The sequence below is a fragment of the Methylovorus sp. SPW-M1 genome (assembly GCF_053848825.1).
Window position 1 is genome coordinate 2527715 of record NZ_CM132626.1, and the last position, 57671, is coordinate 2585385.

General features: G+C 55.8%; 50 protein-coding genes and 1 riboswitch (2 of these 51 running past the window's edge). Of the genes, 21 read left to right on the forward strand and 29 right to left on the reverse strand.

Features of this window, described 5'->3' with window-relative positions:
* The 3 genes from ACWWD9_RS11960 to ACWWD9_RS11970 all read right to left on the reverse strand — a co-directional run.
* On the reverse strand, positions 1–677 hold the start of the coding sequence (locus ACWWD9_RS11960) for a circularly permuted type 2 ATP-grasp protein (protein ID WP_013441272.1). The gene continues 754 nt to the left of window position 1, outside the view; only the first 677 of its 1431 coding nucleotides appear in the window; it begins with the start codon at positions 675–677; its stop codon lies off the left edge, out of view.
* Positions 678–828: 151 nt separating this feature from the next.
* Positions 829–2508 carry an ABC1 kinase family protein gene (locus ACWWD9_RS11965; protein ID WP_013441270.1) on the reverse strand — a complete coding sequence of 560 codons (1680 nt, stop codon included), beginning with the start codon at positions 2506–2508 and terminating at the stop codon, positions 829–831.
* Between the two features lie 54 nt (positions 2509–2562).
* A complete protein-coding gene (locus ACWWD9_RS11970) occupies positions 2563–2880 on the reverse strand; it encodes a hypothetical protein (protein ID WP_455867137.1) in 318 nt (105 codons plus the stop codon).
* A gap of 131 nt (positions 2881–3011) precedes the next feature.
* Here ACWWD9_RS11970 and ACWWD9_RS11975 point away from each other — a divergent pair, with 131 nt between their 5' ends.
* Positions 3012–3548, forward strand: a complete 537-nt coding sequence (locus tag ACWWD9_RS11975; protein WP_455867138.1) for a C40 family peptidase — start codon at positions 3012–3014, stop codon at positions 3546–3548.
* 53 nt (positions 3549–3601) lie between these two features.
* Here ACWWD9_RS11975 and ACWWD9_RS11980 read toward each other — a convergent pair whose 3' ends face one another.
* On the reverse strand, positions 3602–4390 hold the full coding sequence (locus ACWWD9_RS11980) for an EAL domain-containing protein (protein WP_013441267.1): 789 nt from the start codon (positions 4388–4390) through the stop codon (positions 3602–3604).
* Between the two features lie 130 nt (positions 4391–4520).
* Positions 4521–4796 (reverse strand): SelT/SelW/SelH family protein, encoded by a 276-nt coding sequence (locus ACWWD9_RS11985; RefSeq protein ID WP_015829357.1) that lies wholly within the window; start codon positions 4794–4796, stop codon positions 4521–4523.
* A gap of 196 nt (positions 4797–4992) precedes the next feature.
* Between ACWWD9_RS11985 and ACWWD9_RS11990 the strand changes: the two genes are divergently transcribed.
* The 4 genes from ACWWD9_RS11990 (at position 4993) to ACWWD9_RS12005 (ending at position 9759) form a co-directional block, all read left to right on the forward strand.
* Positions 4993–6408: a S41 family peptidase gene (locus ACWWD9_RS11990; protein ID WP_013441264.1), complete on the forward strand. Its 1416-nt coding sequence runs from the start codon at positions 4993–4995 to the stop codon at positions 6406–6408.
* Positions 6409–6424: 16 nt separating this feature from the next.
* Positions 6425–7081 (forward strand): 2-polyprenyl-3-methyl-6-methoxy-1,4-benzoquinone monooxygenase, encoded by a 657-nt coding sequence (gene coq7, locus ACWWD9_RS11995; RefSeq protein WP_013441263.1) that lies wholly within the window; start codon positions 6425–6427, stop codon positions 7079–7081.
* An 18-nt stretch (positions 7082–7099) separates the two neighbouring features.
* The gene (locus tag ACWWD9_RS12000) at positions 7100–7414 is read left to right on the forward strand and encodes a DUF2322 family protein (protein WP_455867139.1); all 315 of its coding nucleotides are present in this window, start codon (positions 7100–7102) and stop codon (positions 7412–7414) included.
* A gap of 230 nt (positions 7415–7644) precedes the next feature.
* Positions 7645–9759, forward strand: a complete 2115-nt coding sequence (locus ACWWD9_RS12005; protein WP_455867140.1) for a TonB-dependent siderophore receptor — start codon at positions 7645–7647, stop codon at positions 9757–9759.
* A gap of 81 nt (positions 9760–9840) precedes the next feature.
* On the opposite strand, the gene ACWWD9_RS12010 is transcribed toward ACWWD9_RS12005, so the two are convergent.
* The 16 genes from ACWWD9_RS12010 to ACWWD9_RS12085 form a co-directional block, all read right to left on the reverse strand.
* Positions 9841–10230 (reverse strand): VOC family protein, encoded by a 390-nt coding sequence (locus tag ACWWD9_RS12010; protein ID WP_455868158.1) that lies wholly within the window; start codon positions 10228–10230, stop codon positions 9841–9843.
* 17 nt (positions 10231–10247) lie between these two features.
* Positions 10248–10670 (reverse strand): OsmC family protein, encoded by a 423-nt coding sequence (locus ACWWD9_RS12015; protein ID WP_455867141.1) that lies wholly within the window; start codon positions 10668–10670, stop codon positions 10248–10250.
* 63 nt (positions 10671–10733) lie between these two features.
* Positions 10734–11201 carry an FKBP-type peptidyl-prolyl cis-trans isomerase gene (locus ACWWD9_RS12020; protein WP_015829351.1) on the reverse strand — a complete coding sequence of 156 codons (468 nt, stop codon included), beginning with the start codon at positions 11199–11201 and terminating at the stop codon, positions 10734–10736.
* Positions 11202–11401: 200 nt separating this feature from the next.
* Complete coding sequence (gene dacB / locus ACWWD9_RS12025) at positions 11402–12847, reverse strand: D-alanyl-D-alanine carboxypeptidase/D-alanyl-D-alanine endopeptidase (protein ID WP_455867142.1); 1446 nt, start codon at positions 12845–12847, stop codon at positions 11402–11404.
* 2 nt (positions 12848–12849) lie between these two features.
* Positions 12850–14181 (reverse strand): adenosylmethionine--8-amino-7-oxononanoate transaminase, encoded by a 1332-nt coding sequence (gene bioA / locus ACWWD9_RS12030; RefSeq protein WP_455867143.1) that lies wholly within the window; start codon positions 14179–14181, stop codon positions 12850–12852.
* 21 nt (positions 14182–14202) lie between these two features.
* Positions 14203–14790: a hypothetical protein gene (locus ACWWD9_RS12035; RefSeq protein ID WP_455867144.1), complete on the reverse strand. Its 588-nt coding sequence runs from the start codon at positions 14788–14790 to the stop codon at positions 14203–14205.
* A 101-nt stretch (positions 14791–14891) separates the two neighbouring features.
* Complete coding sequence (locus tag ACWWD9_RS12040) at positions 14892–16379, reverse strand: efflux transporter outer membrane subunit (RefSeq protein WP_455867145.1); 1488 nt, start codon at positions 16377–16379, stop codon at positions 14892–14894.
* Positions 16376–18382, reverse strand: a complete 2007-nt coding sequence (locus ACWWD9_RS12045; protein WP_455867146.1) for a MacB family efflux pump subunit — start codon at positions 18380–18382, stop codon at positions 16376–16378. Before ACWWD9_RS12045 ends, ACWWD9_RS12040 begins: the two co-directional genes overlap by 4 nt.
* A complete protein-coding gene (locus ACWWD9_RS12050; RefSeq protein ID WP_455867147.1) occupies positions 18379–19542 on the reverse strand; it encodes an efflux RND transporter periplasmic adaptor subunit in 1164 nt (387 codons plus the stop codon). The genes ACWWD9_RS12045 and ACWWD9_RS12050 overlap by 4 nt, the downstream gene beginning before the upstream one ends.
* An 82-nt stretch (positions 19543–19624) precedes the next feature.
* Positions 19625–20269 carry a hypothetical protein gene (locus tag ACWWD9_RS12055; RefSeq protein ID WP_455868159.1) on the reverse strand — a complete coding sequence of 215 codons (645 nt, stop codon included), beginning with the start codon at positions 20267–20269 and terminating at the stop codon, positions 19625–19627.
* A gap of 74 nt (positions 20270–20343) precedes the next feature.
* Complete coding sequence (locus tag ACWWD9_RS12060; protein WP_455867148.1) at positions 20344–20706, reverse strand: DUF3325 domain-containing protein; 363 nt, start codon at positions 20704–20706, stop codon at positions 20344–20346.
* The gene (locus tag ACWWD9_RS12065) at positions 20703–22349 is read right to left on the reverse strand and encodes a PepSY-associated TM helix domain-containing protein (RefSeq protein ID WP_455867149.1); all 1647 of its coding nucleotides are present in this window, start codon (positions 22347–22349) and stop codon (positions 20703–20705) included. Before ACWWD9_RS12065 ends, ACWWD9_RS12060 begins: the two co-directional genes overlap by 4 nt.
* Positions 22346–22717 (reverse strand): DUF3649 domain-containing protein, encoded by a 372-nt coding sequence (locus tag ACWWD9_RS12070; protein WP_455867150.1) that lies wholly within the window; start codon positions 22715–22717, stop codon positions 22346–22348. Before ACWWD9_RS12070 ends, ACWWD9_RS12065 begins: the two co-directional genes overlap by 4 nt.
* Before the next feature lie 85 nt (positions 22718–22802).
* Entirely contained in the window at positions 22803–25286 is a 2484-nt protein-coding gene (locus ACWWD9_RS12075; RefSeq protein WP_455867151.1) for a TonB-dependent siderophore receptor, read from the reverse strand.
* 96 nt (positions 25287–25382) lie between these two features.
* Entirely contained in the window at positions 25383–26429 is a 1047-nt protein-coding gene (locus tag ACWWD9_RS12080) for a FecR family protein (protein ID WP_455867152.1), read from the reverse strand.
* Between the two features lie 13 nt (positions 26430–26442).
* Positions 26443–26967, reverse strand: a complete 525-nt coding sequence (locus tag ACWWD9_RS12085; RefSeq protein WP_015829337.1) for a sigma-70 family RNA polymerase sigma factor — start codon at positions 26965–26967, stop codon at positions 26443–26445.
* Positions 26968–27177: 210 nt separating this feature from the next.
* On the opposite strand from ACWWD9_RS12085, the gene ACWWD9_RS12090 reads away from it, so the two are divergent.
* From ACWWD9_RS12090 to ACWWD9_RS12115, 6 genes are all read left to right on the forward strand, one after another.
* The gene (locus tag ACWWD9_RS12090) at positions 27178–28437 is read left to right on the forward strand and encodes a PepSY-associated TM helix domain-containing protein (RefSeq protein WP_455867153.1); all 1260 of its coding nucleotides are present in this window, start codon (positions 27178–27180) and stop codon (positions 28435–28437) included.
* Between the two features lie 12 nt (positions 28438–28449).
* Positions 28450–28977, forward strand: a complete 528-nt coding sequence (locus ACWWD9_RS12095; protein WP_013441242.1) for a sigma-70 family RNA polymerase sigma factor — start codon at positions 28450–28452, stop codon at positions 28975–28977.
* Between the two features lie 2 nt (positions 28978–28979).
* Entirely contained in the window at positions 28980–29972 is a 993-nt protein-coding gene (locus tag ACWWD9_RS12100; protein ID WP_455867154.1) for a FecR family protein, read from the forward strand.
* A 115-nt stretch (positions 29973–30087) separates the two neighbouring features.
* Complete coding sequence (locus tag ACWWD9_RS12105; protein ID WP_455867155.1) at positions 30088–32499, forward strand: TonB-dependent siderophore receptor; 2412 nt, start codon at positions 30088–30090, stop codon at positions 32497–32499.
* Between the two features lie 397 nt (positions 32500–32896).
* The gene (locus tag ACWWD9_RS12110; protein ID WP_455867156.1) at positions 32897–35101 is read left to right on the forward strand and encodes an HDOD domain-containing protein; all 2205 of its coding nucleotides are present in this window, start codon (positions 32897–32899) and stop codon (positions 35099–35101) included.
* Between the two features lie 9 nt (positions 35102–35110).
* Positions 35111–37327 (forward strand): EAL domain-containing response regulator, encoded by a 2217-nt coding sequence (locus tag ACWWD9_RS12115; protein WP_013441237.1) that lies wholly within the window; start codon positions 35111–35113, stop codon positions 37325–37327.
* A 5-nt stretch (positions 37328–37332) separates the two neighbouring features.
* Here the strand turns inward: ACWWD9_RS12115 and ACWWD9_RS12120 are convergent, their stop codons facing one another.
* The 3 genes from ACWWD9_RS12120 to ccoG all read right to left on the reverse strand — a co-directional run bounded on the left by ACWWD9_RS12120 (position 37333) and on the right by ccoG (position 40662).
* Positions 37333–37761 (reverse strand): hypothetical protein, encoded by a 429-nt coding sequence (locus ACWWD9_RS12120; protein ID WP_455867157.1) that lies wholly within the window; start codon positions 37759–37761, stop codon positions 37333–37335.
* Positions 37758–38978, reverse strand: coding sequence for a DUF6402 family protein (locus ACWWD9_RS12125; RefSeq protein ID WP_455867158.1), 1221 nt, complete (start codon positions 38976–38978; stop codon positions 37758–37760). The genes ACWWD9_RS12120 and ACWWD9_RS12125 overlap by 4 nt, the downstream gene beginning before the upstream one ends.
* A 244-nt stretch (positions 38979–39222) precedes the next feature.
* Positions 39223–40662: a cytochrome c oxidase accessory protein CcoG gene (ccoG, locus tag ACWWD9_RS12130; protein ID WP_455867159.1), complete on the reverse strand. Its 1440-nt coding sequence runs from the start codon at positions 40660–40662 to the stop codon at positions 39223–39225.
* Positions 40663–40789: 127 nt separating this feature from the next.
* Between ccoG and ACWWD9_RS12135 the strand changes: the two genes are divergently transcribed.
* Complete coding sequence (locus ACWWD9_RS12135; protein ID WP_455867160.1) at positions 40790–42205, forward strand: aminotransferase-like domain-containing protein; 1416 nt, start codon at positions 40790–40792, stop codon at positions 42203–42205.
* Here the strand turns inward: ACWWD9_RS12135 and ACWWD9_RS12140 are convergent, their stop codons facing one another.
* On the reverse strand, positions 42206–42532 hold the full coding sequence (locus ACWWD9_RS12140) for a hypothetical protein (RefSeq protein ID WP_148211135.1): 327 nt from the start codon (positions 42530–42532) through the stop codon (positions 42206–42208).
* A 220-nt stretch (positions 42533–42752) separates the two neighbouring features.
* Here ACWWD9_RS12140 and ACWWD9_RS12145 point away from each other — a divergent pair, with 220 nt between their 5' ends.
* Positions 42753–43877 (forward strand): DNA topoisomerase IB, encoded by a 1125-nt coding sequence (locus ACWWD9_RS12145; protein WP_455867161.1) that lies wholly within the window; start codon positions 42753–42755, stop codon positions 43875–43877.
* Positions 43878–43935: 58 nt separating this feature from the next.
* Here ACWWD9_RS12145 and ACWWD9_RS12150 read toward each other — a convergent pair whose 3' ends face one another.
* The 3 genes from ACWWD9_RS12150 to ACWWD9_RS12160 form a co-directional block, all read right to left on the reverse strand.
* A complete protein-coding gene (locus ACWWD9_RS12150) occupies positions 43936–46170 on the reverse strand; it encodes an ATP-dependent DNA helicase (RefSeq protein ID WP_455867162.1) in 2235 nt (744 codons plus the stop codon).
* A gap of 206 nt (positions 46171–46376) precedes the next feature.
* Positions 46377–46868: an aminoacyl-tRNA deacylase gene (locus ACWWD9_RS12155; protein WP_455867163.1), complete on the reverse strand. Its 492-nt coding sequence runs from the start codon at positions 46866–46868 to the stop codon at positions 46377–46379.
* A gap of 224 nt (positions 46869–47092) precedes the next feature.
* Positions 47093–47803 carry a hypothetical protein gene (locus ACWWD9_RS12160; protein WP_455867164.1) on the reverse strand — a complete coding sequence of 237 codons (711 nt, stop codon included), beginning with the start codon at positions 47801–47803 and terminating at the stop codon, positions 47093–47095.
* Positions 47804–48149: 346 nt separating this feature from the next.
* Positions 48150–48234: riboswitch (cyclic di-GMP riboswitch) on the forward strand.
* A 262-nt stretch (positions 48235–48496) separates the two neighbouring features.
* Between ACWWD9_RS12160 and ACWWD9_RS12165 the strand changes: the two genes are divergently transcribed.
* The 5 genes from ACWWD9_RS12165 to ACWWD9_RS12185 all read left to right on the forward strand — a co-directional run bounded on the left by ACWWD9_RS12165 (position 48497) and on the right by ACWWD9_RS12185 (position 53788).
* Positions 48497–49918, forward strand: a complete 1422-nt coding sequence (locus ACWWD9_RS12165) for a putative bifunctional diguanylate cyclase/phosphodiesterase (protein ID WP_455867165.1) — start codon at positions 48497–48499, stop codon at positions 49916–49918.
* Positions 49919–50457: 539 nt separating this feature from the next.
* Complete coding sequence (locus ACWWD9_RS12170) at positions 50458–51882, forward strand: DUF6056 family protein (RefSeq protein WP_455867166.1); 1425 nt, start codon at positions 50458–50460, stop codon at positions 51880–51882.
* 404 nt (positions 51883–52286) lie between these two features.
* Positions 52287–52772 carry a hypothetical protein gene (locus ACWWD9_RS12175; protein ID WP_455867167.1) on the forward strand — a complete coding sequence of 162 codons (486 nt, stop codon included), beginning with the start codon at positions 52287–52289 and terminating at the stop codon, positions 52770–52772.
* Between the two features lie 532 nt (positions 52773–53304).
* A complete protein-coding gene (locus ACWWD9_RS12180) occupies positions 53305–53433 on the forward strand; it encodes a hypothetical protein (RefSeq protein ID WP_455868165.1) in 129 nt (42 codons plus the stop codon).
* Positions 53411–53788 carry an HD-GYP domain-containing protein gene (locus tag ACWWD9_RS12185; RefSeq protein WP_455867168.1) on the forward strand — a complete coding sequence of 126 codons (378 nt, stop codon included), beginning with the start codon at positions 53411–53413 and terminating at the stop codon, positions 53786–53788. The genes ACWWD9_RS12180 and ACWWD9_RS12185 overlap by 23 nt, the downstream gene beginning before the upstream one ends.
* A 348-nt stretch (positions 53789–54136) precedes the next feature.
* Here the strand turns inward: ACWWD9_RS12185 and ACWWD9_RS12190 are convergent, their stop codons facing one another.
* Entirely contained in the window at positions 54137–55042 is a 906-nt protein-coding gene (locus ACWWD9_RS12190) for an SDR family oxidoreductase (RefSeq protein ID WP_455867169.1), read from the reverse strand.
* Between the two features lie 369 nt (positions 55043–55411).
* On the opposite strand from ACWWD9_RS12190, the gene ACWWD9_RS12195 reads away from it, so the two are divergent.
* The 3 genes from ACWWD9_RS12195 to ACWWD9_RS12205 all read left to right on the forward strand — a co-directional run.
* Positions 55412–55720, forward strand: a complete 309-nt coding sequence (locus ACWWD9_RS12195) for an integration host factor subunit beta (RefSeq protein ID WP_455867170.1) — start codon at positions 55412–55414, stop codon at positions 55718–55720.
* A 115-nt stretch (positions 55721–55835) separates the two neighbouring features.
* Complete coding sequence (locus ACWWD9_RS12200; RefSeq protein WP_455867171.1) at positions 55836–56663, forward strand: EamA family transporter; 828 nt, start codon at positions 55836–55838, stop codon at positions 56661–56663.
* 119 nt (positions 56664–56782) lie between these two features.
* Positions 56783–57671: the 5' portion of an oxidoreductase gene (locus ACWWD9_RS12205; protein WP_455867172.1), read on the forward strand. It continues 2 nt past the right edge of the window; the window shows 889 of its 891 coding nt (coding positions 1–889); the start codon lies at positions 56783–56785; the stop codon is cut by the window's right edge — 1 of its three bases falls inside, at position 57671.

Sequence of the window (57671 nt, forward strand, 5' to 3'; positions counted from 1 at the left end):
GCACCTGGCGTCAGCAGAACCACGGTTGGCTCTTGCACGCCGGGCTGGGCCACCGCGCGCAGATTATTCAGCAGGACTTGCGGGTAATGCTCGACCGGCGCGATGGAATAACGGCGGAATAGCTCAGGAAAGAGCCGCATCATCATCTTGCGGTCTTCCAGCATGTAGGAAACCCCGGATGGGGTGCGCAGATTATCTTCCAGCACGTAGAACTGGCTTTCGCTGGTGCGGACGATATCAACACCGGCGATATGGGCATAAATGCCATTTGGCACATCGACCCCGTGCATTTCCGGACGGTATTGGGTATTGGCGAGGATACTGGCGGGGACAATGCCCGCCTTGATGATGTCCTTGTTGTGGTAGATGTCGTTCAGGAACATGTTCAGCGCCCGTACCCGCTGAATCGCCCCATCCGACAATACTTTCCACTCTTTGGCGGCCAGCAGTCGCGGGATCACATCAAACGGGATCAGGCGCTCGGCACCCGCTGTTTCACCGTAGACATTAAACGTAATACCTACGCGGCGAAACAGCAGCTCGGCTTCCTGCCGTTTGCTTTCCAGCTGTTGGTGGGGAACATCACGCAACCAGTCAGCATAAGCGGCGTAAATCTCGCGTACCGCCCCCGCTGGAAGTTGCATCTCATCGAATGCAGTTTGAAGGGTAGTATCCATGGTTTAGCTTACGCAAACCGCGTGCCAGCGCATAATGTCGTTAGAAATCATGATCTTCAAGAGCAACTCCTGACAATATGTGCGTTTTTGCACCAAGTTGGGGCACGCCTTCAAACGGCGCGCCCTGCTGTAGAGCTAATGCATGTTTGACTCAATCCCGCCCTGAGCGCCAGATGGAAATCACCAGCATGACGCCGATGACAAAGGCCAGGAAAAAGCCGATAAACCCGAAGGCCGGCAGGCCAAATAGCGTAGGGCCGCCGCGCACCGTCATGACGATAGACGAGCCCACAATAAGCGCTGCAGTAATCATTGCCATGGTGAGCCGATTGGTACTGTGATCAAGCTGATGACCAAAGTGATCCAGACGCTTGAGATCCAGATTGATCTTGAGCTTGCCACGGCCGGCTTCTTTCAATACCTGCGAAACATCGCCTGGCAGCTCGGTAATCGCGCTGGCAATACTGCTGATACCACGTCGCCCACGCTTGAGCAGGGTGCTTGGCATATAACGATCAATGATGATTTTCTTCACGAAGGGCGTGAGGTGGCTGACTATCTGAAAGTCCGGATCCAGCTGCCTGCCCAGGCCTTCGAGGGTCACCAATGCCTTGAATAGCATGGTGAGGTCAGGCGGCACCGACAGGTGATTTTCACGCATGATGGTCGTCAGGTCATTCAGCAAGGCACTGAATTTGAGGTGCTTGAGCGGCGCATTGTCATAGTTGCAGATGAACTCATCCACATCCGCACTCAACTTGGCTTCATCCACCTCAGCGTCGCCCGCCCAGATAATGAGGATATCGCGCAGGGTATCAATATCCCGTGACACCAGCGCCGCCAGCAAATCGGCGATTTCGCCGCGCCGCTCAAACGAAATACGGCCGACCATGCCGCAATCGATAATGGCAACGCGGTTGTTTTCCAGATAAAAAATATTGCCCGGATGCGGATCGGCGTGAAAGAAACCATCAATCAGCACCATCTTCAGCACCGCATTGGCACCACGCTCGGCCAGCAGCTTGAGGTCCAGCCCAGCCTCACGCGCCTCTTGCAGCGCGTTGCCAGCAATACCGTCAATATGTTCCATGACCAGCACGCTCTCGCTGGTGAATTCCCAGAATATCTTGGCAAACTTGACGTTTTTATCCTTGGCAAAATTCTGCGCAAAGCGTTCGGTATTGCGCCCTTCCAACGCCAGATCCAGCTCGCGCTTGAGGGATTTGGAAAACTGGCTGATGATTTCTTCCGGCTGAAAGCGGCGTGCCTGCTCAAACTCGGCCTCGACCAGCTTGCCCAGATGCATCAGCAAGCGCAGGTCGGCATCAATACTGTGCTGTACATTGGGGCGGCGGATTTTAAGCACGACTGGGGTGCCATCCTGCAACTTGGCCAGGTGCACCTGGGCAATGGAAGCGCCAGCAATCGGCTCTACCTGAAAATCACGAAACACATCGAAGGGCGAACGGCCCAAGGCTTTTTCCAGCTCGGGCAGCAGCTCTTCAAAAGCCACTGGCGGCACTTGATCCTGCAGCTTGGCAAATTCGGCAATCCAGTTCGGCGGAAAGATATCGGGACGGGTTGCCAGCACCTGACCCAATTTTACGAAGGTTGGGCCCAATTCCTGGATGGCGAGACGCGCGCGCACCTCCGATGGCAAGCTCATGACCTCGCGTGAAGCCTCTGAATTCAGGGCATTGCCTGCCCGGCGTATAAAGCTGCCACGCCCAAGACGCTTGGCGACATCCCCCCAGCCATAGCGCATCAAAATACCGGCGATGGCCCGAATACGGCGGAAGTCACGAATAACGAAGAGGGTGGCACGAATCATGGGCGTTAATTTATTCCTGTTAGGTGGGTGACATTAGCGCTACGTAACTTGAGGCTACTTGATGCGGGAGACCTTGCGTTCCAGCCTGTCCGCCAGCTTGATCAGTCGGCGGGCAGCGCCATGCGCCAGTCTGGCTTTTACTCGTTCCGCCGCCCGGCCCGCCATCTTGCCGCCTTCCCGCGCGCTGCTGCGAATTTCATTTACAACGCCTCTGGCAATCAAACGCAAACGTTGCCTGGTGCTCACCCCCATGTGATGTGCGTAGTCGGCCAAGGTGCCCTGCAAGCCCTCTTGCGGTAGCTGCACATCATGCGCCAGCTGAGGGGAGGAATAGCGAATATTGCGGAATTTCATCAGGGAGTGATTGCGCATACCAGGCTCCGGCGTTGGTGATGTCTTGAGCCTGATTCTACACTATGGTTCCTTGGCAACCGAAGACCGAAAATAATTTCACATTGCGTCAAGGGTTTACAACACGCGTCTTTTGCTTTTAGAATCGGGGCATGCGTTTTGCCACCCTCTTCATTTTTCTCGGCTTGTTGTTCACCAGTTTTTGCCAAGCGGCAGAGACGCGCGCGGACAATGGCACCACCAAATCAGGCTTTGCTGCCGACACGGCTGACTGGTCTGACACGGCGCAAGAAGTGCTGCTCAACGCGCTCAGCCTCACTGGCATTCAGTACAAATATGGCGGCAACTCTCCGGACACCGGATTTGATTGCAGCGGTTTTGTTCGTTATGTATTCAAGCAGGCAGCCAGCCTGACCCTGCCACATAATGCACGCGCCATCAGCCAGTTGGGCCAGTCGGTATCCAAAGATGAGCTGCAACCCGGGGATCTGGTATTTTTCAATACGCTGAAATCTGCCTTTTCTCATGTGGGCATTTATCTGGGTGACAACCGCTTTATCCATGCCCCCAGCACGGGCGGCGGCATTCAGGTGGTGGATATGAAAGATGCCTACTGGGCCAAACGCTTCAATGGCGCCCGACGTATTGAGCCGAGTGAAACCGAATCCAGCCAGCCTTCCCTCAAGTAATACCTCCCCGCCGCAACCTCTGTTTCAACTGCCTTTCCTTACCACCCTATCGTTTATAGCTTGGCCGTAATCTCTTGCTTGGCAAACAGTCCGCCTTGCACATAATCCACGCCAAAACGTTTCGCCCATTCGAATTCTTCGCAGCTATCAATGCCACTCATGATGACATGCACGCCTATGCGCCGAGCAGCGCTCACCAGCCAATCGACCATGGCCTGAGCGGCGTTTTCATTCATGCTGCGCAACTGCTGACCATTAAACTTGATCACCGTGGCATCCATAAAAGCACTCAGTGAAAACATGCCCCAGCGCACGCCCACATCCTCCAGCGCCACCGAAGTGCCACTCTGCTGCAATAGCTCGATCATACGTTGCGAGCGCTGGGCATCGGCCAGATTATGATTTTCGACAATGTTGACCAGCAGCTCGCGCTCGGTCCAGGCATGGGTCTTGAACAGCTGCAAAAACGGATTATCCAGATGGTCACCACCTTCAAAAAAGCTGTCGATGTCCAGATCCAGCATCAGCCATCCCTGGCTGGGCGCCTGCGCGATCTGCAAGCGCTTCATCTCCAGTTCGGTATAAAACAGCAACAAAGGGTTGCGGTGAAGGCTGGCAAACATGCGCCCTGCATCCAGCGCTTGCTGCTCCGCATTCCAGAATCTGGCAGAGGCCTGATAGCCCATCACTTCGCAAGCCTGCACGTCGACAATAGGCTGATACTCCACCCCAAAGCGCCGGGACATCACCACATCCAGCATGTCATGGGCAGGCAGCTCCTCAGGGTCTAGTGCCTGGCTGGCAAACAGCGCTTTTAACTCAAGCCGGTTAATCGCATTCATTAACATTCACCTCAATCAGAATCACATACAGCCAATTCTATTTGAGAATGATTATTATTTAAAGTAAAAATTTGCAAAATTGAGTTTAAAAATTTATGCCTTAAAATTTATGCATTTCTGCAAACGCATCCTAGCGATCACTGTGTCCAAGAGAGCGCTCAGGATCAATGCGGTCACGGATCAGCTGCTTTAATTCTTTGGACTCGGGGAAACGCTCCATCTGTTTTCGCGAAAAAATGACCTCGCCATTCAGACGTACCTCAAAAATGCCCCCCGTACCCGGAACCAGCGATACACGTTCGATGTCCGATTCGAAGGTCGTCAATAACTCTTGTGCCATCCAGGCCGCTCTCAGCAACCAGCGGCATTGGGTACAGTATTCGAGTTCGATATGATGTGATTTCATGACAACCTCAAGTTAGCAAGATGTTAGGTATGCAAGATTTTGACAAATAGCGTAAAAAACCGCCTAAAAACACTCGGCGGCTTTGCAAGCTCCCATTAAATAGCGGAAAATATGCAAGCTTTGCGTTAAGCTCAATTTTAATCTGATTAATCATTAAGTACTTCCCATTACTTTTCCCATGAAGGAATCGTGTCACATGCGCGCAAAATTCGAAAAATTCGGCCTCATCACTGCGGGTGCTGTTCTGGGCATCATGCTCAGCCTCAACTACTCCGCCGTCGCCGATAAGGAAACCAAACCACAGCTGCCTATCGACGATTTGCGCACCTTCGCTGAGATTTTCGGCAAGATCAAAAGTGACTACGTAGAACCGGTGGAAGACAAAAAACTCCTGACCGAGGCTATCAACGGCATGCTGTCCGGGCTGGACCCTCACTCGGCCTATCTTGATGCTGATGGCTTCAAGGACCTGCAAGCCGGTACGCAAGGCGAATTCGGCGGCCTGGGAATAGAAGTCGGCATGGAAGATGGTTTCGTCAAGGTAGTTTCCCCGATTGAAGACACCCCTGCCTACAAGGCCGGCCTCAAGAGCGGCGACCTGATCGTAAAGCTGGATGAAACCCCGGTTAAAGGCATGACGCTGAATGACGCCGTCAAGCGCATGCGCGGCAAGCCAGACACCCCCATCACGCTGACCATCCTGCGCAAGGGCGAAGCCAAACCCATCATCGTGACCCTGAACCGGGCCGTGATCAAAACACAAAGCGTGAAATTCAAGCTGACCGAACCTGGCTACGCCTATGTCCGCATCACCCAGTTCCAGGAACACACTGGTGAAGACCTGGCCAAGGCCCTCAAGACCATGCGCGATGAAAACAAGGAACCGTTCAAGGGCCTGATTCTGGACTTGCGCAACAATCCAGGCGGCTTGTTGAACGCGGCTGTTGGTGTTTCGGCTGCCTTCCTGCCCAAGGGTGACCTCGTGGTCTACACCGAAGGCCGCACGGAAGATGCCAAGATGCGTCTGACCGCACAACCTGAAAACTACGTGCGCGGCGGTGGTGATTACCTGCGCAACCTGCCTGCGGACATCAAGACCGTGCCCATGGCAGTATTGGTAAACGGCGGCTCCGCTTCGGCTTCTGAAATTGTGTCCGGCGCTCTGCAAGATCACAAGCGCGCCGTCATCATGGGCACCCAGAGTTTCGGCAAAGGCTCCGTTCAAACCATTCTGCCCATGAATAACGGCACCGCCATCAAGCTGACAACCGCACGTTACTTCACGCCGAATGGCCGCTCCATCCAGGCCAAGGGCATCGTGCCGGACATCGCTGTGGAAGAAGGAACGATCAACACCGTCGAGCAAGGCATGAATCTGCGCGAGGCTGATCTGTCACACCACCTGTCCAACCCTAAGGATGGCGATACCCCGGTGACGATTGAAACGCCAAAAACCCCGGCCAACAGCCAGGATGATGCCAAGCCAGCCGACAAGGATGGCAAGGATAAAGCCGCTGACAAGGCTCCCATGGAGCCAGGCTCCAAGAACGACTACCAGTTCACTCAGGCCCTGAACCTGCTCAAAGGTCTGCAGATCCTGCAACACAAGTAAGACCGAACCCGCCGCCATGCAATATGGCGGCGGTTTTCATTGGAAAGTCATCATGCTGGACAAACTGATCATCGAGTTAGACAAAGGTCTGCGCACGGTATTTGCCGAAGCCCACAGCCAACGCCCCTTCCCCGACCAAACGATTCCCGAAGCACCTCTCAGTGCGACTGAAAAACGCCATGCGGCATCCCTCATGCGCATCAACCATGTGGGCGAAGTCTGCGCGCAAGCGCTGTACAACGGCCAGGCCCTGACCGCGCGCAATCCACAAACGGTGGCAGCCTTGCAGGAAGCCTCGCGGGAAGAGACCGAGCATTTGGCCTGGTGCGAAAAGCGCATCCGCGAACTGGGTGGCCGCAAAAGCCTGCTCAACCCGCTCTGGTACGGTGGCTCGTTTGCACTTGGTGCATTGGCTGGCGCCCTGGGCGATAAATGGAACTTGGGCTTTCTGGCGGAAACGGAACGTCAGGTGGGTCGGCATTTGCAATCCCATCTGCAAACGCTGCCTGAGCAGGATGCCAAAAGCCGTGCAGTTGTCACCCAGATGCAGGAAGACGAAGCCAAGCATGCCGAAACCGCGGTGGCACAAGGTGGAGCTGAGCTTCCACCTCCGATCAAGTCCGCCATGCAAGCCGCGTCCAAAGTCATGACTTCCACCACCTATTATCTTTAAGCCTGATAAAACACCGACATGAAACCTTTTAGCGAAATTCTCAGCACCCTTGCCAGTGCAGATCATATTCAATCCATCGCCCTTTACACTCCTGACCAGCAACCCGCAGGCTTGATTGAAAACAAACCCGGCAGCCAGGGCTCGCTCAAGGTATATCAACACCTGATCAAAAAGCATGGCGCCATCACACCCGCCGCCGCCCAGGAGGGCTTGGAGCTGTATGCCGAGCACACTGCGGATGCAAAAGCCTTTCCAGGCAAACACCCCAATATCGACCGGTTGCTGGATGTCGTTTCGAGCCAGCACACCTTGACGGCCGAAGTGACAGAATAAATTTCCCTCCGTGAATGTTGCACCCCTGCAACATTCACTGCTCTTTAAGCGGGGGATACCTCCCCTGACACCCTGTAAAGTTCCTTTGCAGATGTAAAAATCCAACACTTTTACACTCCATGCATTTTCAATGCGGATGAAAACGATTATCATTTGATGAATTAATCATCCGCACCAGCCAGCAATAAGTAGCCCGCCCGTGCCTCACAACAAGCCTCATGAGGACACCCATGCAACAAAAAGCTCTTACGCTGGCGCTATCCGCCATCTGGGCAGCCAATAGTTTCGCTGCCGAACAAACCGCTGAAAACACAAGCACCCTGCCTGAAGTCAAAGTCAGTGCCCAAGCCGAAGACTCGGCTCCAAAGCCTTCTGAAAAAACAAAATCCTATACGGTGAAATCGACGGAAACCGCTACCCGTCTGAATACCAGCCTGAAGGAAACACCACAGTCGATCTCGGTGATTACGCGCGAGCAAATTGATGATTTCAAACTGACCTCCGTGAATGATTTGCTGGATATGGCGACCGGCATCAAAGTCGAACGAACCGAGACAGACCGGACCTATTACACCGCGCGCGGCTCCGACATCACCAACTTCCAGATTGATGGCATAGGCGTGCCATTTCAAACGGGCTTGCTGATCGGTGATATGGACACATCAATTTATGACCGCATCGAAGTGTTGCGCGGGGCCAACGGACTTTTGACAGCAACCGGCAACCCCTCAGCCACTATCAACTTTATCCGCAAGCGGCCAACGGAGGAGTTTCAAGCCAAGATAAACCTGACTGCGGGCTCATGGGACATGCGCCGGGTGGATGCCGATATTTCCGGTCCACTGAATGAAGCTGGCAATGTGCGTGGCAGAATCGTGCTGGCTAATCAAAACCGTAACTCTTATCTCGATCGATACAGCCAGGAAAGAAATGTCGCCTATGGCATTATCGAAGCCGATATTACGGACAAGACCACAGTAGCAGTAGGGCACACCTATCAGCAAAACGATACGAATGCTCCCACCTGGGGCGCACTACCCCTGCGCTATGCTGATGGAGGTCCCCGCACCTATAGCCGGTCCACCTCCCCTTCCCCGGACTGGACCTACTGGGACAACCAGACCAACATCACTTTCGCCGAGCTCACGCATTCATTCAATAATGGATGGAAGATCAAGACTCAGGTCAGCAGCAAGCATGAAGCCGGACAAGCCAAGCTGTTTTACCTTGATGGATATGAAAACCGCGCAACAGGCACCGGCCTTCTGTATTACGCAGGGCGTTATCACGATACCTTCAAGGAATATGTCGCTGACATTTATGCTTCCGGTCCATTTACTCTGGCGGGGCGCGAGCATGAGCTCGTAGTCGGCTCCAGCTGGTCACGCGCTTCTGTGCGATCCAGCGGCACAGTGACATCCGGCAATTTGAATAGCTTCGATGAGTCAGCCACCTTCGCAGAACCAGACTTGACCGCCTCTAACAACTACGGCTCCAGAACCCAGAGACGAATCAATAACTACGTCGCCGCAAAATTCAATGTCACGGATCAGCTGAAAGTAACCACTGGCGCCAGCATGCTGAGCTATAAGTACGATGGTGTTTACTATTCGACAGATTATTCGGCTGATGCGCACAACAAAGTCACACCATATGTAGGTGCAGTCTTCAACTTGACGGATCAACATTCCCTCTATGCCAGCTACACCGGCATTTACAACCCTCAAACTGCCGTTGATAAAAACAGGTCGGTCCTGGCTCCACTGAAAGGGAAGAACTACGAAGCGGGCATCAAGAGCGAGTTACTCAACAATGTAAACTTCTCTTTCGCTCTGTTTAAATCCGTGCAGGAAAATCTTGCCCAGACGACCGGCCAGTACAACTCGGACGGAACAGCCATCAATGAGGCCATCAATGCCACCACCAAGGGGTACGAGTTTGACTTGTCCGGCGAAGTTAATGATCGCCTGAAGGTCAGCAGCGGTTACACCCGCCTCATGAGCGTAAAAGGCGACAATAACGAAAACGTTAAACCTTATACCCCGCGCAACATGGTCAAGCTCAGCGCTACTTATCGTGTCCCTAATATCGAGAAGCTAAAGGTAGGTGCGTCGGTTAACTGGCAGGATGATGTGCATTACGTATACTCGGATGGAGCCAGCGTGAAGCAGGACAGCTACGCCCTCATCAATCTGATGGCCAATTACGAGCTGAACAAACACTGGAGCGCTGCAGTGAATGTCTACAACCTGACGAACGAGAAATATCTCAGCAGCCTGATGTGGGGGCAAAGCTATTATGGCGCGCCTATGAATGCGAGCGCGACGCTTACCTGGCAATACTAGGGCTAGCGAAAGCGATTAACCGAAGCATAAGCAAACAAAAAAAGCCCCGCATGCGGGGCTTTTTTTATAACTGTCTTACGATCACAGGGTAATGCGACCCGAAATCGGCGGATGATAAATAAACTGCACCAGATTGCCGCAAGGGTCAAAGCAGTAAAGACTGCGTGCACCATCACGATGGGTTTTCGGCGCCTGTGCGATGCGTACGTCATTCGCCGTCAGGTGCGCATGCCAGGCATCCACATCCTCCGGAGTCCGCAGGATGAAGCCCAGATGATCCAGCCGTTGCGGGCCATCCAGCGTTTTGTCTGCCGCCAGGCGGTGCAGGGCGACATTGTCATTGCCAGAGGTCAGGTAGATATTGTCCGGATCGGGCTGCCACTCTTCGACCATGCCGACCACATCGCGGTAAAAATGCAGGCAGGCCTCAAGATCATGCACAAACAATGCGACATGATGCATGCCCAGCATACCGCCTGGGCGTGTACTCACAGCAGAGCCTCCACCACTTCAAAGTCGTGGGTAATCTCTGCCGCCTTGCCGAGCATGATGGATGCCGAGCAGTATTTTTCGGCAGATAGTTTCACCGCACGCTCAACCTGTGCCGGATTCAGGCCTTTGCCTGTCACCACAAAATGCACATGAATCTTGGTAAAGACTTTGGGCACTTCGTCGGCACGTTCGGCGCTGATGTCAGCGACGCAATCCGTCACCGGTTGCCGGGCTTTTTTGAGGATGGTGACGACGTCAAACGAGGTGCAGGCGCCCATGCCGATCAACAGCATTTCCATTGGCCGCATGCCCAGGTTACGGCCACCGGCATCCGGTGCGCCATCCAGAATCACGGCATGTCCGGTCTCGGACTCCCCCATGAAGCAGACATTTTCCACCCACTTGATTCTTGCTTTCATACTTGCTCCCGCCCGCTTACGGGCTTGTGTTGAACCGGCCAACCCATGGCCGGTTCAGACAGATTACTTGACGTTCAGCAGTTCCACATCGAAGACCAGCGTGGCATACGGAGGAATCACACCGCCCGCACCGCGCTCGCCGTAGGCCATGTGCGATGGAATGATCAGGGTACGCTTGCCGCCCACCTTCATACCAACCACACCTTCATCCCAGCCGCGGATCACTTGTGCGCCGCCGAGGTAGAAAATGAAAGGATCGCGACGATCCACCGAGCTATCAAACTTGGCGCCATGGCCTTCTGGCTTGCTGGGGTCATACAGCCAGCCGGTGTAATGCACGGTAACGTTGAGGCCGGGTTCGGCTTCACGGCCGGTGCCGACTACCTGGTCGATCTTGACCAGTTCGGTAATGGTTTTGCTCATGGCGGGTTTTTCCTGTGTTGAAGATGTTCCGTTATTGTCAGCACTGCATCCGCTGGTCGCAAACATCGCCAGCAACAATGCGCTGGCAAAAAGACTTACATGTTTCATTGCGTACTCCAAAATTTAGAGGCTAATGTTACAAAACCCGGTGATAGGCGAGTTTCTGGCTGAAGTGCTGCAGAAGCAGGCGACATTGCGGCTGCATACACGCCTGTTTCCGAGGGGATTATGATACCCGAATTCAGCATCGGTTCCGTAGCCGGGCGCCCGCTAGGGGAAAAGGTAGCGTAAAGCAGGGTAAAACAGCCTTACTCGTCATGCCGGTAAATCCAGTTAATCAGGGCATCCTGCGCCGCTCTTGTAGCCGCGGCGCGTGGGTGATTCGCCATGAACACCAGCAGCCAGCGCTGGCCGTGCTGGTCCAGCACATAACCCGCCAGCGTGCTCACACCATTCAGCGACCCGGTTTTGAGATGCGCCCGCCCTTGCACCGGCTGGCCCTGCATGCGCTTGAGCAGCGTGCCATCCACGCCCAGCACGGGCAACGATGACATCAGTTCCGGCATCCATGGACCAGCATAGGCATCGGCCAGAATATTCCCCAGATGGCGCGGACTGATGCGCTCCACGCGCGACAGCCCGGCGCCGTTTTCTATCATCAGCTCAGGGAAGCGGTAGCCTTTTTTAGCCAGCCATTGCCGCACGGCATTCGCCCCGGCCTCTTCCGTGGCGGGCAGGGAGCCCTGCTGGGCGGCAACGGTCAACAGCAGTTGCCGCGCCATCAGGTTGTTGCTGTATTTGTTCAGGCGCCGCAGCACATCCGCCAGTGGCAGCGGCGATAGCTGGTCCGTCAGTTTGACCGCTTGTGGCGGCAAGGCCTGCAAACGCACCTCGCCATGCAAGGAGCCACCGAGCGATTGCCACAGGCTCTGGAACAGCTGATAGGTATATTGCGGGCCATCCAGCACGCTGAGCTCAAGATACTTTTCACCGCAATCTGCCGAAAAGGTACCGCTCAATGCGATGCTCACACCACGCACAGGAGCATTTGCCGCCTGCGGCTCCACTTTGGGTTGTACCTTGTATTGCAGGCGGCTGCGCCAGTCACCGCAACTATCGCGCGTGACCTGCAGGCGGTTTTGCACTACCACGCCCGGCAATGCCGGCTCGGCGCTGACTTCTACTCTGGCGGGACTATCGGCGGATACTGCCAGCCGCAGGCTGCTGGCTTGCAGATTGATAACCAGCGCCGAGGCGGTGACGTTGTAAGCACGGTAGCCATCGCCATCAAACGCCGCGGCATCTTGCGCCTGCGGCGCAAAATAGCTGTTATCGATTATCAGATCGCCGGTAATGTCGCGCACTCCCAGCTGCCGCAAACGGCCCAGCAAACGCCAGAAATCTTCCGCCATCAACGCCGGATCGCCCTCGCCACGCAGAATCAGATTGCCCTGCAGCACGCCATCCACCAGCGGACCATCCCGATAAATCTCGGTACGCCAGCGGTAGGCCGGGCCCAGCATATCGAGCGCGGCATGGGTCGTGAGCAGCTTCATGGTGGATGCCGGGTTAAGCGCGGCATCAGCCCGGTGCGCAATCACCGGCAGGGGAAGGTCCAGCCGCTGGGCATACACCGCCACATCATCATCTGCCAGCCCGGCCTGTTGCAAGGCCTGGCTCACGGGCAGAGGCAATACGGCGTGTGCAGGCACGGCCAGCCCCAGCAAGCAACAAAGCAGCAGGCGGCGCAACACGGCTAACCCAGCTTGCGCAGTATCTGCGCGGTGTGGTCGACGAGGGTGGACATCTCATCCGGCGTAATGCAATACGGCGGCATGAAATACACCGTATTGCCGATCGGCCGCAGGATAAGCCCGTGCTGCAAGGCTTCAAGGTAAAACTGGCGGGAGAAATCGGGGTGGGCCGACGCAACATCAAAGGCCCAGATCATACCGCGTTGGCGCAGATGATGGATGGGCAGATCCTGCAAGGCCTGCAATTGCACATTCATCGCCGCGGCTTTGTCGCGGTTGCGCGCAATGACGTCTTCCTCGGCAAAAATACCCAGCGTGGCCAGGGCCGCACTGCAGGCCAGCGCATTGCCGGTATAGCTGTGCGAATGCAAAAAGCCACGCGCGGTGCTGTCATCATAAAACGCCTGGTATATGGCATCGGTCGTCAGGCATACCGACAAAGGCAGATAGCCACCGGTGATGCCTTTGGATAGACACATGAAATCAGGCCGTATGCCCGCCTGCTCGCAGGCAAACAGCGTCCCGGTGCGGCCAAAGCCCACGGCAATTTCATCGGCAATCAGATGCACCTCGTACTGATCACACAAGGCGCGCAAGCGTTGCAGGTAAGCCTCGTGGTACATGCCCATGCCCGCCGCACACTGCACCAGCGGCTCGACGATCACGGCAGCGGTGGTGGCATGGTGCTGTTGCAGATGGGTTTCCAGCGCCTGGGCGCAGCGCAGGGCATAGGCTTCGGCGCTCTCGCCTGCTTCTGCCAGCCGCCAGTCCGGGCTGGGAATCTGGATGCTCTGCCGCAGGAGGGAGGCGTAGGTATCCTTGAAAATAGCGACATCGGTCACCGATAGTGCGCCCAGGGTTTCGCCGTGATAACTGTTTTGCAGGCTGATAAAGCCGGTTTTAGCGCTGGGCTTGCCTTGGGCAAGGCCGAGGTTGCGCCAGTAATGAAAGCTCATCTTGAGCGCGATTTCGGTCGCCGAGGCGCCATCCGAGGCATAAAAACAATGCCCCAGACCAGTGAGCGCTGCCAGCCGCTCGGATAATTGCACCACGGGCTCGTGGGTAAAGCCTGCCAGGATCACATGCTCCAGCTGATCCATTTGCTGGCTGATGGCCGCCTTGATGCGGGGATGATTATGGCCGAACAGATTGACCCACCACGAACTGACGGCATCAAGATAGGCTTTGCCATCCATGTCATACAGCCATACGCCCTCCCCGCGCTGTATGGGCACCAGCGGGAGGTGTTCGTGATGTTTCATCTGGGTGCAGGGATGCCACACGGCATGCAGGCTGCGCGCCAGCAGCTGTTGATTACGGCTCGCTTCAGTCATTGAAAATGCAGGTGGCCTTCATTAATGCAGAACAGCAGGCACCACATGCTGATCGATCAGCAGCGGGCCATCGGCAAAGCCCAGATCCCATTGTGCTTCGCGGGTGGCGAGTTGCAGCATGCTGCCCAATGCCATGCCAAGTTCGGGGCTCAGGGAAAAATGCAGGGTCTGACCATCGGCGGCGGCCAGCTCCAGTGTCGGTTTATCCGGTTGCTCGGTAATCATGCGGCATACGCTGACCAGCAAGGGTTCGTCGCCCAGCTGCTGGCTGCGCTCTTCATAGGCGCCGGTCATGTCCAGGCTTTCGCTGACTTGCTGCGCCAGCGTCAGCTCGCGCATTTCTTCGGCAAAGGCCTGCATGACCTGCGCCGCGGCGGTGGGGTAAATCGGGGTAGCGGCCAGCTCAGTAGCCGTGGCCGCTGGCGCTGCATCGCGATGCAGCAGTTTCCACAAGGAGCGCACGATACGCCGGGTCAGCCATACCGGCACCTCCACATCGTCCGCCAAACCTATCTTCAGCAGCAGTCGGTCTTCCTCGGCGTTGTAGCCCAGATTGAGCTGCTGGATCGCCGCATCCGTCAATGCGTCCACCATCATCATCTCCATCATCTGCCACACAGGCAGGGTAATTGTTTCAGATGGAATTGTGACACAGGCAGCCCGTCATCCCAAGGCTTTGCCGTGAATACTGCCCTTATTCAATAGCTGAATCACGAGGCGGACGCAGGTGTGAGCTGCCAGCCGCCGCCCAGGGCCTTGAACAAGGCAACGCGCCCTTGCAAGTTGGCCAGCGTGAGCTGCACGGCTTGATCCTGCGCGCTATACCAGGTGCGCTGGGCATCCAGCATGGTCAGCAGGGTATCGGCACCAGCCCGGTAGCGGGTTTCTGCCAGGCGAAACGCGCGCTCGGCCTGGGCCAGCTCTTCGCTTTGCCAGCGCCGCTGCTGCTCAATCGCCTGCACGGCATTGAGCGCGGTTTCCACATCGCCAAACGCCGCCACAATCGCTGCACGGTAGTTTTGCAACAGCTCGGTGCGCTGCGCCAGCGCCAGATCACGGCCAGCCGCCAGCCGACCGGCGTTGAATACCGGCGCAGTCAGCGCAGCCGCCACGCTGTAGATCGGATGGGCCAGCATGTCACTCCATTGCTCGCCGCCCAGCCCCAGGCTGCCGGTGAGCTGCACACGCGGCAACATGGCGGCGCGGGCGGCAATGGTATTGGCATCGGCCGCCGCCAGTGCGGCCTCGGCGCGGGCAATATCCGGCCGCCGTACCAGCAGTTGCGCAGGCAGGCCCGGCGTAATCTGCGGCGTTTGTACGCCCTGCAGGCCTTGGCCACTGATCACCAGCTCCGCCGGTGGCAGCCCGATCAGCACCGCCAGCGCGGTTTTGCCATCCGCCAGCTGCTGGCGCAGGGTTTCCAGCGTGCGTTGCTGGCTGGCGAGCAAGCCACGCTGCTGGGCCACCTCCAGCGCCGTTGCCGCCCCGGCGCGATAACGCGCTTCCACCACTTCCAGCACCCGGCTGGCATTCGCCACATTCAGTTCGGCAATCGACAGGCGCTCGGCCAGGCCCAGCACTTGCAGGTAAAGACGTGCCACGCCACTGGTCAGTGTCAGCTGCACGGTGTCGAGATCATGATGGCTGGATTGCAGCTGATAGCGCGCACGGTCGCGCAGTGCCCGGTTGCGGCCCCAGAAATCCACTTCATAACTCGCGGCCAGCGCCACGGTGTGGCTGGAACCATCCGCGTTACGATGACTATCCAGATAATCCTGCCGACTGGCGTTGACGCCAAGGTTAAGCTCAGGCAACAAAGGCGCACCGGCAATCCGCGCCTGCGCCACGGCCTGCTCCACGCGTGCGGCAGCCGCTTGCACATCAAAGCTGTCGCGCTGGGCACGGGTCAGCAGCTGGTCCAGCTCATCACTGCCAAAACTTTGCCACCATTGCTGCGAGACGGCATCGGCAGCCACACTCCCCGTCGCGTATTGCCAGCGATCAGGCACCGATGTGCCAGGCAAGGGTTGCAGCGGCGTGCTAGAACATGCACTCAAACTGGCGGCCACAATGCCCATCATGCCGCCAAGCAAGCGCCAGCGCTTTGAGATCGCCAACAGATTTGATACGCCAGCCAGGCGAGCTGCCCCCGCACCAACCGCATTCATAGGTACATCCAGATCAGAAAATTGCATCATTCGCTCGCCAATGCCACTACCGGGTCCAGCTGCGCCGCCTTTTTGGCAGGCGTGTAGCCAAAAATCAGGCCCGCCAGCATGGCAGAGCCAAAGGCCCCCAGAATGGCACTTATTGAAAATATGATAGGCACGCCAGCCACCACCAGCACCGCCCCGATCAACAGGCCCAGCAGCACGCCCACCGCACCGCCCACCAGCGAGACCAGCATGGCCTCGGTGAGAAACTGTCGCATGATGTCGCGCTGACGGGCGCCGGTAGCCATGCGGATGCCGATTTCACGCGTGCGCTCACGCACCGTCATCAGCATGATGTTCATGATGCCTATGCCGCCCACCAGCAACGAAACCACCGCAATCAGCCCCAGCAGCAAGGACATGGTATCGCTGGCTTTGGCCTGGCCCTTGATGAACGAGGCGGCATTGAACAGGCGATAATCCTTGATATGGTGCCGCGCCATCATGAGCTGATCCACCGCCTGCTCGGTTTCATGCATCAGCGCCGGATCATCCAGCGTAATGGCGACCCAGTTGGGGTAAGGGCTGCCGAAAATCTGGCTGCTGGCGGTGGAATATGGAATCACCACGCGATTGTCTTCGTCCTGCTGCCCGCGGCCCGCGCCTTTTTCTGCCAACAGGCCGATCACCTGAAACGGAATATTGTTCAGCAGCACATATTTGCCGAGCGGGTCCACCTCATCCGGGAACAAGGCTTTTTTTACACTGGTGCCCAGCAGCACGACTTTTGCCATGCTGTTTTCATCGGTGGTGTTAAAAAAGCTGCCACGCGCCACGTTCCAGTTGATGGTCAGTGGAAACTCCACCGTGACGCCGCCAATTTCGGTACGGAAATCCCGGTTGTCATAGCGCGCAGTATAAAAGCCTTCGAGATACGGCATGGCGGCCAGCACATTGGGAATCTCGCGCACAGCAGCGACGTCATCCAGCGAGATGCGCCCGCCGTTTTGCAGCGCGCTTTCGCCTTGCGGCTCCAGGTAAAGATTCTTGGAGCCGAACATGGAAATCTGCGACAGGATGTTGCGCTTGGCGCCATTGCCCACCGCCAGCATGACGATCACCGCCGCCACGCCAATCACAATGCCGAGCAAGGTGAGCGCCGTGCGAAAGCGGTTGATGGTCATCACGCGCCAGGCGGCGCGGCAGGCCTCGCGCAGATCGCTCCAGAATACCGGGGAGGCGGTGCTGCCTTGCTGCATGGCGGCGACCAGTTGCTGGGGTGAGCCCAGCAAGGAAGCTGCAGCGGGGGTGGCATTCACAATGGAAGGCGATACGGAGTTCTCGTCACGGCCAGAAGCTTGGGAATCCGCCACCACCTGCCCATCGCGCACTTCGATGATGCGTCTGGCCTGCGCGGCGACTTCACGATCATGCGTAATCAGCAGAATGGTATGTCCGGCATCGGCCAGTGCATTGAGCAAAGCCATGACTTCTTCGCCGCTGCGGCTATCCAGCGCACCGGTGGGCTCATCCGCCAGAATGATGCGGCCGCCATTCATCAGCGCGCGCGCAATCGACACCCGCTGTTGCTGACCGCCAGAAAGCTGGCTGGGCCTGTGGTCCAGGCGGTCGCCCAAGCCCAGCCGTTGCAACAGGCTGATGGCACGCGCTGCGCGCTCGGCATCGGGCAAGCCGGCATAAATGGCAGGCATTTCCACATTTTCGCGGGCGGATTCGGTGGGGATCAGGTGATAGCCCTGAAACACAAAGCCAAAGGCTTCGCGGCGCAACCAGGCCAGGGCATCCGCTCCCAGCCCGGCAACATCGAGCCCGGCGAACAGGTATTCGCCGCAGGTCGGCCGATCCAGGCAGCCCAGCAGATTCATTAGCGTCGATTTTCCCGAGCCTGAAGCGCCGACGATGGCCACGAATTCGCCCGCATGAATACTGAGCGAGATGCCACGCAACACCTCAACTTCCGGCGTATCGCCACCGCCATAGCACTTGCGGATGGCGCGCAGCTCAATCAGCGGAATGGCCTCACTCACCACTGAAACCTCTCGGCCCAGTGGCTGATATTGCGTTCACTTGTCACCACCTGATCGCCAGGCTGCAAACCTTGGAGGACTTCACCATGAATGCGGTCCTGCAGGCCGATGCGCACCTCACGCACTTCAATCTTGCCCGCCTTGTTCAGCACACGCGCTTCATACATGCCGGGCGTCTTGATATGCAGGGCCTGCATGGGCGCCATTACCACGTCCAGCGCCTGCGACACCACAAAAAATACCTGCGCCGTCATTTGCGGCATCAGGTCACCATCAGCATTCGTCACATCAAACAGTACGGTGTAGGTCACCACTTTACCCACGGATGAGGCGGCGGGTTTGGTTTCACTGCTCTGCCCTTGCCCGGCGGCAGTGGGTGGCGCGGGCAGCACTTGCCGCACCTTGCCCTGCCAACGGCGCTGCTCGGTACCCAGGCGGGTGAAATACACCGGCATGCCGGGTTTGACGCGCGTGACATCCACTTCGGAGACTTCTGCCCAGACCGTCATGCTGCTGAGGTCGGCAATGCGCAGGATCATGGGGGTCTGGTAAGTGGCATTCAGGGTTTGCCCTTCACGCGCCTCCAGCGATACCACGGTACCGGCCATAGGCGCATAAATGCGGGTGTAGCCCAGCTGGGCTTCATGGCCCTTTAGCGTAGACTGGGCGCCATCAATCTGCGCACGCAGATTGTCTACCCGGGCTTCAGCAGCACGCCAGCTGGCAAGGGCGGTCTGTACATCTTCTTCTCGCGTGGCATCGTCTTTTGCCAGCTGCTGCTGGCGGCGATGCTGCTGCCCGGCCAGCTCGCTTTGGGCCTGGCTTTCCATCAGTTGCGCCTTGAGGGCGGCCAGCGTGGCACGATCGCTATCAACCACCGCCTGCTGAATGCTGGGGTCTATCTCGATCAGCAACTCGCCTTTTTCCACATGGCTGCCGGGGGCTACGTGTATGCGGCGTATCTGCCCCGACACCTGGGCGCCAACATCAACATAACTGCGCGGCTGCAAGGTGCCAAGTGCGCTGACATTGATCTCGATGTCCCCCTTGCTCACGGCCTGCGTATCGCGCTCTACGGTGTCGCGCATGGTCCAGACCAGGGCGCCGGTCAGCACTATCCCCAAGACCAGCAGTCCCCATCCATATGTTTGCTTCTTCATCTTATCCACCTTTTCGCCGATTTTTTCGGCTCTTACTTTCTATGACGGATGAGCAAGCGAAATGGGTACTGCGTTTACGCGTTTATTTTGCGACGACAAAACTCACGGTCGCCACATGGCGCACGTCATCGTACTTTTTGCCGTCCAGTTCCACCGTGCCATTGACCTTGGCCGTCACTTCCAGCACATAGCGGCCGGGGAACGGCGTGGTGATGGTCACGCTGCCATCGGCGGCGGCCTTGAAGCTGCGCGTCCAGCCTTCGGAGGTGTAGACGTTGACCTGATCGGCAGGCACCTGCCGGCTTTTCCAATACAGGCGGAAGGTATTGCCGCCCGCCTGGTCCGGCACCAGTTCCAGATCATTCACTGGCTTGGTGTCCTCACGCCCGGCCTTGGCCTGGTAAAACAGCAGGCCGCCATTGGATGACTGGCGCTTGGCAGTAAAGCGCAGATCACCACCCTCGCGCAGATTGGCAATGCTGTAATGGCTGTCGCGCATGGTGGTCGCCAGCGATTTGCCATCCGCCATAAAGGCGCGGGCATCGCCCAGCAATTCGGCGCTGGCGGCAGGACGATCCAGCTGCAGCTCGCCCAGATAGGCATGGGCCGTGGCGCCATCGCGCTCCAGCCAGACATAATCGGCATGCGCCGACAGGCTGAACAGCAGGGTCGACAACAGCAAAGCGCCCAGGCGGGCAATAGCAAAACGCGAGTGTGTTGAGTGCATCAAGATGAATTACCTTCCGTGTGAAATTTCCAAAACAAGCCTGAAACAAGCTGCCAGACTTGGTACGTGCATATCTATGCCCAGCAAGCCACTAGCATGCCGAGCACGATCAGCGGCAGGCTGACCATGGCGAGCCTGCGCGCCAGCCCCGGAGCATAGGTCAGCAGCAAGGCCAGCATCATGGCCGCTGCCGTGAGATTACCCAGCCACAGCACACTGCCGGGGCCGGCGCCTTCGAGGCTGATCGCCAGATACAAGGCGGCAATCAGCCAGCCCCATGCCGCTACTGGAGTAACGCGCTTCAGCGCCGCCAGCACAGAAGAACCGTGTGCGCGGGTGAGCTGCTTGTGGTGACGCTCCATGCCATAGGCCAGGCTTGCCAGCCCCAGATACGCCAGTGCAAACACTGCCAGATAAAGCCATGAGCCTTTCATCATGCCACCTCCGTTTCAGCCAGCTCGGGTCTGTGTTCAGGCCGTGCAGAGCGCCGAGGATTGCTTGACTGGCTGCGCACCTTGCCGGTACGCCAGGCGGCAAAACAGATGGCCGCGCCCAGCAGCATGGCGGTGATATCCAAGCCGGCTACGGCCGCTGGGCCTTGCCGCAAGGTGGTCAACAAGGCCGATTGCGGCGTCAGCATGGCATTCAGCACCGGTAGCGCCAGCCACATCAGGCCGCCCAGCCAGAGCATCAGCTGCCACATATGCCGCCGCGGTCGCCACTGCGCCAGCAGCAGCACGGCGGCCCAGGCGATAAACACACAGTGAATCTCCCACTCGTCGCGGGCCGCGAGCCCCACCGGCAATATGCGGTTCGCCCAGAAAAACGTGGCAAAGGCGATGGGAAGACCCGCGATCACGCCCAGGTTCAGCCCCTCAACCAGCCGTAAGCCCCAGGTTGGCGGCAGGCCACTGGCCAAGCGCCTGGCTTGCGCCTGGCGCTTTTTTACGGTCCACAGCACTGCACCCGTGGCAATCATCAGGCAGCCACCCAAACCGCTGATAAAAAACAGGGCACGCAGCAAGGGCTGGGCAAAATTCGCCTCGTGCAGGCTGCGCATGGCGGTGGCAGTCTGCACCACGGCGCGCTGCTCGGCATCCACCTCATGCAGCAGCTTGCCGCTGACACCATCAAAGGTGAGCGACATGCCGCTCTCGATCAGGCCGCCATCCCCGGCTTTATCCATGCTGACGCTGGCGGCAGCATCGTTGGGATTGTTGATATGCATGTGGTCGACTTTTGCATGGCTGCCATCGCCCTCGCTGCCGCGCCAGATATGCTGTGCCTGTGCGACAAGATTACCGATGGACGTCAGTTTTGCTGCTCGGCCACTGGGCTCAGGCGCCGGCTCCTCGCGGAACAGCTCGCCGAAAAATGCCTGGTTATTGCCCTGGTAGGCGACCACAATCGGCGTGGGCATGTAGAGGTACATCAGCAGCATGAGGCCGGTGTAGGTAATCATCAGGTGATAAGGCAGGGCCAGCACGCCGGTGATGTTGTGGGCATCCAGCCACGAGCGCTGCCCCTTGCCAGGCCTGAAGGTGAAAAAATCCTTGAAAATGCGGCGATGGATAATCACACCCGTGATCAGCGCCACCAGCATGAACATGGCGCAAAAACCGACGATCCAGCGCGCCAGCGTCACCGGCAGGTAATGCAGATCAAAATGCAGCCGGTAGAAGAAATTGCCGCCCTTGGTTTCGCGCACCTCCAGCGGCAGGCCGGTATCGGGATTCAGCATCACATCGTGAAAGCGTTCACGCGTGGGCTCTACCCCCGGCGGCAGTTTGTCTTCCCAGAAAATCTGCAGGCCCTGGCTGCGCTCACTGGGAAAGCCGATAAACCATTGCTTGGCATCGGGCGCGCGCTGTTGCAGGGCGATCACCGCCCGCTCGGCCATGTGGGCCTGGCTATCCTGACTGGGGGCAATGGCATGCAGCTCGGGCTGCATCCACAAGGTAATCTCGTTGCGATAATAGCTGGCCGTGCCTGCGGCAAAGATCAGCAGCAACACCCAGCACACCAGCAAGCCAGCCCAGGTATGCACCCACGCCATAGAAGCTCTAAACGCGTCTTTCATCTCACACTCCACCACACACCCAGCCCCGCTGCCATCAGCAGCGAAGGCAGCAACATGCCAACCCATGCGCGCCAGGCACTGCGCGTGGCAAACACCCAAAGGACAGCGCAGGCATAGATCAGGAAGGACAACAGCATGGACAGCAACACTGACTCCGCGCGCGACATCGGCAATACCAGTGCCAGCACGGCGATGCTCAGCAGCGTCAGCACATAGGCGCCGATAATCGCCGCCATCACCCGGGAAAACACCGCCCAGCGCATGCTGGTTGCGGATGTGCCGGAGCCTGATTTACGCGGCGCGTGCGCGGACTTGCGCGGCGCCAGCCCGGCGTCACTCATCTCATTGCCTTCGTCATACACCTGCATGCATGCATCCTTTACAAAAAAAACAGGCCGGCACCTGAAAAATACTCATGTACCGGTCACGGGTTAAACCACAAATCGACGCGTGTCAGAACTGATACTTGAGTGTCAGCATGGCATTGCGCGGTGTACCGAAATAGCTCGAGCTGGTCGTGCTGTAATAGGACTTGTCGAACACGTTGTTGATATTGAGCGCAGCCGACAGATGGCTATCCACCTGATAGCGCGCCATCAGGTCGACCACGGCATAGGCATCCTGCGTGAAGCGCTGGTCGCCATTCGGGCCCAGCCCATCGGTGTAGGTCTTGCTCTGCCAGTTGGTGCCGCCGCCCACCGTCAGCTTGTTCAGCACACCGCTCATGCGATAGGTGGTAAACAGCTTGATGGTGTTCTGCGGAACATAGGTATTCAGCAGCTCGCCGTCTTTATCCTTGGCGCGGCTATGCGAAAGACCGGCCACCACTTGCCAACCCGGGCGAAGTTCGCCACTGACTTCGGCTTCAAAGCCGCGGCTCTTGGTCCCGGATACAGCGCGATACACTGAGTTGCCGTCAATCGTGACACCGGGAATCAGCTGCGCCAGATTGTCCTGCTGAATCTCAAACACAGCGGCGCTGAAGTTGAGCTTGCGATTAAAGAATTCACTTTTGACGCCAGCTTCCTTGCTGTTGCCGGTCAGAGGATCCAGAAAAGTACCGTCAGAACCCCGATTGGTTTGCGGCTTGAAAATATCGGTATAGCTCGCATACACCGACCAGGTGCGGTTAAGGTCATACACCACACCGGCATACGGCGTTACCACGCCACTTTCACTGCGGGCATCGGTGGGGTTTTCCGTGCCACTGGTGGTCCACGAGAAATTACGCGTGCTCCAGTTGCTGACACGGCTGCCGATCATGATGGAAAGATCATCCACGGGCTTGAGGCGCATCGTGGTGTAGGCACCGGATTCGTGGCTGTCAAACGCACCGGAACCAGTTACCGGGATACCGTCGTAGCCAGGCGTATCGCCATTCCAGGTAAAGATATTGTCGATATCGCTACGCGCCCAGCCAGTGCTTGTGGTGCGCTGATAACTGGTTTTGGAGGCGGTGACACCTACCACCAGCTCATGCTCGCGTCCGAACAGGCTAAATGGCCCAGTGGCATAAACATCGATAGTGTTCTGCTTGGGCTTGGCCAGCCAGCTGCCCTTGTACATGCCCATGCCGGTGCCGTCGGTATTTGGTGTCTTCCAGATGGCATAGCCCAGCAGGGCGTCGTAATCGCTGCGGCGCTGGTTGACCACCACCTTGGCCAGCCAGTCGTTGTCAAAACGCTTTTCCAGCGAGGCAAAATACGAGCGCTGCTCATGATTGAAATCGGCCCACGAAGCAGAGGAATTGGCTGAACGCGACCAGTTGGTGCGGCTACCATCGCTGAAGAACAAGGGCAGACCGGCACGGCTGGCACTAGTGGACGTGTATTTCTGATATTCCAGGCCGGCGCTAAACAGCAGGCTGGGAGTGAGGTCAACCTCCAGAATGCCGTAGAACATTTCCTTGTCGGAGCTCATGCGGTCGATAAAGGAATTGCTGCTCTGGCGCACGCCCACCATGCGGCCACGTACGCTGCCATCTTCGTTCAGCGATCCGGAAACATCCGCTTCGCCACGGAAGTTATCCCAGGAGCCCGCCATGCCTGTGACCGAAGCCTGAAACTCTTTGGTCGGGCGCTTGCGCACCAGATTGATGGCGGCGGAAGGCGTGCCCACGCCACTCATCAGGCCAGTCGCGCCCCGCACCACTTCTACCCGGTCATAAAATGCCAGGTCGGAAACCTGATACTGCCAGCTTTCGCTGGTCGACAGCGGGATGCCGTCTATCATGTAATTTTCCACCGCGAAGCCGCGCGAGTAATACTGCACGCCATCGGTGACGTCCGAGCCATTCTGGTTGACGCTGATGCCCGTGGTCTGGCGCAATACATCTGACAAGCCCAGCAAGGCGCGGTCATCCATTTGCTGGCGCGTGATCACGCTCACCGACTGCGGTGTTTCGCGCAGGGACAAACCGAGCCGGGTGGCGGTGCTGGTCTCGCCCGTAGTGTACGAGCCGGTGTTTTCGGTGACGGCCATTCTTTCCTCGTTTGCGACCACGGCAACTTCCGGCAGGGTCTGATCACGCACTGCCGCCGAGTCTGGCGCAGCGGCTTTGGGCGCGGCTTCCAGCACGTAGCCGGCGGCATTGCGCTTTACCTGCAGGCCACTGCCATCCAGCAAACGGGCAAAGCCTGCGTCCACGTCATATTGCCCTTGCAGGCCTGGCGAATTCAGGTTTTTCACCAGCCCGGCATCATACGAAATCAGCACGCCAGCCTGCTGCGCGTAGCGGTTCAATACCTGGGCGAGACTGCCCGCTGGAATCTGGTAACTCTTCTGCGCAACTTCTGCTGCCTGGGTGCTTGCCGAGATGGCAAGCATGGAACCCAGGGCCAGATGTACCGCCAGACAGGCGGGCTTTAATCTTGTCCACGCTGCCGCTTTTGCAGGCATGCGCGCCTGCCCTTTCCCACTTTTCTGATACTGCTTCATGTGCTCCCCTTTTTGATGGTGTCTACACAAGCTATGACGTAGTCACCCGCAAAAGCGGAACTGCATGTGCTGCATTTCTTGCCGTTTTTTTGTCAGTTATTTGGATGAACCCTGCGCAGGGGCCTGGCTGACCTTGGCTGCCGACTGAGGCTTTTCCACCTTCTCCACCCAGCTCAGCCAGGGCGTCAAATGGCGGATGCGCAGCGGGAAGCTGCTCGCCAGCAATTGCAGCGCCCGGTCCGTATCGTCCAGTGGCAGCAGGGCCGATACATGCATGGCTTCCATATCGGCCGTGCGATACATGACAATGCCGCGACGGTAGCGCCACAGCCTGTCGAGCACCTGGTCCATAGGCTGGTCCTGCACCATCAGCTGATGGGCACTCCACGCAGCGGCGACACTTTCCGCATCAATCGCCACGGGAGTGCTGATGTGTTCAGCCGACAGCACCACCTGCTCGCCCGCACTCACTATGCGCGTCTGGTCTTGCGCCTCGGTTTTGGCCTCGACCCGGGAGTGCAGCATGGTCAGCGTGGTCCCGCTATCGGTCAGCGTCACCACAAAGCGCGTGCCGAGGGCGCGCATGGTGCCATGTGGGGTTTGCACGATAAATGGACGCTCTGGATCAGGCGCAATATCCACCAGAATCTCGCCCTTGAGCAGCGCAAGCTTGCGCTCATGCGCACTGAAGTTGATATCCACCGCCGTAGCGCTGGCCAAAGCCAGGTGCGATTGATCTGGCAGCACTTCGTTTTTCCACTCGGCGGTTTCGGTACTCAGATCGGCAAACATGGCCGACCATGGATTGAGTAGCTGCCAGCTGCCCAGCATGGCGCCCAGCAGCAACATCGCGGCGACTGCGTTACGCCAGCCGCGGCCGGATGCCGGTTTGTGCAACGCCTGCTGGAGAACCGCGCGTTGCGAAGTATCGCTCGCCACGGCACTTAGCTTGCCGACGAAGCCGCGCATGGTAACCACGGCATTGAGATGGGCAGGATCTGCCTGCACCCAGGCATTAAACGCCGCCTCGTCCGCCGCGCTGGCCTCCGGGCTGGCCAGCAGCACCAGCCACTCGGCTGCCTGACGCACCACGGCAGACCTCGTTTCAGCTGGCTTTGCGCCCTGATCTGCGATGTTGCTCATGCGAGTGTTTCGCTCATGCTTGCACCTGCTCCAGCGCATCATGGCAATGCACCAGCGCTTGCACCAGGTACTTGCGCACCATGCGGGTGGACACCGACAGGCGACGGGCGATTTCGTCATGCCCCAGTTCTTCCAGCTGCGCCATCAGAAATGCCTCGCGCGGCTTCTGCGGCAGGGTTTCCAGCACCGAGACGAGATAGGCCAGTGCGCGCACCGCTTCCAGTATTTTTGCCGGGTCTGGCGCATGGGCTTGTTCCAGCTGTGCCGCCAGTTCTTCCAGATACAGGGCTTCGATTTTCTTGTGCCTCGCATCATCAATCAGCAAGCGGGTTGCCGTGCGCGTCAGGAAAGCCCGCGGCTCCTGCAACAGCAGCAGATCACGCGAGGCCATCAGCCGCAAAAACGTATCCTGTGCAATATCCGCCGCCCCATGCGCACAGCCCAGCTTTTTGCGCAGCCAGCCCTGTAGCCAGCTGTGATGCTGGGTATAAAGCATTTCCGCCACATCGCGACGACGGGGACAAAGAATCAGGGACATGACCGACACATACAGTTGAGAATAATTATCATTATATGAAACAAGCCGACATCCCACAACCGCTCAATCGTAAAGTCGGGATAAGGTCCCTGCGTGCAAGCACATGATCCCGCTCTGCTTTCATGCAATATCATAGCTCAGCACAAAATGAGAATGATTTGTATTTGATATGTATAATATCCCCTGAATATTGTTACTGCCGGATGCTTCATGCGTAAACCACTTGCCCTGCTACATCGCTGGTTTGGCCTTGCCACCGCGATTTTTCTGTTTATTGCCGGTCTTACCGGCGCGGTTATTTCCTGGGATCATGAACTGGATGCGGCGCTGAATCCGCATCTTTTCGAGTTAGAAGCTCCGGCGCATGGCATTCCGCAGCCATCCTTGCAATTGGCTGCCGAGATCGAGGCCGCCAACCCGTCCATCCAGGTGACCTACCTGCCGCTGGCAACAGAAGCCGGACATGCCTTGCAGCTATTCGTGCAGCCGCGGCTCAACCCGGCCACCGGCAAGCCCTACACGCCAGACTTCAACCAGATGGCGGTGAACCCCTACACCGGCGAGGTACAGGGCAAGCGCATGTGGGGCGAGATTTCACTGGCGCCGGAAAACCTGCTGCCATTCTTGTACAAGCTGCATTACAGCCTGCATATCCCCGATGGCTTCAATCTTGAGCTGGGCGTGTTGTTCATGGGGATTATTGCCATCGTCTGGACCATAGACAGCCTGATTGCCTTGTGGATTTCCTTCCCCAACCTCGCCAGCTGGCGCAAGTCGTTTGCGTTTCGCTGGCAAAAGGGCGGCTATGCGCTCAACTTTGATTTGCACCGCTCCGGCGGCGTCTGGGTCTGGGGCTTGCTGCTGATCATGGCGGTCACCTCCATCTCGATGAACCTGGGTACGGAAGTCATGCGCCCGCTGGTAAACCGCATATCGCCGCTGACTGCCAGCCCGTTTGATACCATCACCCCCAGCCCGCTGGATAAACCGCTGACGCCGGTCATCTCGCGTCAGGCTGTGCTGGATCGTGCCACCAGCGAGGCACGAAAGCGCGGCTGGGAAGCCCCTCCCGGCGCCATTTTCTGGTCGCCGCAATTTGGCGTATATGGCGTGGGATTCTTTGAAGCGGACAATGACCATGGCGATGGCGGGCTCGGCAACCCCTGGCTCTATTTCGATGGCAAGACTGGCGAATATGCGGGCGCCATCGTACCGGGCACGGGCAGTGCCGGCGATATCTTCATGCAGGCGCAGTTCCCGCTGCATTCAGGCCGCATTCTCGGCTTGCCGGGGCGCATCCTGATCTCGCTGATGGGGGTGGTCGTCACCATGCTTTCCGTCACCGGCATCATTATCTGGGCACGCAAGCGCAAGTCGCGCCTGCACCAAAGTCAGCGCGCCGCGTCCACTGACGTAAGCAAGCGCCAACTGGCGCAGCGCGACGGCTCCAAGCCCAGCCCTGCGAATTAATCCGCCACGACCATGCTGAGCCCCCAGATTCATCTGCGCAATCAATGGCTAAGCCTGCTCTATCGCCACCATCAGGGCTGGCTCATGGGCTGGCTGCGCAAGAAGCTGGGCTGCCCGCACCATGCAGCGGATATTTCGCACGACACCTTCAGCCGCCTGCTGGCGCTGGACAACATCCCCGACATCCGCGAGCCCAGGGCTTACCTGCTGGTGACGGCCAACCGGCTGATGATCAATGAATTCCGCAAGCGGCAGGTGGAGCAGGAAACCCTGCAAGCCGTGGCGCTGCTCAATGCCGATGACAGCAGCCATAGTCCGGAAACCATCTGCTCGGCGCGGCAATTGCTGGCGCAGGTATTGCTGATGCTGAGCGAAGAGCTGGATGAAAAAGCGCGGCGCGCCCTGCTGCTTGCCCGTGTCGATGGGCTGGGATACCGCGAGATCGCCGCCACCATGCAAGTCTCGGAAAGCAGCGTAAAGCAATATCTGTCGCGGGCGCTGGTGCATTGCCATGCCCGGCTCTACCCCGGCGCGCCCTGATCATGCCCGACGACATGCCAACGCCAGCCTCCTCCGCCGGGATGACGCAGCCCAGCATGGCCGAGATACGCCAGCAGGCAGCAGAATGGCTGATTCAGCTATCCGAGGCCGAAAGCGACACCCAGCGTGCCGCATTGCAGACGGCCTGCCAGGCATGGCAACAGCAGCATCCTGGCCACGCCGAGATATTTCGTCAGATGCAAACCCTGTGGCAAAGCCTGGCGGACCATGCCGATACTGCGAAACCAAAACGCAGCAAGGGCAGGCGCAAAGCGCTGATCGGCACCGCCCTGAGTGCCTTGCTGCTGCTGGGCGGCCTGCAACTGCCCACCACCCGCTACTGGCTGGCAGATGAACGTACATCGACTGGCGAAATTCGCCAGATCAACCTCAGTGATGGCAGCCGCATCACCCTGAATACACATAGCGCCGTGGATATCCGCTTTGATGCCCACACCCGCACCATACGCCTGACCGAGGGCGAAGTGCTGGCCGAAGTGGCGCACGATCCGCAGCAGCGCCCCTTTATTGTGGAAAATCGCGATGGCACGGCCACTGCCCTGGGTACGCGTTATCTGGTGCGGCAGGATGCCGACAGCAGCACCGTCACCGTGCTGGAATCCACGGTAGCCGTGAAGCCGCGCCACTCAGCTACCATCAGCAAGGTATATGCAGGCGAACAACTGCGCTTTGACGCCCAGCAGGCATACACCCTGATGCCCGCGCCTGCCCTGGCGGATAGCTGGCACATGCAACGGCTGGTGTTTGAAGATGCGCCGCTCAGTGCCGTGATTGCGCGACTGGCGGAATACCGCCCCGGCCTGCTCAAGCTGAGGACAGATACCCAAGGCTTCCGCTTTACCGGAGTATTGCCCACCGATGATGGCGACAAGGCGCTCAGCATCCTGCAACAGGCCTTGCCCATCCGCATTCAGCGCTACTCGAACTACATCGTGCTGGTCGGTGCCGGCAGCGAGCCTGCGACGGATCGGTAGCGTTTTACCAAGATTTATATTGGGGACAAATACCCCTGACTGCCCGATTTTTCCTCAGCGCGGTCATTGGAGTTGAGAGCTTCTCAATTCCAATGACCAAACTCAGGGAGTCCATATGACAACATCTCCAGCGTGGGGCCGTGCCTCACTTTTACATCTCGCCATTGTGGCGTGCCTGTGCCAGATGACACAGGCCCACGCCGCCGACACCGGCACTGCCAGCCATCTGCAGATCGCCGCCCAGCCACTGGGGCAAGCCCTCACCGAGCTCGCCGCCAAAACCGGCATGCTGATCGGGGTGGATGCCGATCTGGTGCGCAACAAGCAGGCCAAACCTATCAATGGGCAATACCAGCCAGAAGACGCCTTGACCGCGCTACTCGCCGGCAGCGGATTGCAGGCGGTGAAAGGCAGCAATGGCAGCTACACCCTCAAGCCCAATCCCGCCAATGTGGAAAAACCGCAAAGCCATGCCGAGCCCACTACCCTGCCTGAAGTCAGCGTGTCAGCCGCCAACGAATCCAATGGCGCCTTGCAGGAGGAAGGCAAGGCCGCAGATGGCTATCGGGTCAAAACCATCTCATCCGTCGGCGCACTGGGCAGCATGCGCCTGCAGGATACGCCCTATGCGATCAGCGTGATCCCGCAAGAGCTGATCCAGAATATCCAGGCGCAATCGCCAGATGATGTCTACAAGATCAATCCATCAACCCGCACCACCACGCCGCAGATCACCGGCTTCAGTCCCAATGTGAATATTCGCGGCTTTGGCGGTTACAACACGGCCGAAGACGGCATGCGCCGCGCCTACAACCACGCTGCCACCATGGAAGACAAGGAGCGGGTGGAAGTGCTGAATGGCCTTTCCGGCTTTTTATATGGCGCAGCCAGCCCTGGCGGCATGATCAATTTCGTATACAAACGCCCGACCATAGAGCGGCTGAACAGCGTGACGGTAGGGAACTACGGTGGCAGCCAGGCCTATGTGCATGGCGATTTTGGCGGCCGCATTGACGACGAAGGTCGCGCCGGCTATCGGCTAAACGTGGTCAAGCAGGATGGCGGCACGGCAGTGGATCATCAGAGCATACAGCGCGAACTGATCAGCGGTGCCATTGACTGGCAGATCACCGACAAACTGCTGCTGGAGCTGAATGCAGCTTACAACCACTACCGAATCGACGGCACCTCGGCCTACTGGTATGTGGATGCTGGAAGTGGAGTCCAGCGCCCATCCGCCCCCGACACCAGCAAATACTGGGGCCAGAAATGGAGCGGCGATGAGTTTCACAACACCAAGCTGATGGGCAAGCTCACCTATCAGCTGAATGACAATGTCACCCTGCGTGGTGCCTATATGCGAGATTACATCAACCGCGAAGGCAATCCGGGGACCTACAACTACCCGCTATCGGCAACGACTTACCGACAGCTCGCCCTGGCCAGTGACGATACCGAGGATGTATATAATGCCGGACAGGCATTTGCCGATATCCGCTTTGATACCGGCAGCATTTCGCACAAGGTCACCACCGGTTATTACATGAATTCCGACCTTTACCGTGGATCGAATTACAGCAGCGGCTCCAACAACTATCTGGGACCATTCTCCATCAGCAGCCCGACCTATGTTGCGCAGCCCGCCTTTGCAGCGAACACCGAGTCGCTCTATACCCAAGGCCGGGATATCAATGAAAATCTGATGCTGGGCGATCTGGTGACCTTCAACGAGCAATGGTCCATGCTGGCCGGGGTAAACCGCAGCCGCATCCTGTCGCTCACCTACGACGAAGCAAATAGCAAGACCTCCTCCTACGACAAGAGCCGTACCTCACCTGCGGTTTCCCTGATATACAAACCCATGCCGTGGCTGACGTCTTATCTCAGCTACATCGAAGGGCTGGAAGCTGGTGGTCGCGCGCCAACGAGCGTGTCTAATGCCAATGCCGTCATGCCGACTATGGTAAGCCGCCAGCAGGAGTTCGGCCTGAAAGCCAGTGTGGGCAAGATATTGCTGACATCCGCTATTTTTGAAATCGAAAAGGCATACCAGTACATTGATGTGGCAGACGGTATCAGCACCTATCGCCAGAATGGTCGCCAGAATCACAAGGGCATAGAACTCGGTGCTACCGGCAAAGCCACAGACCGGCTGACGCTGATTACCGGCCTGACGCTAATGGATGCCACGGTGAAGAAATCGGAAAATGCAGGGAATGTGCCGGTGAATGTCGCGCAGCAGTTTGCCAAGGTCTATAGCGAGTATCAGATTCCTGGCGTTGAGGGGCTGACGCTCACCGGCGGGGTTTACTACACCGGCAAGCAATATGCGGATGATGCCAACAAGGACCGCCTGCCATCCTATGTCACGGCCGATATTGGCGCGCGTTACCAAACCACGGTGTCCAATCGCCCGCTGACCTTGCGCTTGAATGTGAATAACCTGTTCGACAAGGATTACTGGCTGAACGCCTATTACCTTGGCACCCCGCGCAGTCTGGCCTTCTCGGCACAGATGCAGTTCTAAGTCCCGTCCCATCAAACTGCCCGGCACAATACCGGGCAGTTTGCTCTCAAGCCCTGCAGCGTCGAAATCTGGTCAGTTGGCATGGTATTTCGGCAGCGTACTCCCCAGCGCCCGGCCGCCGATTCATAACACAATGAATAAAAATCAATTGTGCTATAAGACACGGTATTGTCTCTTTATTCGCACAATGATACATTGTGGTTTAATAACTTGGCATAAGTGCCTTAATTTGTTAGAAAATTATAAAAAAATATCGGTTTTTAGCAAAAAATTTAATGCACTCTGATGGAGTTTTTCTAAGGGGGGGTCTATATTCCATGCGCCTTACGAGCACGATTCTTGCGTCCCGCCCTTTTGTAGCCTGTTTATAAAACGCGGACATTGAATCCATAAACCCATGCAGCAATCGCCTCAATATACGCCGGACCATCACGCGCAGATCGTGCTGAATCACGTCACGATCAGTGCGTTGCCGTCCATTCCGCAGGTGCTGACGCGCATTCTGGAAATGCTGCAGGATGAAGATACCGACATGCGCAAGCTGGCGGACCTGATGGAAATGGATGTGGTGATCAGTGCCCGCATCCTGCAGGTAGCCAACTCGGCGGCTTTCCAGCGCGGCACCCAGGTATTGTCGGTATATAGCGGCATCTCCAATTTGGGCTGGGACCTGGTCAAGACGCTGACCCTGAGCATTATCTTCCAGCGCATGCTGAGCGATTACTTCAAGAGCAATCAGCAGGATCTCGCCAGTTACTGGTATCACTCGCTGCGCACCGCCGTGCTGTGCAAGGCACTGGCCGCCCGCACCAGCGCGGTTTCTACCGACGAAGCCTATATTTCCGGGCTGCTGCATGATATTGGCCGCCTGGGGCTGCTGAGTGGATTCAATGCCCAGTACCAGGCGTTTTTTGCCATCGACGAATCCCTGCCCAACTACATCGAGAGTGAAGCCGCGCGCTTTGGCATCGACCATTGCGAGCTGGGCGCCTGGGTCATCAAGAACTGGCAGGTAAAATCCTTCCTGGAAGATGCGATTGCCTATCACCATCTTCCTGCGGCACAGCTGGAACATTCGCCAGCGCTGATCAAGATTGTCTATCTGGCCAATCTGCTGGCACAGCAGAATATCCGTGACAAACCCGCCCTGGCCGAACTGGCCGAGCGCTGGTTCAACCTGAGCGAAACCGCGCTGGATGAAATTGTCAGCATCAGCCATCAGCAGATTGATGTGCTGGCAATCTCGCTCAACCTGGAAGCCGAAAAACCGGCGCTCGGCATGGACAGCGCCCCGGAAGCCGAAGATATCGAAGCCCTGCTGGGTGCGCTGGGCAACCGCGCACAAGCGCCGCTTGCGCCGTCGTCCAATATTGATGACCGCCTGATGCAAGGCGTGGCAAGCAATGCGCTGATCAACCACATGGAGAGCACGCTCAGCCAGCAGCCGGATGAAGAAGCCCTGCTGCTGCAACTGCAAAAGCTGGCGCGGCTGATTTGCCACAGCAAGCAGCTGATGCTGTTTGTGCCCAATGAAACCCAGACCACCCTCATCGGCAAGCCGCTGCAGGCCGACCAGAAATGGGTAGCCGATTTCATTCTGCCGACCCAGCAGGATGTCAGCCTGATTGCCGACACCTGGCTTGCGCAGGCAGCCCGCCATAGTTTTGAGGCCTTCCGTGGCAGTAAGGCCACCCTGCCAGACAAGCAGATGATGCGCATGAGCAATGCCGCCGGCATGCTGTGCGTGCCCATGATGCTGAAAGGCAAGCCCATGGGCGTGATGGTGCTGGCGCTGGATCAGCCCGAGTTTCTGCTGCTGGACACGCAGATGTCCATCCCCACCGCCCTTGCCCGTATTGCCGCCAGCCGCCTGGCCGCCAGCGGACAACCGGCCGATGACATGCTGGCAGGCGAAGCGCAAAAAGAACGCTTGCGACGGTTTGTACATGAGACCAGCAACCCGCTCACCACGGTTAAAAACTACCTCGCGATTTTAGAGCAGCGCATGCTGAAAAACGGCATGCAAAGCGATGACATCAGCATCGTCAATGAAGAGATCGACCGCATCGGCGTCATGATCGGCGAGCTGTATTCCAATGGCCAGAGCTACAGCGCCGCCAGTGTGGATATCAACCAGATGGTGCTGGACCTGATTACCCTGCATCGCCAGACTTACCTGGAACCCGCCGGTGTGGATGTAGTGGAAGCGCTGCTGCCGAACCTGCCCGAGGTCACCACCATTCCGTATCAGTTGCGGCAAGTGCTGGTCAATCTGATCCGCAATGCCGCCGAAGCCATGCCGAATGGCGGCACGCTGACCATTGCCACCCATGTGGAAAACCGCGCTGGCGAAGAACCCATGCTGCTGATTCAGGTCAGCGATACCGGCCACGGCATCCCGGATGAGGTGATGGCACGCCTGTTCAGCCCGCAAACCAGCACCAAGGGCGGGAACCACGGCGGCATCGGGCTCACCATCAGCAACGACATTATCAAATCCCTGCATGGCAGCATGGCCTGCCGAACATCCCCCCAGGGCACCAGCTTTGACGTGCGCCTGCCTCTGCAATCCGAAGCCAGCGATCTGGCATTAATGGAATAAAAGGGCACCATGTCGAGCATCTACCCCATCAACGCCTCACCCAAGCCGGTTGCCGAAACAGCGCCGCTGGCGCGGCTGCTTATTGTCGATGACAATGTGCGGCTGGCGGAAAGCCTGAAATACCTGGTCGAAATTCATGGCTATGTCGCCCACGTGTGCAACTCTGGATTTGCCGCGCTTGATCTCGTTGCCGAGCAACGTTTTGACCTGATGCTGCTGGACCTTTCCATGCCGGGCATGACCGGGCATGAGGTGCTGATGCAACTGCCCAAGGGCAAGCAACGCATTCCCGTGGTCGTCATCAGCGGCACCAAAACCCTGAATGCCGCGATTGACGCCATGCGCCACGGCGCATATGACTTTTTGCGCAAACCCTACCAGCCGGAAGAGCTGCTGCGCACCATCGAAAACGCGCTGGAACACTCCCGGCTCGAGCTGCAGAACAAATCCATCCACGCCCGGCTGGAAGAATCAGAAACGCTGTACCAGTATCTGATCGACAGCTCGCCCGACATCATCTACACGCTGGATGACAACGGCAACTTCACCTTCATCAACAATCGCGTGGAAACCCTGCTGGGCTATTCGCGCGAGACCATGCTGGGCAAGCATTACACGCTGCTGATCCACGAAGAGGATTACGAGCGCGCGCACCACGCCTTCAACGAGCGCCGCACCGGCAACCGCGCTGCCAAGAACGTGGAGCTGCGCCTGCGCTGCCAGGAGCGGCGCAGCGAACGACGCCAACCCGAGCAGAACTACATCACGGTGGTCATCAATGCCATGGGCATTTATGGTACGCACCCGGAACATGGCACACCATTCAACGGCACCTATGGCGTGGCGCGCGACATTACCGAGCGCAAAAAAGCCGAGCAGGCCATCACCCACCAGGCCTACCACGATACGTTGACCGACCTGCCCAACCGCATGCTGTTCAAGGACCGTCTGACGGTCGCCATCCATCACGCCAAGCGCAACAAGCACAAGCTGGCGATCATGTTCCTGGATCTGGACCGCTTCAAATGGGTGAACGATACGCTGGGCCACCTGTATGGTGATGAGCTCCTGAAGCAAGTGGCGGCACGCCTGCGCAACTGCATGCGCGAGCAGGATACGCTGGCGCGCATGGGCGGCGATGAATTCACCATGCTGTTGCACGAGCTGAATCAGCCCGACGATGCGACTGTCATCGCTCAGAAGATTTTTGATGAGCTAAAGCGCCCCTTCATGCTGGATGATCGCGAAATCTTCATTTCATCCAGTATCGGCATCGCCATTTACCCGGACCATGGTGACTCCATCGAAAACCTGATCAAGCGCGCCGACATTGCCATGTACCACGTCAAATGGCGCGGCAAGAATGGCTTCCAGTATTACGATCCAAGCATGAACAGCATGTTCCACAAAAAGCTGTCGCTGGAAAACGAGCTGCGGCGCGCCATCGAAAAACGTCAGATCGTGCTGTATTACCAGCCCAAGATTCATCTGGATGGTCATTGCGTCATCGGCCTCGAAGCCCTGGCGCGCTGGCATCACCCCGAGCTGGGCCTGGTCTCGCCGCTGGAATTTATCCCGCTGGCAGAAGAAACCGGCCTTATCCACGCCCTTGGTGAAATGCTGCTGGAAGAAGCCTGCGTGCAGATGCGGCAATGGCAGGATGCCGGGCTCAACAATTTCAGCCTGGCGATCAACATCTCACCGCAACTGGTGGAAGAAGATGCCTTTGTCAGCCGCATTTTGACGCCGATACGCCACCACCAGCTGAGCGAAGACCTGTTTGAAATCGAGATTACCGAAAACCTGCTGATGCGCGATGTGGAAAGCTCCATCAGCAAGCTGAAAGAGCTGGGCAGCCACGGCATCAAGATCGCCCTGGACGACTTTGGCACCTGCTACTCCTCGCTGGCATACCTGCGTCGCTTCCCCATCCACAGCGTCAAGATCGACAAATCCTTTGTCAGCGACATCAGCAGCACCAGCGAAAATGCCTCCATCATCTCGGCGATTGCCGGCATCGCCAACGGCTTCAAGCTCGACCTCATCGCCGAAGGCGTGGAAACCATCCCGCAAATGCACACCCTGCAATCCCTGGGCTGCACCAAGATGCAAGGCTTCCTGTTCAGCAAACCCCTGCCCGCCAAGGAAATGACGCAGGTACTGCACAATCCCTCCCTGTTATTTCAGGATGTCCCTGCCCCGCCACAGATGTTGCCGTTGTTGTAGGAAAGTCACGGCCACAGCCTCGGCAATCTGGCACGTATCCAGTCCAACCGGGTGGGTGGCATGGTCATTTTGGTCGCATAGCCCTCCCCATCACCATCCGCATACATCAGGTAGTCCTTGCCATACCTCAGCTCCCTCAGCCCCCAGTAAAACTCGAAGTAGCGCTCGGCCAGTAGTTCGCCCTGCATGGAGTAAACTCTGAGAAGGATTTCGTCGTCCTGGACATTACTGGGATCAATTCTCCCACGTAACCCGCAGAGCTTGATGTTGTATTGACGACCCTGAAAAGTCTTAACGCCACCATTCATTTCCTCCGTGTAAAGATCGCACTTCTGATAATAAAAGGGATCAGCACGCATAAAGCTTAGCCAAAAAAAATAGGAAATAGCCGTCAGAATAAGCAGCATTCGAAGTAAACGTTTGATGATCATCATCGCTTGTACTCCCAGCAAATTTCACCCAGATCAACCACAATGGGCTTGGGCAGCTTGATGCGCTGGAAATCCGAGTAGATCACAAAGTCACCTCCTCGATTTTTTAGCTCACGCCATTGACGGAAATCGCGGTTGCGCACCGGGTAAAACACCTCCCCTTTGCGCAATTGGCTTTTGATGTCCACTGGCTTGTCGAGGTGGTCCGGAATGGAGGGCAAGTAGTAGCGGGCATCGTTGCCGAGTTCAAGCTGCGCCGATGGAGATAGCTTCTTGGAAATCATTTCTGCTATCGCTGCATCCAGGGCGATAATGACACCCCGGCGATTCCAGTGTCCCAAGTATTGAGAACCACCATTCTCATCGTCATTAAAGGAATAGTAGTCTCTTAAATAAACATAAACATGGGTGATGGTAACGGTGGTATGCAGGCAATGTCGCCATGGGGCAGGATCATAACGGTTGTAACGGGCCACCCTGATTTCAGCACTGGCAATGGCGGCATACAGGCTGAAATTGCCAATGGCGGCGGCGAGGTCGTTCATGCCCACGCCCTGATAAGCGGTTTTGAGATTGGCCACCACATCAAGCATGGGGACATCGGCAAATTGAAACTGGAAGCGCTTGTGCAAAAGCTGCTTGTCATGGCCACAGTTTGCCAGCGTATCCAGAGTGCCGGTGTACTGGTAATCGTAGCGCGCCATAAATTGCCGCAGCTTGCCAGCCAATATCTCTCGGGCTGCATTGTTGTAAATATTTTCATGCGCCGTGGACTTCAGCTCACTGTCCAGCAGCCAGTCGTAATGCTTGCGCACATCGCCAAAGCCCAGCACCCAGCTTAGTTTGAGGCTGTCGGTATCCACAAACGCTTCATCAAACATGGTGTCGGATTTATCGGGGATAACGTGGGCACGGCCATTGAACCAGCGCCGGGCGCAATAGGCGGCGTATTTGAAGCCCATGCCCTCCATGCCTTTTGGCAGATCGAGCATGTCGAACGGTGGCGGGCAGTCTTCTTCATCGTCGTCGTCGTCGTCCACTTGCGATGAACGGGACTTTTGCGCGGTGGCGGGTGGCGTGTTGCCTGTGCCAGGGGGCGCGGATGTGCGGCTGGGTGCGGGCTCTGGTGGCTCATCCTCCAGCGGCGGTGGCGATTTATCCATGGCAATGCTGGCCTGGGCCTTGACCGGGCGGCAGCCATCGGCATGTTGTTTTAACACCCAGGCTCGGCTTAAGCCCGATGTTTCAGTGGCAAGAAAGGGGTACCGCCCTTTTTTAAGTTGCTGCTGGTACTGTGACACCCTATCTGCAAGCTGCTCAAACAATGACATGGTTTACCCCTGGGTAGATTAAACAAATGGTTTAAATACCCAGGGATGCTATGCAAGGAAAAAACTCGGCTCAAGAAAAGCCGTCACCGGATTATTGGATAGTGATAGCCGCCCGTGCAGAAATGCGAGTCACTCAGTGAGCTTGGCCCGACGAATACGCCAGACTGAATTCCTGCGCTTGTTCAGGCTCGGCGCGGTCATGCGCTTCCATGGGTGTAATCACGGCGGTGAAGCCTTGCAGGGTCTGCGCTACCTGCGGTGACACCACAATGCTGAACGTGCTGGCGTAGGTCTTGCCGGATGGCACATGCATCACATGCCGCGCAGGGGAAGCATCGGGCGGCAAGCCTTGCAGGGTGAGTACATAGGTCTGCGCCTGGGCTTCTTTATTGGTGAGGCGCACGATGTAGCGGCTTTTGAGATCGCCATTAGACATGCGGGTCACCAGCGGCTGGTCCTGCTGGATATTGGCGACAAAGGGCTCCAGGTGCTGGATCTTGTAGGCAAAGAAGACAATCGCCAATGCCATCAGCCCCAGATAGCCATATTGCTTGAGGCGGCTGGCAAAGCTGATGGTGGCAGATTTGGCCGCAGGCTCGACGGCCGCGGCCTGGCGAAAATCAATCAGGCCGGTCGGCAGCTGTATGGATTTCATGATGGTATTGCAGGCATCAATACACAAGCCACAGGCAATGCAGTCAATCTGAAAGCCTTTGCGGATATCCACACCGGTGGGGCAGACATTGACGCAATAGCCGCAATCAATACAGTCGCCCACGCCTTGCTGCTGGCGAGAGCCCGGCTCCTTGAGCGCTTTGGCAGGCGGCTGGCGGCCTTGGGTGCGTTCACCCCGGGCAGCATCGTAAACCACGGTTTTGGTCAGTGGATCCTGCATGGCGCTCTGGAATTTGCCATAGGGGCAAGCCACGCGGCAGATGTTCTCGCGGGCAAAGCCGGCGGCGACATAGGTAGTGGCGGTGATGGTGGCGATGGCGGTATAGGCCGCCATGGGCGCATGGCCCTCCCAGATGGCGGATATCAGCTGGCGGGCATCAGCAAAATACAGGGTAAAGGTCACGGCGGTTGCCAGCGCCAGGACAAGCCAGAGCGCGTGGGTAAGCCCCAGCTTGGCAATTTTCTCCAGGCCCCATGGCTGCTTCATCAAGCGGATGCGGGCTTGTGCTTCGCCCTGCACCCAGCCTTCTATCATGCGGAAGGCATCGGTCCACAGGGTCTGGAAACAGAAAAACCCGCAGAACACACGGCCATACAGCGCCGCCGACACAAACAGCATGGTGGCCGCCATGACCATGATCGCCATCAGCACCATCAGGTCCTGCGGAAAGATCACGATATCAAACAAAAAGAAGCGGGAATTGGCGAGGTCAAACAGCAAGGGCTGACCGCTGCGCGCCGCGCCATGCCAGGTGAGCCAGGGCAGGCCAAAATAAACCGTGTAGGCCAGGAGCAGAATCCCGGTCTTGAGATTGCGATATTTGCCCTTGACCGCATACGGCACGATGGGAATGACTTTTCTGGCGGGCTTGGCAGCACCGGCAATAACCGCTTGCATGGCTGGCTCCATTCATTTGAGTGTGTGCCATGTTAAAACTCGCCAGCAAGATAAAACAGATGCAGAAACTACATAAAAAACCATATCAGATTTATACTGGCTGCATGATCAGCTGCAGAGCCCAGCCATGAAAAAATACGAGAAACTGGCGGAAGAGATTGCCGAATCCATACGCACTGGTGTGCTGCGCAAGGGCGATAAACTGCCTTCGGTGCGGCAGGCCAGCGCCAGCCATGCGGTGAATGCGTCTACCGTGTTTGAAGCGTATTACCTGCTGGAAGCGCGCGGCCTGATTACGGTAAAAGAGCGCTCTGGCTATTACGTCAGCGGCGGCAGTTCCAGCCTGCCGGAGCTGGCCGCGCACCCGGTGGCGCATCCTTATCTGACGCCGGTGGATGTGAGCGAGCTGGTGTTTGATATTCTGGGCGCCACCCGCAATCGCACGGTGGTGCCACTGGGGTCTGCCTTTCCCAGCCCTTTGCTGTTTCCGCTGAAAAAACTGGGCCGCACCATGGCCTCCATCGCCCAGCACATGGACCCGTGGAGCTCGGTGCGCGACTTGAGCCCGGGCGATGAGAACCTGCGCCGCCAGATTGCCGTGCGTTACATGATCGATGGTTTCAGCGTACCCACCGATGACATCGTGATTACTAACGGCGCGCTGGAAGCGCTGAATCTCTGCCTGGCCGCGGTCTCCAAACCCGGCGATAGCATCCTGATTGAGTGCCCGACCTTTTATGCCGCGTTGCAGGCAATTGAGCGTAACGGACTGAATGCCATTGAAATCCCCAGCCACCCCAAAACCGGCGTCAATCTGGATGCCATGGCGGCGGCGCTGGAGCAGCACAAACCGGCAGCCTGCTGGCTGATGACCAATTTTCAGAATCCGCTGGGCAGCTTGATGCCGGAAGATAAAAAGCAGGCTCTGGTAGCCTTGCTGCAGCGCTACCAGGTGCCGCTGATAGAAGACGATGTGTATGGCGAACTGTACTTTGGGCAGCAGCGCCCCAAGCCGGCCAAGGCATTTGATACCGAGGGGCTGGTCATGCATTGCTCGTCGTTTTCCAAATGTCTGGCGCCGGGCTACCGCGTGGGCTGGGTAGCGGCAGGCCGCTTTGCCAAAACCATAGAGCGCATCAAGCTCACCACCACGCTCGCTGCACCGGCACCGGTGCAGCAAACGCTGGCAGCCTATCTGGCCATGGGCGGCTATGACCGGCACCTGCGTGCCTTGCGGCACACCCTGCTGATGCAGCAGATTCGCTTTATTGAAACCATTGAGCAGGTCTTCCCTGCTGGCACGCAGCTCACGCGTCCGGCGGGTGGTTATTTTCTGTGGCTGAAACTGCCGGAAGGTACCGATGCGCTCTCGCTGCATCAGCACTGTCTGGAGTTGGGTATCAGCATTGCCCCAGGCCCCATGTTCTCGGCGCAGCGGCAGTTTTCAGAATATATACGGCTGAATTACGGCCATGAATGGACCAGCGAAATCGAGCAGGCCCTGCACACGCTGGCCAGACTGATTCCCGAGCATATCCGCTAATCAGGTCAGTGCCAGCGTTGCCTGCATGTCATCCGGCACGCGCACGCTGCCATTGGTGTAATACTGAAACAAGGCAATAGCGGCGCGACCGGCATCGGCCAGCTGCTCGCGCGGCATGGCGGCCGTCACCGACGCGGCGGATAATCGGTACAGGGGGGGCAATTCCAGGTTATTCAGCGACGACAAAGCCTCAAAGCGAATACGTGCCACCTCGGCAACACCCTCGTAAATACCAACCTCAAACATGCGCTCCACCGAAATACGCAAGGTATTGCCCGAGGCAAACAGCAAGTCCTGATCTTTTTTGGTTACTGCCACAATCTGCATGTCTGCCCCAGCCGCTATCAACGAAAGGCACATCATAAAACAGGGGGCCTAACCCCAACAGATGCAGTTCCTGCAAAAAAAACCGGAGCAGATACCCTCGCCTCGCTCAGCTCTCATGCATTATCCCGGCCCGCTGTATGCAAGGGCCCGGCTTTTCTTATGGCACTTTTCGCCGCCTGGGCGGGTCATCAAGTACACACCCCTCCGTTGAAAGCATGCAATGCCCGATACCCCGCTTGATGAATGTACGGTACAGCTCAACGACGCCCTTGGCGCCGAATTGCATGGCGACATGGCGCTCTCTGCCGAAGCTGCGCGGCTGCGTTATGTGAATGACGGCACGCCCGGCTTTGCCCGTAAGCGCACGGCCAAGGGCTTTCGTTATGTGGATCGGCAAGGCCACCCCTTGCATGACAAAACGCATCTGGCGCGCATCCGGGCGCTTGCCATTCCGCCCGCCTGGCAAGACGTGTGGATATGTCCGTATGCCAATGGGCATATTCAGGCTACGGGGATAGACGCCAAGGGCCGCAAGCAGTACCGCTACCACAAGGAGTGGCGCGCCATCCGCGATGAAGCCAAATACGCGCACATGCTGGACTTCGCCCTGCATCTGCCGCTGATACGCGAACAGGTAGATGCCGACCTTGCCAGGCCAGGGTTGTGCCGGGAGAAAGTGCTGGCGCTGGTCATCGCCCTGCTGGAAAAAACCATGATACGGGTCGGCAATGATGAATACGCTCGGACCAATCGCTCCTTTGGCCTCACCACCCTGCGCAACCGCCATGTGGATGTACAAGGCGGCCGTATCGCCTTTCACTTCCGTGGCAAAAGCCGGGTGGAACATGCCATCGAATTGCAAAACGCCAGGCTCGCCAGACTGGTGCGCAAGATGAAAGACCTGCCCGGGCAGGCGCTGTTTCAGTATGTGGATGACGCCGGTGAACGCCATGCGGTGAGTTCATCGGACGTGAATGCCTATCTCAAAAGCATCACCGGTCGCGACTATACCGCCAAGGATTTCAGAACCTGGTCTGGCACCTTGCATACCTTTCAATCGCTCACCACGCTGGATGCCTTTGAAAACCAGACCCAGGCCAAAAAGAATGTGGTGCAGGCCATCACCGAAGCCGCCCGCAAGCTGGGCAATACCCCTACCATCTGCCGCAAGTGTTATGTGCACCCGCTGATTATCGAAACCTATATGGCGGGGAAATTACTGGAAGCCGTGGAGCAGGAAACCACGGATAAGGATGCCCCCTGGGCGATGGATGCCATTGAGCGGCACGTGCTGCATTTGCTGCAACGGCAGATAGTCGATGCACGAAAAAGCGAAGCGGCCTGACGAGGGTTGAGTGGCTGGATCGGGCTGCTTCAACACCAGGTAACCCGGGCCGAAAGCCTTAACGGATATCCCACCACGTAGGCAGCAGGGCGCGCACCTCGGCCTGCGAATAGCGGTCATCAATCAGGTAGATGGCCCCTGTGTCCTCGCGCGTGCGGATCACGCGGCCCGCCGCCTGTACCACTTTTTGCAGGCCGGGGTAGAGATAGGTGTACTCATAACCTGCGCCAAATATCTCTTCCATGCGTTCACGCATCTGCTCGTTTACCTCGTTGATCTGCGGCAAGCCTATGGTGGCGACAAAGGCACCCACCAGCCGATCGCCCGGCAAATCAATGCCCTCGCCGAATGCACCGCCCAGCACCGCAAACGCAATGCCTTCCGAGGTTTCGGTAAAGCGATTGATGAAGGCTTCCCTGTCCTGCTCCGTCATCATGCGCGATTGCTGCCGCACCGGAATATCGGGATAACGCTCGGTAAATAGCTCGTATACCTGCTGCAGATAATCAAAGCTGCTGACGAACAGCAGATAGTTGCCCGGCCGGGCTTTGTATTGTTTGGCCATGAGCTGAGCTATCGGCATCACCGAGTGGCGCCGCCGCAGATAGCGCGTGGAAATATGCGTCACCAGCCGCACGTCCAGCTGCTCCGGGCTGAATGGCGATGGCACATCGATAAACGGCGTTTTATCCGGCAGGCCCAGCATGTCACTGTAAAAATGCGAAGGGCTGAGCGTGGCGGAAAACAGCGTGGCCGATTGCGCAGCGTCAAAGCGCGTCTTGAGAAATGGCGCGGGCACGATATTGCGTATGCACAGCACCGTGTTTGCCTGCAACAGATTAGCGCGGCCCTCTTTCAGCGTGATATCGAACATGGAATGCGGGCCAAAGGCATCGGCCAGCGTGACAAACTGCAGCGCATCAAAATAGAAATTCAGCAGGCTGGCGGCATTATCGGTCGGGTGCAGCGCCAGATAATCGGTAATGCGCGTGACCACCCGCTGCAGCGAAAGCTCAAAGTCTTCCTCAATCGCCGGATAGACTTCATACGGTGCCACCTGCGGCTGCACCATGCTGCTCCAGGCCTGACTGAGTTTTTCCAGCGGCGTTTTCAGCGACTTGGGGGCTTCCTGCCGCATGGCTTCAAACGCCTGCTGATCCAGCTCGGCGCTATACATCTTGCGGCCGCGCTCTATCATGTTGTGCGCCTCATCCACCAGGATGCTCACGCGCCATTCATTCATCACCGTGCCCGCATACAGCACGGCATAAAGATCAAAGTAGTAGTTGTAATCGCCCACCACCACATCACTCCAGCTCACCAGATCCTGCGCCAGGTAATAGGGGCAGATCTGATGTTGCCGCGCCACCGCCGCCAGTGCCTCGCGGTCCATCATGCCGCGCTCAAGCGCCTGTATGCGCGCTTGCGGCAAGCGATCGTAAAAACCCTTGGCCAGCGGGCAGGAATCCCCATGGCAGCTTTTGTCGGGATGTTCGCAGGCTTTTTCGCGCGCCACCAGTTCCAGCGTGCGCAAGCTCAGGTCCGGGTTGGCCGCATGAATCACATGAATGGCATCGAGCGCCAGTTTGCGTCCGGAGGTTTTCGCGGTAAGAAAGAAAATCTTGTCCAGCTTCTTTTCCGGCATGGCTTTCAGCAGCGGGAAAAGCGTGCCCAGTGTTTTGCCGATGCCGGTGGTGGCCTGCGCCATGAGGCATTTGCCCAGGCTCGCCGTTTTGTATACCGATTCCGACAGCACGCGCTGCCCGGTACGAAAAGTGGGATGCGGAAACTGCAAGGCCGTGAGCTGCAAGTTGCGGCGCAAACGATGCGCCACCTCGCGGTCCGCCCAGGTGCGCAGCTGGGCGCACTGAGCGTTGAAATACGCCGCCAGCGCCTCCGCCGTATAAAGCTCGCTTAGCGGCTCTTCCGTCTTGCTCGATACGTTGTAATACACCAGCGCGGTATTGATCTCGCGCAGCTCGCGCTCCTGCGACAGCAGCGCGGCATATACCTTGGCCTGAGCCCAATGCAGGAAGCGATGGTTTTCCGGCATGCGCTCCAGCAGGCCCTTGAAGGTCTTGATCTCCTCCAGCTGGTTCAACTCCGGGTCATAACCATCGGCCCGGCCCCGCACAAAAATATTCTGGTACTCGCCGGTGAGCGCAATCTCGGTCTCGTAGCTCGCATTGCGGTTGGACGTGACCGAGGTATGCCCCATCATCCCCTCCAGCGCCGTGGGCGCAGGCGTAAAGCGCTGATCCAGATCACCGCGGCGGGCAACCAGATCGCACATGGCACGCACAGAAATAATGTACCGGAACGGATCCGCGGGATTTTCGGAAACGACCAGGCTGGGAGCGAGCTTAATGTTGCATCCTTGTGGAGTCAGGCAATGTGGATGGCCAGACGAGAGGGGATCATGATTTTCCACCTCACTGGCGTGAGGCCTTATTGTATCGCGAAGCGAACGAGGCGTGCCCGCGATACCACCCCGATAAACTACTCGACCTTGACGAAGCTACCCTGCGGCTTGTCTTGCAACAGACTCAGCAAATCCGCCGACTTCAAGGCCAGTGCATAACCCAGCACGCCACTGCCGATCACCACCGTCTCATACGCAGACACACTGTTATCCACCAGCACCCGCAAGCCCTCGGGCAAGGCAATCGGCGGCACCGCACCGACCACATACCCGGTCGCCTCCGGTACCTCGGCATACTCCGCCATGCGGCACTTGCGCTCCCCAAGAAAGTTACGCAACAAGGCCCAATCCGCACGACCACCACCAGCCACCGCCAGCAGGCAAAACCCGCTCTGCTCGCCCTTGAACACCACACTACGCACCACCGACTGCGGGTCCAAGCCCTGCGCAGAGAGCAACTCCTCAAGACTGCGGATAGGCTTTTTGTCTTCGCTAAGCGGAATTTCGATGATCTTGAAAGCGATGCACTTGCTTTCGAGCAGGGTGGTGACGTTGGATTGGATTGTCATAGGGCGGATGTCCTTTTCGATAAATGGCTGCTACACCATTGAAAATATACACTTCGTTATAGAGTCCATTTTATCGTTTGTAAAGCTGCTTACCCAACAATTAACTTTTGCAGGCGATGCTGGTACCTTTGAGATATTGGCTACCATTAACCCTCATTTGGAAGCCATCATTACTCACATAAAATACCGTAACCCATTTATCTAAATAGTGAAAATAGTTCCACCTATAACAACCCTGATTTTTTGAATTCGGAGATGCATTTCTCAGAAACTTTTACTGCCTGGTTGTTGACAGCAACATAATCATCTTTAATCCACGCCTCATAAGTTTTTAACTCTGGAGCGCTACCCATGCATGCCCATGATTTTAGAACAGATGACTTCCCACCTTGCACTCGAACAAGATTGACCTCCAAATTATAGTTAAGCTTGTAGTCACTACTTAGAAGGCCTACATATTCCAACTCCCATTGTCTGGTATTAACGTTGAGCTGGATCTCAAGATCAGGATTTGCTGAAGCTTTTTCTGCGAACTCATCTTTCAACTTATTGGCTAGCAAAGTATTAACACCACCGCCTTTTGTAACTGAAACCCCTTTTGGTAAAGCCTGATTAAGCTGGGTACCAAACTGACTCCCAATTTGCTGATTAGCTTGCATCTGCCCTAAGGTCTTTGCGTTTCCAGTACTTCCTGCAACGCTCCCCGCTACCGACGACGCCACAAAATTGCCTATCGCACGTGCTTTGGTACGCTCTGAAAGTGCAATTGGTGCAGGTATATTTATCTGAACAGGTCCTTGAAGTAATGTTTTTATATCCGATTCAGAAATTTTTGGGGTTGATGCACATCCAAAAAGCACCAACGCGACAACACTTACACACAAACCATTTATTTTCATATTTATCTTTAAATTTAAGTAAGGAATTGGAAACATAAACTAGCCAAGAAGGGCTAATTAAATGAAGGGCTGATTAAATTAAGTGCCAACATAAAATTGGAGATATTGATTAAAAGTATCTCTATCTCCGAGATTTACACGGGCACTCCGTATAAGAATGGGCAAAAAATATATGCCACAATCAACCATTGTCATGTGCGCAAAATCACTAACAATGGGGAAACATCCATTTTTGATAATTACTAGAGGCAGCTTAAGGAAGTCATGCGGATATCAAATAACTCTGAAAAATTCATCTCAAGCGTTATTTCCAGAGTGATACTGGGTGAAATTGCAGGATGCAGAGTTGACATACCCGGCAAAGTTTGATGAACTGACCGCCGTTATTGAAAGGCAAACCTGCTGAAAGGCAGGGACGCAAAGTTTCCGACCTAAGGGCATATGCCTACGGTAGCGGGACTGCCGTTTACCGCAAGGGTGAATGTATTCGGCGTTTTACAATTTCCATGATGTATCACCCGCATCAGACATGTGAGCCCAGCGTGAGCTGAGGCTTGGCTGTCAGGCGGCTATCGCCCTGCGTGGCGTGGCTGGAGATAAATTCAACGGAAAGTAGTAAGTGATTACCAGACTGGCAATGAGACCTCGACCCGCTGCAGATTGCATGGCGGCTTTTCTGATGGAGGCGGATGCCATCGCGACCGCATTGTTCGCCAGGGGCAATGTGCCATGCCCCATCTGAATAGCCTGCCGATGCCATTACGGTTCTTGTTCAAGTTATTGCGACATGAGCTTCCACCCTATGCACAGGAACCGCACAACCTGCGGGTAAGAATGTTGCTGGCGATTGGCGGATGGTCGCTGATCATGCTCTGCGGCATGTGGGGCGCCTATTATCTGTGTCATGGCAAATGGGTGTTGATGGCGTCCCATACCATTCTGATTGCCTTGGGGATCTACACCCTCATTCTCATCAACGCCGGGCGCGAGCGCTTGGTGGCGATCAGCATGGCGCATGGGTTGCTGGTAATGCTTTGCGTGATCTGCTGGCTGGATGTGCCAACGCAGGATGTCCCCCGCTCGGTTCATATGTATTTTCTGCCGGTGGCGGCGGGCGCCTCCCTGATATTTCGCAAGGAAAATCTCTATCTGCGTCTGGTGCTGCCATTTACCTTGCTGGCGTGCTGCCTGATTTTTGCGAGCTCTCACATCGGCATCGTAAAACCCGAGCTGATCGCCGATCAGGAGATTCGCCTGCTGGGAGCATGGATTAACAACCTGGCTGCACTCGCAATTCTGGGTGTGGCGCTGATTGTCATGCAAACCGACATTTCCACGCGTCATTCGCTGTATGCCGATATGCGTGCGGCCCTGGCGCAAGGCCAGTTCCGCCTGCATTATCAGCCGCAGGTGGATGCCGTAGGCAATATTTTCGGGGCGGAAGCCCTGCTACGCTGGCAACATCCCGTGCGCGGGATGATTCCCCCGGGCGTCTTTATCGCCGCAGCCGAAGAAACCGGCCTGATCCAGCCCATTGGCACATGGGTGCTGAAAGAAGCGTGCGCCCAACTGGTCAAGTGGTCTAAAGACCCCAACATGGCGCATCTCAGCATCTCGGTGAATGTCAGCGCATCGCAGCTCAGGCAGCCCGACTTCGTGCAGGAAGTCATCGAGATCGTGATGCGCAGCGGCGCCACGCCAGCGCAGCTAAAACTCGAACTCACCGAAAGCATGCTGGCGAAGGATGTCGACACCACCATCCAGAAGATGAAAGCCCTGCGTGCCTTCGGCATCAGCTGGTCACTGGATGACTTTGGCACTGGCTACTCCTCACTCAACTACCTGAAGCACCTGCCATTTGAACAGCTAAAAATAGACCAATCCTTTGTGCGCGATCTGTTGACCAACGAGAGCGACAAGGCGATTGTGGAAACTCTGGTCGTGCTCAGCAAAAACCTCAACATGATGCTGATTGCCGAAGGCGTGGAAACCATCGAGCAACTGAACTACCTTCTCAACAAAGGCTGCATGAAATATCAGGGATATCTCTTCAGCAAGCCCCTTCCGATCGAGGCATTTGAGCAATTCCTGCCTACATTCCACCTTTCACACGCCAATATTCAGCTGAAAGCGCAATTAAGTCTTCTATAGAACAGCGGAGGCGGATAAAACGCTGCCTGGATTTATTTTCCAGGTAGCGTTCAGAGAATCCGTCTCTCTCTCCTCAGCACCGATCCTCAGCTTTGGTTTGATCACTTCGTGATCGCATATGGAACGCAGCAACGATTGGCACCTGCATGCAATCCATTTCAGGCAAGCCTTGGCATGACCACATCACAAAAAATTTACATAGCTTAACAATTGTTAGGGCAATTGATTTAAGCTACGCCTCCACTGTAGCAGGCATGGCCAGTTTAAACGTTGCTGATATTAAGCACGCCTCGCTGACCAGCCTGAAGCAGATGCAGCCTCCGATAGAGAGGCGCCATAAAACACCAGCTCGACCACTTAATACTTTATTTTCAGGGGAATGCAGTGATTGCATTTATCAGTATCCACGTCCGTGCGCAGACGCATGGGCATATTCGACTTGAAACTCGTCCAGTTTCATCCGTCACTTGTCTTAACTACCATACAAGCTGCGAGGCCAGTCTGGCATCGAATCATGGTGCAACAGAGGCGGCCGCAGCATGACGCCCACCACCACCTATCAACCAGCGAACCTGCACGCCGACACCACGGCGACCCGGGTGTTGAGCGCGGTACGTATCAGCTGGGTATTAACAGCCATTGTCTTTCTATTGTGGCTGGTGTTTAACGCATTGAATGCCGTGCCATCGGTCGATGATTTTTGTTATGGATATGGCGAGCATGTACATGGCCTCGTTGGCAATGTCATTGACATCTACCACCACTGGAGTGGGCGCTATCTCAGCACATTTCTTATTTCGGGATTTGCTGGCTCTGCACATTTGTTGTTACAGCACTATTACACGGTTCCCTTCTTCATCCTGCTGCTGAACCTCATCGCGACCATTCATTTTGTGAGGGCGTTTGCCCAGTCGCGTTTTTTTATGGTGCTGGGCTTTTTTGTGCTCCTAATGGCGTTCTTTCAGCTCAGGCAGTCTTTATTCTGGCTATCTGGTGGCGCAACCTATGGCGTTGCCTGCGGCCTTTTCCTGCTGCTGATTACCGAGACGGTGAAGGTTTACACCACTCAGGCCGCACTTACCCCGGCCAGAGTGGGCCTGATGAGTTGCGGGGCCCTTCTGCTTGCAGGTTGCAACGAAGGCGCCATGCTGGCCAATATTGCATTCCTCGCGTCCCTCGCCCTGGCCTATTACCTGCGCGAACATGACAAACGTCTGGGCTGGGTGTTACTGGCCGCCATTATCGGCGGACTGATCGCAGGCCTCGCCCCAGGCAACTTTTTGCGCGCCGCGCTGATGCCGGACAAGACCAGCATCGTTCAAGCTGCCTGGTTGGCGCTTGAGTTGATCATACGGCGTTACCTTTTCGCATTTCTGGCGCTGGTCGTCCTGTGGCGTATATTCATGGAGCTGTTTCCGTTCAAAAACCCACTGAACAGGATTTCGCGTCCTGACACCATCACCATTGCCATCGCCCTGTTCGCAGCCCTGTGGGCCGGTATTTTTGCGCGGGCATACATCATGGGCGACCTTGGCCCCAGCCGGACCAAAACACAGGATTTCATGCTGATTATCGTCATGGCATTCTTTATCGCCAGGTTTACTTACCTGAATTACCTCGCACAATCTGATCAACCTGGATTGTCCTGGCAAAGAACCTATGGCATCGCCGCCATAACCGTGTTGATGATTGGCTTGCTGGCTACCTTCATCACTTACCCCCACAAGTCATGGAGAGAAGTCATCGTGCAGGTACAAGCCAGTCAGGATTTGCACTCTTTCATGCAGCAGCGATTTGCCACGGCCAAGGCATCAACCGATGGCAAGCTGCAGGTATCAGCCTATTCTCGCCACTTGCTGCCTATTACCTTTTTCAGCGATATCACGGCGGATCCTACCCATTGGGAAAATCGCTGCTTTTCTGATTATTTTCAATTGCGCGAAGTCGTGACCAAACCACAATAAGGCACCAGCCAGTAGCATGCAGTTGAGCCATCACCACTGACATTCCGTATCATGTGTCAGTGGCGATGCATATGGAACTGCAGACCTAAAACAGGAGGTCTGTAGACCTGGCTGCTCCCCTATCCTCAGAGGCTGCACCTGCACAGCAAACGCTTACGAATCCACCGGCATTCCAAAATGTCGTTTGCAATTTAACTCTAGATTCAGAATCAATGTAAATCAAATACTTATAAGAAGTCTTGCATACCGCCTTTCCAATCTATTTGCAACACAAGTTGAGATTTAGCAGGTTCTTTGCAATTCAACTTGAGATTTAACCCAGTACGAAGTTGAAAGTTTGATTCTTTAGTCTACTATCAGTAGAACACTAGCGCTCTGTCTCTATAATTACTGTTAGGCCTTTCATGCGAAAGAAACAAATGAAGTTTGCTTGCTTAGTTGCTTTTGCACTCGGGCTCGTTACGTGCCATGCACATGCACAATCCCGCATTGTTTGCGATGCAATCTCCAAGGATGACAATCAAATCGCTTCCATCTGGCCTGCGCCGTACCTTTCAGACAAAGGTTCGCTGTGCTTCGATGTAAAGAGCTGGCCGGAATACTCTGGGCATAACTGTGTGCAAAACGGTGGCCGGATCGCTTGGACTGGCCTCGTCATTGTCAACATAGACGGTGAATCACAGGGGCGAGATTCAACGTCTTTTCGAGTGGTAAAGCCTGTACTCAATGCTGATCTCATTGAGTACACCATTGAATGGTCTCGCGATAGCAAATGGGCACCGATGCAACGGGTGAAGATCAACCGTTTGTCTGGTGTGGCTGTTAGCTACTTCATCACAATGCATGGCGGCGATTCATATCAATGTCACCTGGAAAAACGGAGGCTATAAACATGCCGCTCACAATCGCCGGTCGTGGCTGCAACACCCGATTGCGACACCGCGCCTGTCGTTTGCATCTTAAGTACAGATTTAACTACCAATTAAACCATATACTTACAAATATCTAGCAACCTCAATCTTGAGGTTATCCGCAATTTAAGTCCAGACTTTGTCTATTTCTTGCTTAATTTAAGATTTTTCCTTAGATCGGGAGATTCTCTCCTGCAAATCAATGAACCTCGCCAGATTGAGAAGTTATTGCTAAATCCAGAATCAGAAAAAAACGGCCGGGTCGAGTATGCTGAAATGCATTGCGTTTTTTCAGGTTAATTTAACCTCAGACACTTGAAAGAATAGCCATCCCATCAATTGTCACTTTTATAGTCGGCTGAGAAACGGTGACAACTCTTTATAGACCCTCGATTTTATTTTTGGCTTATCAAAGAGGTGTAAATATTTTTGTGTAAACGGTCATTTTGGCAGGGACCTGCCGCTACCTAAGTTAGGAGTAAAAATGACCGACTCAACTAAAGCAATACCCATGGAAATCGTCGACGGGGTGTTCTCAAAATATCAGAGGCCCGAAGATCTCACTGGCGAAAACGGCCCTTCACGATATTGGCAAAATTGGCATCCCGGACAGAGTTTTGCTAAAGCCTTCCCGCTTTGAGCCTGACGAATGGGAGGTGATGAAAAGCCACGCTGTGCTTGGGCAGGAGATTTGCGCTGCGATGCCCCATGAGGCTGCCCCTGAAGCAGCATTCATCATTCGCCACCATCATGAAGGTTTTGATGGAAAGGGTTATCCGGACGGCTTGTCAGGAGAGGATATTCCGGTCGCCGCTCGCATTATCACCATCATCGACTGCTATGATGCGATGACAACAACTCGCCCCTATCATGCTCCGCGCACTCATGAGGCTGTTATGGCCATCTTGGATGGTGAGAAGGGCTCTAAACTTGATCCTTATATACTTCGCCGTTTCGAGAGGGTGATCGCCCATAGCGAATTTCGCGTAGCGTAACTATGCTAAATGGAGCCTCTCCCTCGGTAGCAGATTCATTTAGGCTCTTGTCCCTTTTTATTACGAAAAATCTGCGGGAGCATCACCCCTAGCAAGGCCAGTCCGCCACCGACCATATGATAGAAAGGCACTTTGGCGTGTCGCCTTCGGTTTTTTACCGTTAAGCAACAGGTTGATACGCTTGAAATTAATATGGACTATTACTAAAGATAGGTACTCACAAAGCATGAAACAATTAAATAAGGCGTTAAATGAGGGGTGCGAATTGTTTACGGCACTTTAAGTGTCCTTACAAGAGGTAGCATAATTAAATTAAGGCTTACCTCCTGTTCCACAGAGAGTAGCGAATTAACGAACTAGTTTCTTCGCGTCTTTCATAATGTCGTCATAATGCTCCAGCAAGAAAGTATCGATTCCTTCTGGCTGTTTTCCGGTCAGCCCTTCGAAATCGTCACTTACTACATTCATGGCCCCCTGAGATATCGCATTGTCGATATGAGCTAATACGCCGGCAAACTCGCTCGACACTCCTCTGTTAGTCATATGCTGAATTAGAGCGAGCCGCGAGACAGGCCTGAATATAATATTTGTGCCAAATGTTTTATTCGTTATTGCCAAAATATCCTCGAATCCTAGCGCCTCCCTACCAGTAATGTCTAAGCAATGATGGCCAGTGCCATTCGCGAGTAAAGAGCATGCGGCTGCATGTGCACAGTCATTCCGAGAAATATAAGCAATGCGACCATCACCTGCAGCCGATACCAGTTCTCCACTGGCTATCGCGCCTGGCAGTATCCAAAGCAGCATCTCCATATAGAAAGCGTTTCTGAGAATCGAAAATCCCATTTTGCTATCTTTGAGAAAAGATTCCGTTTCAGCATGATCCTCAGCCACCATACCTAAGGGTGAGTTATCGGCTTTTAGCAAAGACGTATAAATGATGTGTTTGACACCGGCCATTTCAGCGGCTGCAATAGCGTTCCTATGTTGAGATATACGCTTTTTGCCAATATTCGTCTGATCCGTACTGATAAGCAGCAAACGCTGCGTGCCTTCAAAAGCGGTTTGGAGTGTCGCCGGTTGGTCAAAATCGGCCAAGCGCACATCTATGCCAATGTCGCGAAGATGCAGTAATTTTTCTGGCGTTCTTGTTGTTGCACGAAGTGCATGATGTGATTGTTCGAGAAGATGATCAACAGCCAGTTGACCTAGCTGCCCTGAGCAGCCGGTGATCGTTTTGAATGAATTACTCATGTTTGGTCTTTCCAAGCTAATTGAGAGTGGTGAGGCGAAGTTCGTGCTAGCCCAACTCTGTTTAATAGCGACTAACAGAATGACTTGACGAAACGATGCCTCAATACAGAACTGAAAAGTGCACATTGAATGTATGCACTGGTGTTCTTATTTAGCAGTTAATTTGAAAGACCTTTTTCACGTCGTGAATGGTATATATTGGTATCGTGCTTAGTCAAGTCGCCAGGGAAATTTACTTCATTATCCCTACAGGATGGAGTGACAAGGAATAATAATATCAATAGGTTGTATTATTCCTGCTGTATGATGGGAGAACGTTTTACGTAAAATATTACTCACGTTCTTATGCTTAATATTACTCACTAAAATATGACTAAATCAGAACTTATAAATATTTTGGCTGCGAAATTTCAAGAAATTTCCCACGCCGATACCGAGATGGCAGTTAATGTGATTTTGGCCGCCATGACCAGGACACTAAGTAATCATGATCGGATTGAAATTAGAGGATTTGGCAGCTTTGTGGTTAATTACAGGCCTGCTCGCAATGCTCGTAATCCTAAAACTGGGGAATCAGTTTATGTGGGGGAAAAAGCAGCTCCACATTTTAAAGCTGGAGTTAAGTTGAAGCAGCGAGTAAATAACTCAATGGAACCGGCTATCAAATTGGCCGCGTAAGGCTGGTTTCCAACCATAGACTTTATGTCAGCCCTAATAATCTGTACAAGAACGACAGTAATGCCTGATTGTTGTCAGATGAATATCGTTTGACTCATGCACCTAGCTCCCATCCATGTCAACTCAGATCGTTCTACTATTACTCCTGGCAGCCCTTCTACATGCAGCCTGGAATGCACTCCTACGTAACGGAGTCGATAGACTTTGGTCAATGACGGTCATGTGCCTCGCAATCGCGATAGCCAGTGCTCCAGCCGCTGTCTTTTTGAACCCACCAGCTAAAGCTAGTTGGATCTATGCAGCACTTTCAGCAGCACTGCATGTTGGTTACAACCTTTTTCTTATTAGGAGCTATCAAGCAGGCGAGCTCGTGCAAACTTATCCGATTGCACGAGGTTCCTCACCTATCGTTATCGCCCTCGCAGCCTCATTTTTTGCGAGTGAGAGTATAAGCCCAAGCGCTCTTCTTGGAATTGCCTTGGTATCAGGTGGCATTATTTCCTTGAGCTTTAATGGAAAAAAACTTGGAACCACTGGTGTCACCCATTCATTAGGGACTGGATGTTTCATTGCCGCTTACAGTGTGACTGATGGCATCGGCGTACGGTTATCTGGCGCTCCGATGGCATATACCATGTGGATGTGTGCCTTATGGGGCATCCTAATGCTCTCGATGTATATAAGCATGCGCGACGCGAAAAGCTTATTTACTGTCCGTCCAGGCTTCACTCCCGTCTTTATTGGCGGACTTGTCTCTCTTTTAGCTTATGGCATTGTTATCTATGCGATGTCCGTCGCTCCCATGGGCGCAGTATCGGCATTACGTGAAACCAGCGTGTTGTTTGTAGTATTAATTGGGTATTTTTTCCTGGGTGAGACACTTACTGTGCAAAAAGTACTGGCGTGCGTCGTAATTGTCTTAGGCATAATAATCATTGGATGAGGGGGGCCTGACTTGCAGCTCGTCCTAAAAAACATGGGCGAAAATATTTCATATATTTAGTGGGGCTCATGATCTCTGGATAACAATTAGGGCACCAGTGAATTTATGAAAGGATAAGGATGCTTGAATACCCAACCGTCGCCCTCATTGGTCCAGGTGCGATCGGCACGACCATAGCTGCGGCACTTCATGAGATTGGGCGCACACCGACTATTTGCGGACGCTCGGCACATGAGTTTCTAGAACTAGTTTCTGATAGTGACCATATCGTTGTTCCTGGCCCTGTGGTGACTGATCCAGCTAGTATTACAAGCGCATACGATCTAGTTTTTGTCGCAGTTAAGACAACACAGATTGAGGCCATTGGACCATGGCTGTCTGCTTTGTGTAGCCCACAAACAGTTATCTGCGTACTGCAAAACGGCGTCGAGCAAGAAGCCCTCTTCGCACCATATTTATCTGGCAGTTCATTACTACCCTCAGTGGTGTGGTTTCCTGCGGAACGAGAAACGAGTGCCTTAGTGCGATTGCGTGGTAAAGCCCGCCTGACCTTACCTGACATCCCAGCAGCCAACATAGCGCTCTCAGCATTACGTGGTACATGGTGCTCGGTTGAAATTTCGGGAGATTTCACATCAATCGCGTGGAGAAAGTTATTACAAAACGCGGTAGCTGGTTTAATGGTTTTAACAGGTCGCCGTGCTGGCATATTTTCCAGAACAGACATAACTGAGCTGTCGCTAGCCTATCTAGGAGAGTGTCTTAAGGTAGCTCGTGCCGAGGGGGCAGCACTGGGCGATGAAGTGCCGCAACAAATCATGGATGGATTCCATCATGCTCCTGCGGACCTAGGTACTTCGATTCTCGCAGACCGGAAAGCTGATCATCCCCTCGAATGGGACAGCCGGAACGGAATCATTCAGCGGCGTGGTCGAGTGCATGGAATTCCTACACCCATGAGTGATTTAATTGTGCCCCTCTTGGCGGCGGCAAGCGACGGTCCTGGTT

Coding starts and splice junctions, on each gene's coding strand:
- ccoG (WP_455867159.1), bottom strand. CDS start 40,662: ATGCAAGCGGTTATTGCCGGTGCTGCCAAGCCCGCCAGAAAAGTCATT.
- ACWWD9_RS12035 (WP_455867144.1), bottom strand. CDS start 14,790: ATGATGGAGATGATGATGGTGGACGCATTGACGGATGCGGCGATCCAG.
- ACWWD9_RS12090 (WP_455867153.1), top strand. CDS start 27,178: ATGCGTAAACCACTTGCCCTGCTACATCGCTGGTTTGGCCTTGCCACC.
- ACWWD9_RS12005 (WP_455867140.1), top strand. CDS start 7,645: ATGCAACAAAAAGCTCTTACGCTGGCGCTATCCGCCATCTGGGCAGCC.
- ACWWD9_RS12010 (WP_455868158.1), bottom strand. CDS start 10,230: ATGCTGGGCATGCATCATGTCGCATTGTTTGTGCATGATCTTGAGGCC.
- ACWWD9_RS12115 (WP_013441237.1), top strand. CDS start 35,111: ATGTCGAGCATCTACCCCATCAACGCCTCACCCAAGCCGGTTGCCGAA.
- ACWWD9_RS12170 (WP_455867166.1), top strand. CDS start 50,458: ATGACGCCCACCACCACCTATCAACCAGCGAACCTGCACGCCGACACC.
- coq7 (WP_013441263.1), top strand. CDS start 6,425: ATGCAATATGGCGGCGGTTTTCATTGGAAAGTCATCATGCTGGACAAA.
- ACWWD9_RS12140 (WP_148211135.1), bottom strand. CDS start 42,532: ATGCAGATTGTGGCAGTAACCAAAAAAGATCAGGACTTGCTGTTTGCC.
- ACWWD9_RS12100 (WP_455867154.1), top strand. CDS start 28,980: ATGCCCGACGACATGCCAACGCCAGCCTCCTCCGCCGGGATGACGCAG.
- ACWWD9_RS12055 (WP_455868159.1), bottom strand. CDS start 20,269: ATGCACTCAACACACTCGCGTTTTGCTATTGCCCGCCTGGGCGCTTTG.
- ACWWD9_RS12015 (WP_455867141.1), bottom strand. CDS start 10,670: ATGAAAGCAAGAATCAAGTGGGTGGAAAATGTCTGCTTCATGGGGGAG.
- ACWWD9_RS11965 (WP_013441270.1), bottom strand. CDS start 2,508: ATGATTCGTGCCACCCTCTTCGTTATTCGTGACTTCCGCCGTATTCGG.
- ACWWD9_RS12120 (WP_455867157.1), bottom strand. CDS start 37,761: ATGATGATCATCAAACGTTTACTTCGAATGCTGCTTATTCTGACGGCT.
- ACWWD9_RS11985 (WP_015829357.1), bottom strand. CDS start 4,796: ATGAAATCACATCATATCGAACTCGAATACTGTACCCAATGCCGCTGG.
- ACWWD9_RS12200 (WP_455867171.1), top strand. CDS start 55,836: ATGTCAACTCAGATCGTTCTACTATTACTCCTGGCAGCCCTTCTACAT.
- ACWWD9_RS12180 (WP_455868165.1), top strand. CDS start 53,305: ATGGAAATCGTCGACGGGGTGTTCTCAAAATATCAGAGGCCCGAAGAT.
- ACWWD9_RS12110 (WP_455867156.1), top strand. CDS start 32,897: ATGCAGCAATCGCCTCAATATACGCCGGACCATCACGCGCAGATCGTG.
- ACWWD9_RS12075 (WP_455867151.1), bottom strand. CDS start 25,286: ATGAAGCAGTATCAGAAAAGTGGGAAAGGGCAGGCGCGCATGCCTGCA.
- ACWWD9_RS11990 (WP_013441264.1), top strand. CDS start 4,993: ATGCGCGCAAAATTCGAAAAATTCGGCCTCATCACTGCGGGTGCTGTT.
- ACWWD9_RS12080 (WP_455867152.1), bottom strand. CDS start 26,429: ATGAGCAACATCGCAGATCAGGGCGCAAAGCCAGCTGAAACGAGGTCT.
- ACWWD9_RS12160 (WP_455867164.1), bottom strand. CDS start 47,803: ATGTTTCCAATTCCTTACTTAAATTTAAAGATAAATATGAAAATAAAT.
- ACWWD9_RS11970 (WP_455867137.1), bottom strand. CDS start 2,880: ATGCGCAATCACTCCCTGATGAAATTCCGCAATATTCGCTATTCCTCC.
- ACWWD9_RS11975 (WP_455867138.1), top strand. CDS start 3,012: ATGCGTTTTGCCACCCTCTTCATTTTTCTCGGCTTGTTGTTCACCAGT.
- ACWWD9_RS12020 (WP_015829351.1), bottom strand. CDS start 11,201: ATGAAACATGTAAGTCTTTTTGCCAGCGCATTGTTGCTGGCGATGTTT.
- ACWWD9_RS12135 (WP_455867160.1), top strand. CDS start 40,790: ATGAAAAAATACGAGAAACTGGCGGAAGAGATTGCCGAATCCATACGC.
- ACWWD9_RS12065 (WP_455867149.1), bottom strand. CDS start 22,349: ATGAAAGACGCGTTTAGAGCTTCTATGGCGTGGGTGCATACCTGGGCT.
- ACWWD9_RS12070 (WP_455867150.1), bottom strand. CDS start 22,717: ATGCAGGTGTATGACGAAGGCAATGAGATGAGTGACGCCGGGCTGGCG.
- ACWWD9_RS12175 (WP_455867167.1), top strand. CDS start 52,287: ATGCGAAAGAAACAAATGAAGTTTGCTTGCTTAGTTGCTTTTGCACTC.
- ACWWD9_RS12145 (WP_455867161.1), top strand. CDS start 42,753: ATGCCCGATACCCCGCTTGATGAATGTACGGTACAGCTCAACGACGCC.
- ACWWD9_RS12040 (WP_455867145.1), bottom strand. CDS start 16,379: ATGATGCAATTTTCTGATCTGGATGTACCTATGAATGCGGTTGGTGCG.
- ACWWD9_RS12085 (WP_015829337.1), bottom strand. CDS start 26,967: ATGTCCCTGATTCTTTGTCCCCGTCGTCGCGATGTGGCGGAAATGCTT.
- ACWWD9_RS12095 (WP_013441242.1), top strand. CDS start 28,450: ATGCTGAGCCCCCAGATTCATCTGCGCAATCAATGGCTAAGCCTGCTC.
- ACWWD9_RS12155 (WP_455867163.1), bottom strand. CDS start 46,868: ATGACAATCCAATCCAACGTCACCACCCTGCTCGAAAGCAAGTGCATC.
- ACWWD9_RS12190 (WP_455867169.1), bottom strand. CDS start 55,042: ATGAGTAATTCATTCAAAACGATCACCGGCTGCTCAGGGCAGCTAGGT.
- bioA (WP_455867143.1), bottom strand. CDS start 14,181: ATGACTGAAGCGAGCCGTAATCAACAGCTGCTGGCGCGCAGCCTGCAT.
- ACWWD9_RS12195 (WP_455867170.1), top strand. CDS start 55,412: ATGACTAAATCAGAACTTATAAATATTTTGGCTGCGAAATTTCAAGAA.
- ACWWD9_RS12150 (WP_455867162.1), bottom strand. CDS start 46,170: ATGTGCGATCTGGTTGCCCGCCGCGGTGATCTGGATCAGCGCTTTACG.
- ACWWD9_RS12000 (WP_455867139.1), top strand. CDS start 7,100: ATGAAACCTTTTAGCGAAATTCTCAGCACCCTTGCCAGTGCAGATCAT.
- ACWWD9_RS12165 (WP_455867165.1), top strand. CDS start 48,497: ATGCCCCATCTGAATAGCCTGCCGATGCCATTACGGTTCTTGTTCAAG.
- ACWWD9_RS12105 (WP_455867155.1), top strand. CDS start 30,088: ATGACAACATCTCCAGCGTGGGGCCGTGCCTCACTTTTACATCTCGCC.
- ACWWD9_RS12050 (WP_455867147.1), bottom strand. CDS start 19,542: ATGAAGAAGCAAACATATGGATGGGGACTGCTGGTCTTGGGGATAGTG.
- ACWWD9_RS12060 (WP_455867148.1), bottom strand. CDS start 20,706: ATGATGAAAGGCTCATGGCTTTATCTGGCAGTGTTTGCACTGGCGTAT.
- ACWWD9_RS11980 (WP_013441267.1), bottom strand. CDS start 4,390: ATGAATGCGATTAACCGGCTTGAGTTAAAAGCGCTGTTTGCCAGCCAG.